Annotated in this window: 55 protein-coding genes and 4 tRNA genes (2 of these 59 cut by a window edge); 25 read left to right on the forward strand and 34 right to left on the reverse strand. The window is 68.3% G+C overall.

The genetic code is table 11. The features are described from left to right. Positions 1-578 carry the 5' portion of a TrmH family RNA methyltransferase gene (locus ACYVF6_RS34585; RefSeq protein ID WP_460527526.1) on the reverse strand. Its footprint begins 298 nt before the window's first position, so 578 of the gene's 876 nt are visible here — the first part of the coding sequence; its start codon is at positions 576-578; the stop codon falls past the left edge of the window. Beyond that, positions 575-1,045 carry a MarR family winged helix-turn-helix transcriptional regulator gene (locus ACYVF6_RS34590; RefSeq protein ID WP_460527529.1) on the reverse strand — a complete coding sequence of 157 codons (471 nt, stop codon included), beginning with the start codon at positions 1,043-1,045 and terminating at the stop codon, positions 575-577. The genes ACYVF6_RS34585 and ACYVF6_RS34590 overlap by 4 nt, the downstream gene beginning before the upstream one ends. Positions 1,046-1,136: 91 nt before the next feature. On the opposite strand from ACYVF6_RS34590, the gene ACYVF6_RS34595 reads away from it, so the two are divergent. From ACYVF6_RS34595 to ACYVF6_RS34605, 3 genes are all read left to right on the forward strand, one after another. After that, on the forward strand, positions 1,137-1,745 hold the full coding sequence (locus ACYVF6_RS34595; protein ID WP_460527531.1) for a class I SAM-dependent methyltransferase: 609 nt from the start codon (positions 1,137-1,139) through the stop codon (positions 1,743-1,745). A gap of 71 nt (positions 1,746-1,816) precedes the next feature. Then, positions 1,817-2,950 carry an LLM class flavin-dependent oxidoreductase gene (locus tag ACYVF6_RS34600; protein ID WP_460527533.1) on the forward strand — a complete coding sequence of 378 codons (1,134 nt, stop codon included), beginning with the start codon at positions 1,817-1,819 and terminating at the stop codon, positions 2,948-2,950. 11 nt (positions 2,951-2,961) lie between these two features. Then, entirely contained in the window at positions 2,962-3,576 is a 615-nt protein-coding gene (locus tag ACYVF6_RS34605; protein ID WP_460527535.1) for an FMN reductase, read from the forward strand. On the opposite strand, the gene ACYVF6_RS34610 is transcribed toward ACYVF6_RS34605, so the two are convergent. Next, positions 3,573-4,100: a hypothetical protein gene (locus ACYVF6_RS34610; RefSeq protein WP_460527537.1), complete on the reverse strand. Its 528-nt coding sequence runs from the start codon at positions 4,098-4,100 to the stop codon at positions 3,573-3,575. The genes ACYVF6_RS34605 and ACYVF6_RS34610 overlap by 4 nt on opposite strands. Positions 4,101-4,208: 108 nt before the next feature. Here ACYVF6_RS34610 and ACYVF6_RS34615 point away from each other — a divergent pair, with 108 nt between their 5' ends. Both ACYVF6_RS34615 and ACYVF6_RS34620 read left to right on the forward strand, forming a co-directional pair. Beyond that, positions 4,209-5,474 (forward strand): MFS transporter, encoded by a 1,266-nt coding sequence (locus tag ACYVF6_RS34615; RefSeq protein WP_460527539.1) that lies wholly within the window; start codon positions 4,209-4,211, stop codon positions 5,472-5,474. 10 nt (positions 5,475-5,484) lie between these two features. Continuing rightward, positions 5,485-7,056 (forward strand): trypsin-like peptidase domain-containing protein, encoded by a 1,572-nt coding sequence (locus ACYVF6_RS34620; RefSeq protein WP_460527541.1) that lies wholly within the window; start codon positions 5,485-5,487, stop codon positions 7,054-7,056. 9 nt (positions 7,057-7,065) lie between these two features. Here the strand turns inward: ACYVF6_RS34620 and ACYVF6_RS34625 are convergent, their stop codons facing one another. Together ACYVF6_RS34625 and acnA are read right to left on the reverse strand one after the other, a co-directional pair. Further along, entirely contained in the window at positions 7,066-7,791 is a 726-nt protein-coding gene (locus ACYVF6_RS34625) for a sulfite exporter TauE/SafE family protein (protein ID WP_460527543.1), read from the reverse strand. Beyond that, positions 7,791-10,535 carry an aconitate hydratase gene (acnA, locus tag ACYVF6_RS34630; RefSeq protein WP_460527545.1) on the reverse strand — a complete coding sequence of 915 codons (2,745 nt, stop codon included), beginning with the start codon at positions 10,533-10,535 and terminating at the stop codon, positions 7,791-7,793. Before acnA ends, ACYVF6_RS34625 begins: the two co-directional genes overlap by 1 nt. A 182-nt stretch (positions 10,536-10,717) precedes the next feature. Here acnA and ACYVF6_RS34635 point away from each other — a divergent pair, with 182 nt between their 5' ends. The 3 genes from ACYVF6_RS34635 to ACYVF6_RS34645 all read left to right on the forward strand — a co-directional run bounded on the left by ACYVF6_RS34635 (position 10,718) and on the right by ACYVF6_RS34645 (position 12,490). Beyond that, positions 10,718-11,476, forward strand: a complete 759-nt coding sequence (locus ACYVF6_RS34635; RefSeq protein WP_460527547.1) for a P-loop nucleotide/nucleoside kinase family protein — start codon at positions 10,718-10,720, stop codon at positions 11,474-11,476. 115 nt (positions 11,477-11,591) lie between these two features. Continuing rightward, positions 11,592-12,098 (forward strand): hypothetical protein, encoded by a 507-nt coding sequence (locus tag ACYVF6_RS34640; protein WP_460527549.1) that lies wholly within the window; start codon positions 11,592-11,594, stop codon positions 12,096-12,098. Further along, positions 12,095-12,490 (forward strand): hypothetical protein, encoded by a 396-nt coding sequence (locus ACYVF6_RS34645; RefSeq protein WP_460527551.1) that lies wholly within the window; start codon positions 12,095-12,097, stop codon positions 12,488-12,490. Before ACYVF6_RS34640 ends, ACYVF6_RS34645 begins: the two co-directional genes overlap by 4 nt. Positions 12,491-12,510: 20 nt before the next feature. Here the strand turns inward: ACYVF6_RS34645 and ACYVF6_RS34650 are convergent, their stop codons facing one another. From ACYVF6_RS34650 to ACYVF6_RS34680, 7 genes are all read right to left on the reverse strand, one after another. After that, positions 12,511-13,194 carry an SDR family oxidoreductase gene (locus ACYVF6_RS34650; protein WP_460527553.1) on the reverse strand — a complete coding sequence of 228 codons (684 nt, stop codon included), beginning with the start codon at positions 13,192-13,194 and terminating at the stop codon, positions 12,511-12,513. Then, a complete protein-coding gene (locus ACYVF6_RS34655; protein ID WP_460527555.1) occupies positions 13,191-15,242 on the reverse strand; it encodes a cytochrome c oxidase assembly protein in 2,052 nt (683 codons plus the stop codon). Before ACYVF6_RS34655 ends, ACYVF6_RS34650 begins: the two co-directional genes overlap by 4 nt. Then, complete coding sequence (locus ACYVF6_RS34660; protein ID WP_460527557.1) at positions 15,232-15,858, reverse strand: copper resistance CopC family protein; 627 nt, start codon at positions 15,856-15,858, stop codon at positions 15,232-15,234. The genes ACYVF6_RS34655 and ACYVF6_RS34660 overlap by 11 nt, the downstream gene beginning before the upstream one ends. Then, entirely contained in the window at positions 15,855-16,625 is a 771-nt protein-coding gene (locus ACYVF6_RS34665) for a YcnI family copper-binding membrane protein (RefSeq protein ID WP_460527559.1), read from the reverse strand. Before ACYVF6_RS34665 ends, ACYVF6_RS34660 begins: the two co-directional genes overlap by 4 nt. Positions 16,626-16,677: 52 nt before the next feature. Further along, on the reverse strand, positions 16,678-17,448 hold the full coding sequence (locus tag ACYVF6_RS34670) for a hypothetical protein (RefSeq protein WP_460527561.1): 771 nt from the start codon (positions 17,446-17,448) through the stop codon (positions 16,678-16,680). A gap of 245 nt (positions 17,449-17,693) precedes the next feature. Then, positions 17,694-18,638: an LLM class F420-dependent oxidoreductase gene (locus ACYVF6_RS34675; RefSeq protein ID WP_460527563.1), complete on the reverse strand. Its 945-nt coding sequence runs from the start codon at positions 18,636-18,638 to the stop codon at positions 17,694-17,696. A gap of 45 nt (positions 18,639-18,683) precedes the next feature. Further along, the gene (locus ACYVF6_RS34680; protein WP_460527564.1) at positions 18,684-20,687 is read right to left on the reverse strand and encodes an APC family permease; all 2,004 of its coding nucleotides are present in this window, start codon (positions 20,685-20,687) and stop codon (positions 18,684-18,686) included. A 173-nt stretch (positions 20,688-20,860) separates the two neighbouring features. On the opposite strand from ACYVF6_RS34680, the gene ACYVF6_RS34685 reads away from it, so the two are divergent. Continuing rightward, positions 20,861-21,523, forward strand: a complete 663-nt coding sequence (locus ACYVF6_RS34685; protein WP_460527566.1) for a potassium channel family protein — start codon at positions 20,861-20,863, stop codon at positions 21,521-21,523. Beyond that, the gene (locus tag ACYVF6_RS34690; protein WP_460527568.1) at positions 21,524-22,210 is read left to right on the forward strand and encodes a potassium channel family protein; all 687 of its coding nucleotides are present in this window, start codon (positions 21,524-21,526) and stop codon (positions 22,208-22,210) included. Between the two features lie 192 nt (positions 22,211-22,402). On the opposite strand, the gene ACYVF6_RS34695 is transcribed toward ACYVF6_RS34690, so the two are convergent. The 4 genes from ACYVF6_RS34695 to pgsA are packed head-to-tail and all read right to left on the reverse strand — an operon-like array spanning position 22,403 to position 25,653. Continuing rightward, entirely contained in the window at positions 22,403-22,933 is a 531-nt protein-coding gene (locus tag ACYVF6_RS34695) for a hypothetical protein (protein WP_460527570.1), read from the reverse strand. After that, entirely contained in the window at positions 22,930-24,054 is a 1,125-nt protein-coding gene (locus ACYVF6_RS34700) for a glycosyltransferase family 4 protein (RefSeq protein WP_460527572.1), read from the reverse strand. Before ACYVF6_RS34700 ends, ACYVF6_RS34695 begins: the two co-directional genes overlap by 4 nt. A 10-nt stretch (positions 24,055-24,064) precedes the next feature. Beyond that, complete coding sequence (locus ACYVF6_RS34705) at positions 24,065-24,946, reverse strand: phosphatidylinositol mannoside acyltransferase (protein WP_460527574.1); 882 nt, start codon at positions 24,944-24,946, stop codon at positions 24,065-24,067. Then, the gene (gene pgsA, locus ACYVF6_RS34710) at positions 24,943-25,653 is read right to left on the reverse strand and encodes a phosphatidylinositol phosphate synthase (protein WP_460527576.1); all 711 of its coding nucleotides are present in this window, start codon (positions 25,651-25,653) and stop codon (positions 24,943-24,945) included. Before pgsA ends, ACYVF6_RS34705 begins: the two co-directional genes overlap by 4 nt. A 197-nt stretch (positions 25,654-25,850) precedes the next feature. Between pgsA and ACYVF6_RS34715 the strand changes: the two genes are divergently transcribed. The 4 genes from ACYVF6_RS34715 (at position 25,851) to ACYVF6_RS34730 (ending at position 30,698) form a co-directional block, all read left to right on the forward strand. Then, on the forward strand, positions 25,851-28,016 hold the full coding sequence (locus tag ACYVF6_RS34715; RefSeq protein ID WP_460527578.1) for an elongation factor G: 2,166 nt from the start codon (positions 25,851-25,853) through the stop codon (positions 28,014-28,016). A 151-nt stretch (positions 28,017-28,167) separates the two neighbouring features. Continuing rightward, on the forward strand, positions 28,168-29,232 hold the full coding sequence (locus tag ACYVF6_RS34720) for a hypothetical protein (RefSeq protein WP_460527580.1): 1,065 nt from the start codon (positions 28,168-28,170) through the stop codon (positions 29,230-29,232). Positions 29,233-29,263: 31 nt separating this feature from the next. Next, a complete protein-coding gene (locus tag ACYVF6_RS34725) occupies positions 29,264-29,686 on the forward strand; it encodes an HIT family protein (protein WP_460527582.1) in 423 nt (140 codons plus the stop codon). Between the two features lie 49 nt (positions 29,687-29,735). Next, entirely contained in the window at positions 29,736-30,698 is a 963-nt protein-coding gene (locus ACYVF6_RS34730) for an acetylxylan esterase family protein (protein WP_460527584.1), read from the forward strand. Here ACYVF6_RS34730 and ACYVF6_RS34735 read toward each other — a convergent pair. The 4 genes from ACYVF6_RS34735 to ACYVF6_RS34750 are packed head-to-tail and all read right to left on the reverse strand — an operon-like array spanning position 30,695 to position 33,553. Beyond that, complete coding sequence (locus ACYVF6_RS34735) at positions 30,695-31,279, reverse strand: winged helix-turn-helix domain-containing protein (RefSeq protein ID WP_460527586.1); 585 nt, start codon at positions 31,277-31,279, stop codon at positions 30,695-30,697. The genes ACYVF6_RS34730 and ACYVF6_RS34735 overlap by 4 nt on opposite strands. Before the next feature lie 27 nt (positions 31,280-31,306). Next, on the reverse strand, positions 31,307-32,116 hold the full coding sequence (locus ACYVF6_RS34740; protein ID WP_460527588.1) for a sugar phosphate isomerase/epimerase family protein: 810 nt from the start codon (positions 32,114-32,116) through the stop codon (positions 31,307-31,309). Next, positions 32,113-32,658, reverse strand: a complete 546-nt coding sequence (locus ACYVF6_RS34745; protein ID WP_460527965.1) for an HIT family protein — start codon at positions 32,656-32,658, stop codon at positions 32,113-32,115. Before ACYVF6_RS34745 ends, ACYVF6_RS34740 begins: the two co-directional genes overlap by 4 nt. Positions 32,659-32,662: 4 nt before the next feature. Beyond that, positions 32,663-33,553 (reverse strand): carbohydrate kinase family protein, encoded by an 891-nt coding sequence (locus tag ACYVF6_RS34750; protein ID WP_460527590.1) that lies wholly within the window; start codon positions 33,551-33,553, stop codon positions 32,663-32,665. 154 nt (positions 33,554-33,707) lie between these two features. Between ACYVF6_RS34750 and ACYVF6_RS34755 the strand changes: the two genes are divergently transcribed. Then, a complete protein-coding gene (locus tag ACYVF6_RS34755; RefSeq protein ID WP_460527592.1) occupies positions 33,708-35,498 on the forward strand; it encodes a hypothetical protein in 1,791 nt (596 codons plus the stop codon). A 30-nt stretch (positions 35,499-35,528) separates the two neighbouring features. Here the strand turns inward: ACYVF6_RS34755 and thrS are convergent, their stop codons facing one another. The 5 genes from thrS to ACYVF6_RS34780 form a co-directional block, all read right to left on the reverse strand. Then, a complete protein-coding gene (thrS, locus tag ACYVF6_RS34760; RefSeq protein WP_460527594.1) occupies positions 35,529-37,499 on the reverse strand; it encodes a threonine--tRNA ligase in 1,971 nt (656 codons plus the stop codon). Positions 37,500-37,564: 65 nt separating this feature from the next. Then, on the reverse strand, positions 37,565-38,803 hold the full coding sequence (locus ACYVF6_RS34765; RefSeq protein WP_460527596.1) for a hypothetical protein: 1,239 nt from the start codon (positions 38,801-38,803) through the stop codon (positions 37,565-37,567). Positions 38,804-38,881: 78 nt separating this feature from the next. Beyond that, positions 38,882-39,370, reverse strand: coding sequence for a nucleotide exchange factor GrpE (locus tag ACYVF6_RS34770; RefSeq protein ID WP_460527598.1), 489 nt, complete (start codon positions 39,368-39,370; stop codon positions 38,882-38,884). A 4-nt stretch (positions 39,371-39,374) separates the two neighbouring features. Then, entirely contained in the window at positions 39,375-40,538 is a 1,164-nt protein-coding gene (locus ACYVF6_RS34775; RefSeq protein ID WP_460527600.1) for a J domain-containing protein, read from the reverse strand. Positions 40,539-40,550: 12 nt separating this feature from the next. Further along, a complete protein-coding gene (locus tag ACYVF6_RS34780) occupies positions 40,551-42,116 on the reverse strand; it encodes an Hsp70 family protein (protein WP_460527602.1) in 1,566 nt (521 codons plus the stop codon). A 160-nt stretch (positions 42,117-42,276) separates the two neighbouring features. Between ACYVF6_RS34780 and ACYVF6_RS34785 the strand changes: the two genes are divergently transcribed. Further along, positions 42,277-43,116, forward strand: a complete 840-nt coding sequence (locus tag ACYVF6_RS34785) for an aminotransferase class IV (RefSeq protein ID WP_460527604.1) — start codon at positions 42,277-42,279, stop codon at positions 43,114-43,116. A 63-nt stretch (positions 43,117-43,179) separates the two neighbouring features. Here the strand turns inward: ACYVF6_RS34785 and ACYVF6_RS34790 are convergent, their stop codons facing one another. Then, positions 43,180-43,614, reverse strand: a complete 435-nt coding sequence (locus ACYVF6_RS34790; RefSeq protein ID WP_460527606.1) for an SsgA family sporulation/cell division regulator — start codon at positions 43,612-43,614, stop codon at positions 43,180-43,182. A gap of 244 nt (positions 43,615-43,858) precedes the next feature. On the opposite strand from ACYVF6_RS34790, the gene ACYVF6_RS34795 reads away from it, so the two are divergent. Together ACYVF6_RS34795 and ACYVF6_RS34800 are read left to right on the forward strand one after the other, a co-directional pair. Further along, positions 43,859-44,317 carry a TIGR02611 family protein gene (locus ACYVF6_RS34795; protein ID WP_460527609.1) on the forward strand — a complete coding sequence of 153 codons (459 nt, stop codon included), beginning with the start codon at positions 43,859-43,861 and terminating at the stop codon, positions 44,315-44,317. A 27-nt stretch (positions 44,318-44,344) separates the two neighbouring features. Beyond that, positions 44,345-44,416: transfer RNA gene (locus ACYVF6_RS34800), tRNA-Val, on the forward strand. A 129-nt stretch (positions 44,417-44,545) separates the two neighbouring features. On the opposite strand, the gene ACYVF6_RS34805 is transcribed toward ACYVF6_RS34800, so the two are convergent. From ACYVF6_RS34805 to ACYVF6_RS34815, 3 genes are read right to left on the reverse strand one after another with little or no spacing between them, the layout of a single operon-like run. After that, positions 44,546-45,391: an alpha/beta fold hydrolase gene (locus tag ACYVF6_RS34805; protein WP_460527611.1), complete on the reverse strand. Its 846-nt coding sequence runs from the start codon at positions 45,389-45,391 to the stop codon at positions 44,546-44,548. 22 nt (positions 45,392-45,413) lie between these two features. Then, complete coding sequence (locus tag ACYVF6_RS34810) at positions 45,414-46,061, reverse strand: NIPSNAP family protein (protein ID WP_460527613.1); 648 nt, start codon at positions 46,059-46,061, stop codon at positions 45,414-45,416. After that, positions 46,062-46,535, reverse strand: a complete 474-nt coding sequence (locus ACYVF6_RS34815) for an Rrf2 family transcriptional regulator (protein ID WP_460527615.1) — start codon at positions 46,533-46,535, stop codon at positions 46,062-46,064. 57 nt (positions 46,536-46,592) lie between these two features. On the opposite strand from ACYVF6_RS34815, the gene ACYVF6_RS34820 reads away from it, so the two are divergent. From ACYVF6_RS34820 to ACYVF6_RS34835, 4 genes are all read left to right on the forward strand, one after another. Continuing rightward, complete coding sequence (locus tag ACYVF6_RS34820; protein ID WP_460527617.1) at positions 46,593-47,714, forward strand: CapA family protein; 1,122 nt, start codon at positions 46,593-46,595, stop codon at positions 47,712-47,714. A 114-nt stretch (positions 47,715-47,828) separates the two neighbouring features. Continuing rightward, positions 47,829-47,901: transfer RNA gene (locus ACYVF6_RS34825), tRNA-Gly, on the forward strand. Between the two features lie 61 nt (positions 47,902-47,962). Further along, positions 47,963-48,033: transfer RNA gene (locus ACYVF6_RS34830), tRNA-Cys, on the forward strand. Positions 48,034-48,051: 18 nt separating this feature from the next. Beyond that, positions 48,052-48,128, forward strand: a tRNA-Val gene (locus ACYVF6_RS34835). A gap of 77 nt (positions 48,129-48,205) precedes the next feature. Here the strand turns inward: ACYVF6_RS34835 and ACYVF6_RS34840 are convergent. From ACYVF6_RS34840 to ACYVF6_RS34855, 4 genes are read right to left on the reverse strand one after another with little or no spacing between them, the layout of a single operon-like run. Further along, positions 48,206-49,420: a site-specific integrase gene (locus tag ACYVF6_RS34840; protein WP_460527619.1), complete on the reverse strand. Its 1,215-nt coding sequence runs from the start codon at positions 49,418-49,420 to the stop codon at positions 48,206-48,208. A 2-nt stretch (positions 49,421-49,422) separates the two neighbouring features. Continuing rightward, entirely contained in the window at positions 49,423-49,638 is a 216-nt protein-coding gene (locus tag ACYVF6_RS34845; protein ID WP_460527621.1) for a helix-turn-helix domain-containing protein, read from the reverse strand. A 42-nt stretch (positions 49,639-49,680) separates the two neighbouring features. Continuing rightward, positions 49,681-51,381, reverse strand: coding sequence for a replication initiator (locus tag ACYVF6_RS34850; protein ID WP_460527967.1), 1,701 nt, complete (start codon positions 51,379-51,381; stop codon positions 49,681-49,683). After that, positions 51,306-51,680 (reverse strand): hypothetical protein, encoded by a 375-nt coding sequence (locus ACYVF6_RS34855; RefSeq protein ID WP_460527623.1) that lies wholly within the window; start codon positions 51,678-51,680, stop codon positions 51,306-51,308. The genes ACYVF6_RS34850 and ACYVF6_RS34855 overlap by 76 nt, the downstream gene beginning before the upstream one ends. A gap of 386 nt (positions 51,681-52,066) precedes the next feature. On the opposite strand from ACYVF6_RS34855, the gene ACYVF6_RS34860 reads away from it, so the two are divergent. Then, positions 52,067-52,828: a GntR family transcriptional regulator gene (locus tag ACYVF6_RS34860; protein ID WP_460527625.1), complete on the forward strand. Its 762-nt coding sequence runs from the start codon at positions 52,067-52,069 to the stop codon at positions 52,826-52,828. Between the two features lie 5 nt (positions 52,829-52,833). Beyond that, a complete protein-coding gene (locus ACYVF6_RS34865; protein ID WP_460527627.1) occupies positions 52,834-53,829 on the forward strand; it encodes a GNAT family N-acetyltransferase in 996 nt (331 codons plus the stop codon). Between the two features lie 11 nt (positions 53,830-53,840). Here the strand turns inward: ACYVF6_RS34865 and ACYVF6_RS34870 are convergent, their stop codons facing one another. After that, entirely contained in the window at positions 53,841-54,806 is a 966-nt protein-coding gene (locus ACYVF6_RS34870) for a hypothetical protein (RefSeq protein WP_460527629.1), read from the reverse strand. A 668-nt stretch (positions 54,807-55,474) separates the two neighbouring features. On the opposite strand from ACYVF6_RS34870, the gene ACYVF6_RS34875 reads away from it, so the two are divergent. Continuing rightward, positions 55,475-55,553, forward strand: the beginning of a protein-coding gene (locus ACYVF6_RS34875) for an NUDIX hydrolase (protein ID WP_460527969.1). It continues 311 nt past the right edge of the window; only the first 79 of its 390 coding nucleotides appear in the window; its start codon is at positions 55,475-55,477; the stop codon falls past the right edge of the window.

Raw genomic sequence — 55,553 nt, forward strand, 5'->3', positions numbered from 1 at the left:
ATCCCAGCCGCCCGGATCTCGGCCAGCCCGTCGTACCAGTTGATCATCCGCGCGTACGGCAGCGTGAACACCGAGCCCATCGAGACCTTGATCGAACGCCGGTAGAGCGGGTCGGCGCAGCGCGGCGCCAGCACTGCCGCGTCCACTCCGAACGCGGCCGCGCTCCGGAAGATCGCGCCGACGTTGGTGTGGTCCACGATGTCCTCGAGCACGACGATGTTCCGCGCGCCGGCGACGACCTCACCCACCGACGGCAGTGGCCGCCTGGCCAGCGACGCCAGCGCACCCCGGTGTACGTGGAACCCCGTCAGCCGCTCGATCTGCGCCGCCGGCAGCACGTAGCACGGCGCCCCCGACTCCGACACGACGTCGGACAGGTCTGCCAGCCAGCGCTCGCTCAGCAGGAACGACCGGACGGTGTGCCCCGCCGCCACCGCGCGCCGGATCACCTTCTCGCCCTCGGCGATGAACAGCCCGTGCTCGGCCTCCAGGCTCTTCCGCAGCTCGACGTCGCGCAGGTCCAGGTAGTCCGACAGCCGCGGGTCGTCGCCGGTGTCGAGATGGACGACGCCCATCACCGGCCTCCGATCCCGAGCCCGAACGCAGCACCGTGCCCGTGCTCGTGGGCCACCCGGATCAGCCCGGACAGCCCAACCCGCAACGCGTCCCGCTCCTTCGGAGACAGCGCGCCCAGGAGGTCCGCGTGCCGCTGGTGCATCGACTCGTGCAGGTGCCGGCCGGCATGTTCGCCGTCCTCCGTCAGGCGGACGCGGTAGAGCCTGCGGTTGTCCGGGTCTCGTTCCCGAACCAGCCAGCCCCTCGCCTCCAGCTGTGCCGCGATCCGGCTGATCCGGCTCTTGTCGACACGCAGCCGCGCCGCGAGGTCCTGCTGTGACAGCTCGCCGGCGGTCAGCAGCTCCATCACGACCGTGCACTCCGACAGCGAGATCGTGATCTGCCCGATCGTCCAGGTGTGCTGCAGCCCGATCATCCGGACCACGTGGTTCAGCAGGCCTTCCAGCCGGCCGTGGTCATCGCCGTTCATAGTTGCGCTTGACAACTGTTGCGCCTATCATCTCTCAACGTAAGGACGGTTGCTACCGTCAACTATTCCACACAGATCCCGGAGTTCGCGCATGCTGCACAACCACAAGCACCAGAGCTCGTTCGAGGACGGCCACAGCTACGACAAGCACGCGGGCGCCCTGTTCGGCAGCCTCTACAAGATGGTGAGCAACGACGTGCTGAAGGCCGAGCCCGCTCACGGAGCGGCGGTGCTCGACGCGGGCTGCGGTCCCGGCCGGATCCTGCGACTGATCGCCGGAAAGCGGACCGACCTCGACCTCCACGGCGTCGACCTGGCCCAGGGCATGATCACCGAGGCCGAGGCGGCCGCCGAGCGCGCCGGCCTCGCCGGCCGGATGAGCTTCACCCGCGCCGACCTGGCCGACCTGCCGTACGCCGACGACTCGTTCGACCTGGTGATCTCCAACGCGAGCATGCACCACTGGGAACGGGTCGAGCCGATCGTGCCCGAACTGGCCCGTGTCCTGCGCCCGGGCGGCGAGATCCGGATCTACGACGTCCGCGGCGTGGATCCCGAGCCATTCCTCACCGCGTCCGCCGAGGCGTTCCCCGGCGCCGAGATCGACCGCACGCTGCTCCGCTTCGGATGGCTGCCGATCCGCCTGATGCAGCTGCTCCGGGTGCGTACGGTGGGCACCGCGGCCGAGGCGGGGCACTGAGGGAATGATTCGGCTCGCAACACCGCTTATAGAGTTGAATCTTCAATCGTTCTCTCGGGAAGCGAGCCCCAATGCAGTTCGGGATCTTCACGGTCGGAGATGTCACGCCCGACCCCACCAACGGCACCGCGCCGTCGGAGTACGAGCGGATCAAGGCGATGGTGGCGCTGGCGCTGAAGGCCGAGGAGATCGGCCTGGACGTCTTTGCGACCGGCGAGCACCACAACCCGCCGTTCGTGCCGTCGTCACCGACGACGATGCTCGGCTACGTCGCGGCGCGCACCGAACGGCTCATCCTGTCGACCGCCACGACGCTGATCACCACGAGCGACCCGGTGAAGATCGCCGAGGACTTCGCGATGCTGCAGCACCTGTCCGACGGACGCGTCGACCTGATGCTCGGGCGCGGCAACACCGGCCCGGTCTATCCGTGGTTCGGCCAGGACATCCGCAACGGCATCCCGCTCGCGATCGAGAACTACGCGCTGCTGCACCAGCTCTGGCGCGAGGACGTCGTGGACTGGAAGGGCCGCTTCCGTACGCCGCTGCAGGGCTTCACCTCCACGCCGCGGCCACTTTCCGGCGTCCCACCGTTCGTCTGGCACGGCTCGATCCGCAGCCCTGAGATCGCCGAGCAGGCCGCCTACTACGGCGACGGCTTCTTCGCCAACCACATCTTCTGGCCGAAGGAGCACTTCCAGCGGCTGATCAGCCTGTACCGGGAGCGGTTCGCGCACTACGGCCACGGCACGCCCGAGCAGGCGATCGTCGGGCTCGGCGGGCAGCTGTTCATGCGGAAGAACTCCCAGGACGCGATCGCCGAGTTCCGGCCGTACTTCGACAACGCTCCGGTCTACGGGCACGGCCCGTCGCTGGAGGACTTCATGGAGCAGACGCCGTTGGCCGTGGGCAGCCCGCAGCAGATCATCGAGAAGACGCTGAAATCACGGGAATACTTCGGCGACTACCAGCGTCAGCTGTTCCTGATGGACCACGCCGGACTGCCGCTGTCGAAGGTGCTGGAGCAGATGGACATCCTCGGCGACGAGGTGCTGCCAGTGCTGCGGGCGGAGTTCGCCAAAGACCGGCCGGCCGACGTGCCGGACGCGCCGACGCACGCCTCGCTGCGGGCGAAGCTCGCGGCCGAGGCGGCCGAGGCGGCTGAGGCGGCTGAGGCAGTCGAGCCGGTCGAGACGGTTAGTTAGGAGCGTTACGAATGCGGCTTGCCGTTGTCTCCGCCGGCCTGAGCCAGCCGTCGTCGACCAGGCTGCTGGCCGATCGGCTGGCCCAGGCCGTCCGGCAGCACGTCGAGGGCGACCTCGAGGTCACGGTGATCGAGCTGCGCGAGCTCGCCGGCGATCTGGCCAACAACCTCGTGACCGGATTCCCCAGCCCTGCCCTGCGAGCCGCGCTCGCGACGGTCGAGTCGGCGGACGGGCTGGTGGCGGTCACACCGATCTTCGCGGCTTCGTACAGCGGGCTGTTCAAGTCGTTCTTCGACGTGTTGGAGGACGGCGTGCTGCGCGGCAAGCCGGTACTGATCGCCGCGACCGGCGGGACGGCACGGCACTCGCTGGCGCTGGAGCACGCCATGCGGCCGCTGTTCTCCTACCTGCGCGCGTTCGTCGTACCGACGGCCGTCTACGCGGCTCCGGAGGACTGGGGCGCCGGCCAGGACGCGACCGGCGACCTCGCCGAACGCATCGCGCGCGGCGCCGGTGAGCTGGCCGAGCTGATGGCCGGCCGCCCGGCAGCCCCCACCCAAGCCGGCGCCGCCGCCGATGAGGTCATTCCGTTCGAGCAGCAGCTGGCTGCGCTCCGGGTGGACTAGATCGGCCTCGAGTCGGTCTCGAAGTGGCAGTCGGCTGAGGATGCGGTGTAGATCCGCCAGCCCTGGTGATACGTGATGCTCGGATTCTTCCACCGCACGGTGCCGGGGCCGGTCTGCTCGACCAGGAAGTAGACCGACGTCACCTCGCCACGTCGCAGGCGGTAGCCCGCGAGCGGCTTCGTCGTCTGCTCGGAGAGGTCGGACTCAGGATCGGGCCAGCGCGTCATCGCCCACTCCAGTCCCGGCCGTTGTGGTCGCACCCGGACCCCGACGAAGCGGCCCGTACCGCTCTCGAGCTTCAGGTCGGCCGACCGAAGCGTGATGGTGTCGCCGACACGCAGGTCTCGGTCGTCGAGCGGCAGCCAGAACGCCACGACTGTGCCGGGCTGAACGGCTCTGAGGCCCGACGTGGCGCCGCAGAGACCGGAGAACGCGCCGGCCCACGGCTGCCAGGTGAGGATCCCGCCGGCGAGCGCGAGGCACACCGCAGCGATGATCAGCGCAGCTCTTGCCTTCAGACTCATGGCACCTCCCCCGTTGTCTGCGGTAAAGGTACGACGAAACCGGACCCGGCGGAACGCGGTCGCCAAACCACATTGCGATCGGCGACGAGCGCGGGTTACGTTGCTTCGATGCCTAACTCGCCCGGGCGCTTCGGCCTGCCCTCCTTGCGCGGGCAGCCGGGCGCCCGCTCGTTCTTCGCGGCGATGGTGGTCGACTCGATCGGCGTCGGGCTCTACATCCCGGTCTCGTTGCTGTACTTCACCAAGATCGCCGGCATTCCGCTCGGCACCGTCGGCTGGTGCCTGTCGGTGGCGGGCCTGCTCACGCTGCCGTTGCCGCTCGTCATCGGGCGGCTCGTCGACCGGTACGGCTCCAAGCTGGTCGTGGTCGTCGGCACCGCGATGCAGGGAGTCGCGTTCGGCGGTTATCTCTTCGTCCGCAGCGCGATCCCGCTGTTCGTCTTCGCGTTGTGCGCGATGATCGGCATGCGGCTGTACTGGTCGTCGGTCTTCACGCTCGTCGCCGATCTCGCGCCGACCGCCGAACGCGACCGGTGGTACGCCCTCGGGTCGGCCTCGCGCAACATCGGACTCGGGTTCGGCAGCCTGGTCGCGGCCGGACTGCTCGCGACCGGCGGGACAGCGGTGTACCAGTTCGTCGTCGGAGCGAACGCCGTGACGTGCCTGACGGCTGCCGCGCTGGTCGCCGTCCGGGTGCCGAACCGCGAGCACCACGAGCAACCCACTACGGCCGAGACGCCTGCCGCACCGGCGGTCTCGCCGCTTCGCGACCTGCCGTTCATGACCTACACCGTGCTCAACACCGTCGCCGCCATCTGTGTCACGATGCTCGGAACCGGCCTGCCGGTGTACGTCGACTCCGGGCTGCACGCGCCCGGCTGGGTCGTCGGCGCGCTGTCCGCCGTCAACATCACGTTGCTCGCAGTGGTTCAGACGGCGGTGATCCATCTCGTCCGCAAGGTCCGCCGCAGCCGGGTGATCGTCATCGCGGCGTTGCTGTGGGCCGCGTGGGGCGGGCTGATGGCGGTGACGTTCGTCCTGCCGTCCGGGTGGGTCGTGATCGCGTTCCTGTTCGTCATCATGCTGGCGTACTGCGGCGCCGAGCTCCTGCACGGACCTACGTCGAGCGCACTCGCCGCCGAAGCCAGCCCGCCGGCCGCCCGCGGCCGGTACCTCTCGGTCTTCCAGCTGTCGTTCGCGATCGCGAACGTGATCGCGCCGGCGTACTTCGCCCAGACCTTCGAGCTCCACCCGACCGCCCCCTGGCTCCTGCTCGGCGTCCTGAGCGCCATCGCGGCGGGCTGCATGCTCTGGGTGGAACGCCGGCTGCCCCGCCGAGCCGTCGTCGCCCCGCAGACCGCCGCGGTTGGGTAGTTTGGCAGGTGTGCCGATCCCGCACGCGGCCATCGTCCGCTTCTCCACGTCCTCGGGCACCACAGTGGGCGTCGGCATGCTGGTCGACACTCGCGAGATCGTCACCTGCGCCCACGTGGTCAACGCCGTCCTGGACCGCGATCCACTGAGTCGCGACGTTCCCGTCGACGCGATCGACGTCAACTTCCCCATGCTCCCTACCGGTCAGGCCACGCGGCGCGCACGGGTGGTCCGGTGGTTCCCGCCGATCGCCGACCATGCCGGCGCCGCGGACCTCGCCGTGCTGGTGGTCGAGAACCAGCTGCCGTACGACACCGAGCCGGCCAGGCTCGCCGCCGGCGTGCCGGCTCCGGGCAGGGTGGTCGACGTGTTCGGCTATCCCGGCGTTCCGCCGCGGCCTGAGGGCGCCTGGGTCGAGGCGACCGTACGCGGCACGGTCGGTGGCGGCCGGCTGCAGCTCGACAGCAGTGCCGGGTCGGCGTTGCAGGTCCAGCCCGGCTACAGCGGCGGCCCGGCCATCGACCGCGAGACCGGCGAGATCGTCGGGCTGCTGGCAATGGCACCCCACCCTCGTTCGGGCGGCCGCGACAGCTACGCCGTTCCGGCCGATCGGATCGGCCTGCTGCGCGGGAAACGTATGCCGGTCAATGCCGAGCGGAACGGCGCCGTCGAGCTGCCTCCGCGTCCGATGACCGGTCACACCGGCGCGGTCAACTCGCTCGCGTTCGATCCGGCCGGCAAGTCTCTCGCCTCCGCCGGTGAGGACGGCATCGTACGGCTGTGGGATGTCGGCAGCGGGGTCAACGTCGACGTCTTCGCCGGCCACTCCGGCGCCGTGCACTCGGTCGCGTTCGTGATCCGGGGTAACGTGCTGATCAGCGGAGGCGCCGACCGTACGGTCCGGATGTGGGATCCGTCCAAGTCCGACAGGTTCGGCACCATCGACCTGAACCCGAACCAGTGGTCGATGCTGTTCTGCCCCAATGACGACGAAGATGCGACCGATTCCATGGGCCCGTTCCCGGACCGGCTGCCATCCGGAGAGAGCCTGACCGACAACCTCTGGTCGGTCGCGTTCAGTCCAAACGCCCGGACGATCGCGTTCAGCCGCCTCGACGGATCGGTACTCGTCGCCGACGCCATCGGCGGCGGCATTTCCACCTTCCCCAGTACGGGGAACGACCTCTGGTCGGTGGCGTTCGGCCCCGACGGGATCACGCTCGCCCGAGCCAGGAGCGACGGCATGCCGTGGGTGCACCGGATCGTTCCCGGCGCCGGCGAGGCGGCCGACCGGGACATCCAGACCTGGGCCGCCGCGCCGTCGACCTCGGGTGGCAGCGTCGGGTTCGCGCCGAGGAGTGTGAACACGGTCGCGTTCACCCCTGACGGCAAGACGCTGGCCACCGGAAACCAGGAGGGCACGATCCTGCTGTGGTCGATGGACACCGGCGAGAACCTCGACCGCTTCCAGGCGCACACCGGAGCCGTGAGCGCGGTCGTGTTCAGCCCGGACGGCAAAACGCTCGCGACGGGCGGCTACGACGGCAGCGTGGGGATCTGGCCGTTCCCCCACACTCGCTGACGCCGGAGCTCACACCAGCAACGCTCGCAGGAGCACGACCACGGCCGAGACCGTGGAGATCGTGAGCACTGCCGTCCGCGTCCAGCCGCCGTCCAGGTAGCGGCGTAACGGGCCGGACACCGCGTAGCCCACGACGAGGAACGGCACCATCGCCACGCCCATCCACACCTGGCGAAGCGTGAGCTGCCCGCCGATCGCCAGCCCGGTGAGCGAGAACACCGTTCCCACACAGAAGAACGCGGCCATCGTGGCGCGCATCGTCGCGCCGGGCAGTTTCTGCATCACCAGACCCACGACCGGCCCGCTGATCGAGGCGGCCGTACCGGTGACGCCGGTCAGCGCGCCGGCGCTGAACAGTGTCGGGCCCTTCATCGGCACCACGACGTCCCAGATCGACAGCGCGACACCCACCAGGATGAACACGCCGAGGGCGATCGTGAGCGCGCGTACCGACAGCACGGTCACCACCCACACTCCCCCGGCGGTGCCGATCAGCCTTCCCAGCATCGCGGTCCGGGCGATCCGCCAGTCGACGTTCTGCCGCTCGCGGGTCAGCGTGAGAGCCGGGAGCAGCGTTCCGACGACCAGCATGGAGCCTGGCATCAACGACGGATCGAGCAGCAGCAGGACGGGTACGGCCACCAGCGAGACGCCGAAGCCGACTGACCCCTGGACCGTCGAGCCCGCCAGGACCGCGAGCCCGACGATCAGGACGACGGAGAGCTCGAGCCCCATCAACCGCGCAGGGAACGCAGTACGTACTGCATGATGCCGCCGTGGCGGAAGTACTCGGCCTCGCCCGGCGTGTCGATCCGAACAACCGCGCGGAACTCCTTGGTGCCCGACTCCGAGGTCGCCCGTACGGTCACCTCGCGCGGCGTGCTGCCGTCGTTGAGCTCAGTGATGCCGGCCACGTCGAAGCTCTCCTCGCCGGTGAGCCCGAGTGTCTCGGCGTCCTCGCCTGCCTTGTACTGCAGGGGAAGCACGCCCATGCCGATCAGGTTGGACCGGTGGATCCGCTCGTACGACTCCGCGATGACGGCCTTGACGCCCAGCAGTGCGGTGCCCTTGGCCGCCCAGTCGCGCGACGAGCCGGAGCCGTACTCCTTGCCCGCGAGGATCAGCAGCGGGACGCCGGACTCCTGGTAGTTCATCGACGCGTCGTAGATCGTCGTGACGTCGCCGCCGGCGGTGCCATTTTCATTTAGTAGGGCGCGGGTGAATCCGCCTTCGGTGCCGGGCGCGAGCTGGTTGCGCAGCCGGATGTTTGCGAACGTACCGCGGATCATCACCTCGTGGTTGCCACGCCGGGAACCGTAGGAGTTGAAGTCGCGCTGCTCGACGCCGTGCTCCTGGAGGTACGCACCCGCGGGCGAGTCCTTCTTGATCGAGCCTGCCGGCGAGATGTGGTCGGTGGTGACCGAGTCGCCGAGCTTGGCCAGCACGCGTGCACCGGTGATGTCGGTGACCGGCGCCGGTTCGGCCGGCATCCCTTCGAAATAAGGCGGCTTTCGGACGTACGTCGAGTCGTCGGCCCACTCGAACGTCGAGCCCTCCGGCGTCGGCAGCTCCTGCCAGCGCTGGTCGCCGGCGAACACGTCGGCGTAGTCGCGGGTGAACATCTCACTCGCGATCGCCTGCTCGACGACCCGCTCGATCTCCTGCGCGCTCGGCCAGATGTCGGCCAGGAAGACCTCCTTGCCGTCGGACCCGGTGCCCAGCGGCTCGTTGTAGAGGTCGAGGTCCATCGTTCCGGCCAGCGCGTACGCGACGACCAGCGGCGGCGACGCGAGGTAGTTCATCTTGACGTCGGGGTTGATCCGGCCCTCGAAGTTGCGGTTGCCGGACAGCACCGAGACGACGGTGAGGTCGTGTTCGTTGACCGCCTTGGAGACCTCGGGGATCAGCGGGCCGGAGTTGCCGATGCAGGTCGTGCAGCCGTAGCCCACCAGGTTGAAGCCGAGCTTCTCGAGGTACGGCGTGAGACCGGCGCGCTCGTAGTAGTCCATGACGACCTTCGAGCCCGGCGCCAGCGTCGTCTTGACCCACGGCTTGCGGTTGAGGCCCTTGTCGACGGCGTTCTTGGCCAGCAGCGCGGCACCGATCATCACCGAGGGGTTGGAGGTGTTGGTGCACGAGGTGATCGCCGCGATCACGACGGCGCCGTGGTCGAGCTTGAACCTTGAGCCGTCGGACAGCGTGACGTTGGTGGAACGGTAGGGGCGGCCGTTGGCGCTGACCGCCGGTGAGTCGGAGGCCGGGAACGACTCGGCCGACGCCTCGTCGACGCCGCTGTCAGTGACGTAGTCGCGGACGGCACGGCGCCACTGCGGCTTGGCCTCGCTCAGCGAAACCCTGTCCTGCGGGCGCTTCGGGCCCGCGATCGACGGGACGACCGTGGCCAGGTCGAGCTCGAGGTGCTCGGAGTACGCCGGCTCGACCTGCGGGTCGTGCCAGAGGCCCTGCTCCTTGGCGTACGCCTCGACCAGCGCCATCTGCTGGTCGGTGCGTCCGGTCATCTTGAGGTAGCGAATCGTCTCGTCGTCGACCGGGAACACCGCGATCGTCGAGCCGTACTCCGGCGACATGTTGCCGATCGTCGCGCGGTTGGCCAGCGGGACCGCGGAGACGCCCGTGCCGTAGAACTCGACGAACTTGCCGACGACGCCGTGCTTGCGCAGCATCTCCGTGATCGTGAGCACGAGGTCGGTGGCGGTCGCGCCCTCGGGCAGCTCGCCGGACAGCTTGAAGCCGACGACGCGCGGGATCAGCATGCTCACGGGCTGGCCGAGCATCGCGGCCTCGGCTTCGATGCCGCCGACGCCCCAGCCGACCACGCCGAGCCCGTTGACCATCGTGGTGTGGGAGTCGGTGCCGACGCAGGTGTCGGGATAGGCCTGGCCGTCGCGCTCGAAGACGACGCGGGCGAGGTGCTCGATGTTGACCTGGTGCACGATGCCGGTGCCCGGCGGCACGACCCGGAAGTCGGCGAACGCGCCCTGGCCCCAGCGCAGGAACTGGTAGCGCTCCCTGTTGCGCTCGTACTCGATCTCGACGTTGCGCTCGAAGGAGTCCGGCGTACCGAACACGTCGGCGATCACGGAGTGGTCGATCACCAGCTCGGCGGGCGACAACGGGTTGATCCGGTTGGGGTCACCGCCGAGCTCGCCCATCGCCTCACGCATCGTGGCGAGGTCGACCACGGCGGGGACGCCGGTGAAGTCCTGCATGATGACGCGGGCGGGAGTGAACTGAATCTCCTTGCTGGGTTCGGCATCCGCGTCCCACTGGGCGAGCGCCCGGATGTCGTCGGCGGTGATGTTGGCGCCGTCTTCGGTGCGCAGCAGGTTTTCCAGCAGGATCTTCAGGCTGTACGGCAGCCGCTCGGCACCCTCGACGGCGGACAGCCGGAAGATCTCGTACGACTGCTCGCCTACGTCGAGCCGTCCCTTGGCTCCAAAGCTGTCCACGCTTGGCATCGCCACTCCTCAATCCATGTCGTTCACGGCTCGCACCGGGCACTTCTCATCCTGCCGAGACTGGATGAGCGCATGAAGGTCAGGCAGCCCTTACCCCGGTGGCTGATCGAAAACTATCTTGACGTCAAGATACACCCTGTCGAGGTGGCAGCCCAGCCGGGTCGGCCGGTATATGTGAGCCAGTGGATGATCTCTCGAACGTTCTGTGGATCGGCGGGCCTGCGGGGGCCGGCAAGACGACCGTGGCGCGGCTGCTGGCCCGGCGGCACGGGCTGCGCTGGTACAACTCGGACGCGCGGACCTGGATCCACCGGGATCGGGCGCTGGCGGCCGGGGTCGCGTTGCCGCCACGTGGGCCGGGGCAGGCCTTCTACGACCGAAGGCCGATGATCCTCTCCGATCTGCGGGAACTGCCGGCAGCGCCGCTCGTCGTGGCCGAGGGCGGCCAGATGACGCCGGCGATGGCGTCGCTCGGCGGATCGGCGATCTGGCTGATGCCGTCGCGCGACGAGCAACGGCGGCGGCTGGCCGCCCGTCACCCTGATGGCGCGCCGGACGCGTACCTGAGGAGCTGGGACGTCGTACGCGAGCAGCTGGACGGGAGCGGCGTGGCCGAACTGCCCGTCGACGGGCTGAGCGTGGACGAGACGCTGGCCGAGCTGGAGGTCTTCTTCGAACCGCGGCTCACCGCAGGCCCGGTGGCGTCGACGCTGGAGGAACGACAGGACCTGGTCCGCTACGCCAACCAGGCGATCATCACGCAGTGCCTGAGTCCGTCGACCAAACCGCTGAACCCACTGCCTCCTGCGCAGATCGTCCGCGACTTCGAGTGCGAGTGCGGCCGGGCCGACTGCCTCGCCCAGGTCACCCTCCGCGCGGTCGACGCCCAAACCCTGGCGGCCGCTCCCCCACCCGCGATCCTCGCACCTGGGCACGGCTGACCGGGCAGGCTGTGTGACAGGTATCCCGGTGGTACAGGACACAGGATGTCCGGACCTTGCGGCAGGGTGGGCCTGGACGTGGTTGTTGCCAGGCGAACCGCCCGAGGAGCCGTTCATGACTCAGCCCAGCTCGCCGAATGTGGAGGTCATCGACCTCGCGCCCGGACTGTGGATCTGGCGGCTCGAGCATCCCAGCTGGAGTGAAGGGCACGACTGGCAGAAGGTGGTGACGAGCGTCTGCGTCGACTCGGGCGACGAGCGGTGGGTGCTCGATCCCCTGCTGCCGCCGGAGGACGCGGGCCAGGTCTGGGATCGGTTCGCCGAGCGCCCGCCCACGGCCGTCGCGGTGTTGATCGGGGATCATATGCGGGAGACCTGGACCGATCGGCGAACGTGGAGCAGCGACGCGCTGGCCGGCCGGTACGGATGCCCTGTCTTCGGCCCGAACGTCTTCGATCCCGAGATGCTCGAGCGATGGGGCGAGCCGGACGCCGAGGTACGAAAGATCACGCCCGGCCAGGAGCTGCCCGGCGGCCTGCTGCCGTTCCGCGACCCTCGCGGCTGGCACGAGACCCCGCTCTACTGCCGCGTCACAAGACGCTGGTGTTCGGCGACTCCATGACCGAACGCGACGGCACGTTGCGGGTGTGGATGTCACCCACGCACGAGGAACGCGCCCTCCCCGACCTGCGCGCCATGCTCGACCTTCCGTTCGAGCGCGTGATCGTCTCGCACGGCGAGCCGGTGCACTCCCGCGAGGCCTTCGAGCACGCGCTGGAGATCCCGCCCTGGCCGGCCTCGTCGCTGCACATCGCCGCCTGGCGAGGCGACCTCGACCAGGTACGGAAGCTGGCCGAGGCGGGCGCCGACCTCACGGCACGATCCGACACGGGCAGCGAGACTCCGCTGGACTGGGCCGTCAACGCGTCCCGCCTGGAGGGGGCCAGGCAGCCCACCCACGACGACGTCATCGCCTACCTCCAAGCAGCGATGGACGCGAAAGGTCCGGTCTAGCGGGTCGTCTGGCCGGCCGGCTACCAGGCCACGGGCCGGCGGTCGCGGAAGAAGCCGCCGGTAGGCCCGTCGTCCGGCAGGGTGGCGGCCCAGACGATGCCGGCCGCGCCCTCCGACACCGGGCGGCCGCCGGAGCCGCCCATGTCGGTGGCGACCCAGCCCGGGCACACGGCGTTCACCAGGATGCGGTCCGGTCGCAGTTCGGAGGCCAGCATGCGGGTCATGGCGTTCAACGCCGTCTTCGACAGGGAGTACGCCGGTGTGCCGCCGCCCATCTCGGCCAGCGAGCCGGCGCCGCTCGACACGTTGACGATCCGGCCATGGCGGCCGGCTCGCAGGGCCGGCAGCAGCGCCTGCGTCAGTTCCCAGGCGCCGAAGAGGTTCGTCTCCAGGGTCGAACGTACGAAGTCCAGGTCGACCGTCGCGGCTCGTTCCCACGTGTCGTAGTTGATCGCGGCGTTGTTGACCAGCACGTCGATCGCGCCCACGCCGGACGCGAACCGCCGGATGCTCGAGCGGTCCGAGACGTCCAGCGCGAACGGCCGGACCTCACCGGTCAGGCCCGGGCCAAGGCCGGCCGCGGCTGTCTCGGCCTTCTCCAGCGACCGCGCGGTGAGCACGACCGTCAGGCCGAGCGCGGCCAGCTGCCGGCAGACCTCCAGCCCGATGCCACGGTTGGCGCCGGTCACCACCGCGACGGTCATGAGCCGCGGCGGTCGTGGGTGGCGAGCCGGGCGAGCATCGCGTTGTACTGCTCGAGATCCGCATCCGCGTGCCGGTCGGCACGGCGCGCCGCGCGTACGTCGGAGCGGTACCACGCGACGAACACCACGACCAGCACCGCCAGCACCGGCAGCTCCGCCGCGCCCCAGGCGATGCCGCCGCCCATGTTCTGATCGGACTGCAGGTCGACCCACGGTTGCCGCAACGTGGTGTACCACGACCCGCCGATCAGCCGGCTGCTCGTCATCACGATCACGCCGAAGAACGCGTGGAACGGCATCGAGGCGAACAGCAGCAGCATCCGCCCGAGCGGCGGCAGCTTCCTCGGCATCGGGTCCAGCGCGATGATCGGCCAGAAGTAGAGCGCGCCCACGCCGATGAAGTGCGCCACCATGAGCAGGTGCGCGACGTGCGAGCGCATCGCCCAGGCGAACACGTCGGAGAAGTAGAAGGCGTACAACGTGCCGATGTACAACACGAGCGCGACCACCGGATGCGTCAGCACCGAGGCGACCCGCGAGTGGAGCACGGCGACGATCCACTCCCGCGCTCCCCTGTCCCCGGTGCCGTCCGAGGCACCGGGCGAGGCCGGCAACGCCCGCAGCGCCAGCGTGATCGGCGCGCCCAGCGCGAGCAGGATCGGCACCAGCATCGAGAGTGTCATGTGCTGCACCATGTGGACGCTGAACAGCGCCGGGGCGTACGTCGCGGTGCCGCTGCTCAGCACGAAGACCGCCACCAGCACGCCCGCGAGCCACGCGATCGTCCGGCCGACCGGCCACGCGATGTCCTGTGCGCGCACCCGGCGGACACCGGCGAGGTAGCCCACCACCGCCAGCAGCGCGACCATCAGCACGATCACGTCCGGACGCCAGAGCGTCAGCAGCCGGTCGAACGTCAACGGGGGTACGTCCCAGCCGATCCGGCCGGCCGCCACCGAGGGCGAGGCCTGGGATGCCTCCGACACCGGCGTGGGTGTGCGCGACAGCGCGACCGCCAGGCCGACCGTTGCCGCCATCACGGCGGCCTCGCCCAGCGCGAACCGCCGGAACGCGCGCGGCTTGCCCGCGTCCAGTGCTGTCAGCGTGCGCTTGCGGTGCCACCAGCCGAACGCGCCCAGCGCGCAGAGGCAGACGATCTTGCCCGCCACCAGCAGGCCGTACCTGCTGGCGAACAGCTGCCCGACCGAACCGAGCCGGATGTATGCGTTGACCAGCCCGGACACGCCTGCCGCCAGGAAGCACCACAACGCGATGCCGCTGTAGCGCGGTGCGGCCTTGCGTAGATCAGGGTTGGACCAGCGGCCGTGGATCACCAGCGCGAACAGCCCGCCGATCCACACCGAAACGGCTACCACGTGCACGATCAGGCTGGACGTGGCCAGGTCGTGGTTGGCCGCGCCGGCCGCGTGCCCGGTGAGCGCGGGCGGGATCGAGGCCGCGACCGCGAGGATCAGCAGCAGGGCGGCGCCGTTGAGCGTCTGGACTCCGCGGGCCGCGGCCGCGACGATCACGGCCAGCACGGCGACGACCGCCAGCGAGCGGCCCTGCACGATCTGGGAGATGAAGCTGGCCAGGGTGTCCTGGTAGTCGATCTGCTGCACGGGTACGCCGAGCAGGTCGGACAGCGTGAAGACCAGCCCGGCCACCGCTGTCAGCACCCAGAGCCACGCGAACACGGCCGACGCGCGTACGGCCCGGACGGCCGCCCGATCGAGGACGCCGCCCTTGGCCGGCGCGAGCACGCCGAACAGCAGCGAGCCGATCGTCGCGGCCGAGGCGAGGTCCATGGCGAGCCGGGTGATCGGCAGCCCCCACCCCGTGAACGGGCCGGGGTCGGGCAGGCCGACCGGCGCCGGCTGCGGGCGTCCACCGCCGACGAAGAGCGCGAGCACCAGCATGCCCAGCGCGCCCGCGCCGATCAGGCCGGCTCGCAGCCAGGTCGGACCGCGCCACGACAGCCGCGCACCGCCACGGTGCCCGGTCGAGGACGCGGCGGCCGATCCCGACGTCACCGGTTCAGCCGGCACGTCCGGTTCCTGCCCCGGCGTTGCGCTGTCGGCCTCTGCGGCCAAGGAGCACACCTCCCACGATGATGACGATCAGGACCAATGCTCCCACCACCCATGGCCAGGCTGATCCGCCACCGCCGGCTTGACTCTGGTCGGATGTACCCGCGGATGTCGAAGCCGGCGTGCTGGGTCCGGCGGAGGGCTCCGTGGTGGGTTCGGTCGTCGACGCCTCGCTCTTGGTGGGCGTCGGCACCACCAGCTTGATCGAGTACGTGAACGTGCCGTCGATCGGGTGCCCGTCGGAGGAGACGACGCGCCAGCTCACGGTGTACGTGCCGTTCGGTGCCTCGGCCTTCACCGGCTGGGTGACCTGGTTGCCGACCACCTGCGGCTTGCCTTGGGCGATGTTCGTACCGCCAGGGCCGGCGACGACCACGTTGGCGAAGTCGGTCTGGACGGGCTCGTTGTAGGTCAGCACGATCTCGCTCGGCGCCGCGTCGAGGGCGACGCCGTCCTTCGGTGAGGTCGAGACCAGCTTGTCGTGTGCGAGGGCCGGCGCCTGCCAGCCCAGGGCCAGGGCCCCGGCGAGCATGGTGCCCGCCAGGATCCTGGTCACTGCCTTGCGCAGTGTCACTTGGTAGCTCCTGTAGATCCGTTGCGTCGTACGGCGAACGCGACGATCAGCAGCACGATCAGGCTCAGCACGCCGACGCCCAGGCCCGCGGCGCCGAGCGTACGCGCCGTGGTGTCGACCGCGGTCGTCTCGGTGCGCTCGCCGGCCGCGGCGGGTGCGGCGGTCTCCTGGTCGGAGGCCTTCTCGGCGGACGTACTGCTGCCGTGATGGTCCTCGCCCTCGCTCTTGACCAGCGTGAGCGTCGGGGCGGGATGCTCGGGCTCTTCCTTGGCGCCCGGCCGCATCGCCTCGTTCCACTTCACGACGGACTTGTCGCTGTAGGTCTGCACGGCCGGGAACGAGATCGACTCCTTCTCCGGCAGCGGGCCGACCGAGACGTCGAACTCCTCGAACTCGCCGGGCTTTACCTCATTGCCCGGCTTGGCCGTCCAGGTGACTGACGTGACGGCCTCGGTGAGGTTGTACTCGCCGACCTGGACGGGCTTGGGCAGCTTGGACTTGCTCGCCTCGACCGTCCAGCCCTGATGCGGCTTCACCCGTGCGGACGGGAACGGGGTGTCGGCCGGGAACTCGACCGTCACCTTGACCGTGCTCGCGGTCTCGGACTCGTTGGGTACGCGGAACGTGAGCTTGGCGTACTCGCCCTGGCTCGCTTCGCGCGGGTTGACGGTGACGTGCGCGAAAGCCGGCAACGCGAGGCCGACGGTGAGCGCGCCCGCGCCGAGCAGGCATGCGAGTACGCGCGACGCCCTGATCCTGGGCAGCATGAGAATGGCCTTTCTCAGTTTCTGGTGTGGTGTGTGCGGGTGGACGTGCTGCTCAAGCGCGCGGGCTTGGCGGTCCACGCCGGGTACGCACCCGGGCCAGTTGCTGCCGTCTCGGCGGCGTGACCAACGCCGCGGCCGCGTGCAGAGCGGGCGCGGCGGTCAAGATGGGAACGGGCTGGAGGATCGGCGCGGAGGCGCGCGCGACCAGCTCGAACAGGCTCCAGAGGAGGTTTTCACAGTACGCGGTCAGCGCCGCGATCCCGACGGCGGCGACCACGTGGCCCGCGACCATCGTGGGGTCGAGGGCGGCCTGGAGCTGGTGAACGAGGTCGGCTGTCGACGTGTGCTGGTTGAGGGCAGCGAGCTGATCGGCGGTCGGGCCGGCACCGTGCGGATCGGCCCCTGTGCCGCGCTGCTCGGCCAGTGAGAACGCGATGTGGAACACCGGCTGGCTGGCCAGCGCGGCGAACAGGATCTGGGTGAAGCCGCGCCGCCGATCAGCCAGCACGACGAACCCGGCACCCACCAGAGCGGCGACGACGAACAACGCTGGAACGGAAGGGGTGTGGCCGCCACCGAGCACGTGCCCGGCCAGCGCGATGGCCGCGGAAGCGGCGGCGAGCACGAGCCCGCGAGTGGCGCGCAGGGCGCCCGTGGCCGGACGTAGGTCGGGCAGGGCGTCGGGTGTCGCAACCGGGGCCTGCCTGGGCTCTGCCTCGTCGGTGTGGAGCTTGGGCTTGGTCCGGCTGCGCCACCGGGCCGGCGCGGGCAGCTCGGGCTGCTGCTTGCGCGCGGCCGATCGCACCACCGCCGGACCTGTCACCCGGCCGAGTTTAGGGGATCGAGCTCGGCTGCCGACAGTTCCCGATCGATGACTTTCCGATGAGGTGATGCTCACAGCCGCGCTGTTTCGGCGACGTTGCGACCGCACCGGCCACGACCAGCCCAGATGGCCGCGCACCACCGCCGCCGACCACCGAGGCCGACCTCCGCCCCGCGCGGGCGGTGGCAGCGGCCCGAACGCGGCCGAGCGGGCGCCGCGTCTGATGAGTTGCCGCGCCGGAACGGTTAGGTGAGCTGTGGGGCCACGTCCGAGGCGAGCAGTTCGAGTTGGTCCAGGTCGTCGAGGTCGAGGAGTTGGAAGTAGATGGTGCCGACGCCGATCTCGGCGTACTGGCCGATCCGGTCGACGATCGCTGCGGGGGTGCCGACGAGGCCGCTTTCCTTCAGTGCCGCGACGTCGAGGCCGAGGCCGGCTGCCCGCCGCCGCGCTTCCAGTTCGTCCTTGCCGCAGCAGACCGTCAGGACGGCCGACAACTCCAGCGTCGAAGGGTCCCGGTCGGCGGCCTCACACGCCGCGCGGACCCGTTCGTACCCGGGTGCGAGCCGCCGGGGTCCGTCGAAGCCGAGGTTGAACTCGGTGGCGTACCGAGCTGCCAGCGAGGGAGTACGCGCACGCCCGCCACCGCCGATGATGATCGGTGGGCGGGGCGTCTGCACCGGCTTCGGCAGCGCCGGCGAGTCCTCCAGCTGATAGTGCTCGCCCTTGAAGGAGTAGCGCTCCCCCACCGGCGTCATCCACAAGCCCGTGATGATCGCGAGCTGCTCCTCCAGCAGCGCGAATCGCTTGGCGGGAAAGGGAATGCCGTACGCGGTGTGCTCCTCGGCGAACCACCCCGTGCCGAGTCCGAGCTCGACCCGGCCGCCTGACATCTGATCGATCTGCGCGATCTGGATCGCCAGGGGCCCCGGCAGCCGGAACGTCGCCGGGCTGATCAGGGTGCCGAGCCGGATCCGCGAGGTCTGCACCGCGAGCCCCGCGATCGTCGTCCACGCGTCGGTCGGGCCGGGGTAGCCCCGTACGTCCGAGCTGTCGGACGCGTCGCCCATCGCGAGGTAGTGGTCGGAACGGAAGAAGCCGTCGAACCCGCAGGTTTCGGCCGTCCGGGCGACCCGCAGCAACGAAGCGTACGAAGCACCCTGCTGCGGCTCGGTGTGAACTCGTAGACGCATGCCTCAAGACTGTAGACGAATCGGCGAAAAACCAGGCAACGCCGGTCAGCGCCGTTCGATCGTGCGCGGCCGCGACCGCTCGCGCGCGGCCCGCTGCGCCGCGATCTTCGACGAGCGCAGCTGGTACGGCACGCTCGTCACCATCACGCCCGGTGTGAACAGCAGCTGCACCTTCAGCCGCAGCGCGCTCTGGTTGTGCAGGATCGTCTCCCACCAGCGGCCGACGACGTACTCCGGGATGTAGACCATCACGATGTCGCGCGGGCTGGTGCGGTGGATGCTCTTGACGTACTCCACGATCGGCCGGGTGATCTCCCGGTACGGCGACGCGAGCACCTTCAGGGGTACGGGAAGGCCACGCTCGTCCCACTCGTCGACGAGCCTCCGGGTGTCCTCGGTGTCGACGTCGACGGTGATGGCTTCCAGCACGTCCGGCTTGGAGACCTTCGCGAACGACAGCGCGCGCAGCGTCGGCTTGTGCAGCTTCGACACCAGGACGACCGAGTGCACCTTCGACGGCAGCGTCAGGTCGGTCTCGTCGTCGGGTGCGATCTCGTCGGCCACCCGGTTGTAGTGCCGCCGGATCCCCTGCATCAGCACGAACAGCGCGAACATCGCCGCGATCGAGATCCACGCGCCCTGCGTGAACTTCGTCAGCAGGACGACGACGAGCACGGTCGCGGTGACGGCGAGCCCGACCGTGTTGATCACCCGGCTGGTCATCATCCCCCGCCGCCTCGCCGGGTCGGTCTCCGTGCGCAGCAGCCGCGTCCAGTGCCGGATCATGCCGGTCTGGCTGGTCGTGAACGAGACGAACACGCCCACGATGTAGAGCTGGATCAGGCTGGTCACCTCGGCGTCGAACGCCACGATCAGCACGATCGCGAAACCGGCCAGGATGATGATGCCGTTGGAGTACGCGAGCCGGTCGCCCCGTGTGTGCAGCTGACGCGGCAGGAAGCCGTCCTTGGCCAAGATCGAGCCGAGCACCGGGAAGCCGTTGAACGCGGTGTTCGCGGCGAGCACCAGGATCAGGCCGGTCACCGTCGCCACCACGTAGATGCCAGGCGTGAAGTGGTCGAAGATGCCGTTGGCGAGCTGGCTGATCACGGGGTTCTGATGATATGACTCGCCGACCGGAGAGCCGTCGGGACGAAGCAGCTCCGTCGCCGGGTCGAGGGCCAGCCGCACGCCCATCAGGTTGCCGAGCACGTTCACCGACAGGCCCATCGTCACCGCGGTCACTCCGAGTGCGAGCAACGTCGTCGCCGCGTTGCGGCCCTTCGGCTTGCGGAACGCGGGTACGCCGTTGCTGATCGCCTCGACACCGGTCAGCGCCGCGCAGCCGGAGGCGAACGCACGCAAGATGAGGAAGCCGGCCGCCATCCCCATGAAGCCGCTCTCGAACTGGGGACTCGGCTTGACGGTCAGGTCCGCGCTCTCGGCCATCGGCAGATCGCCGAAGAAGTAGCGGAGGAAGCCCCACGCGACCATGGCGAGGATCGAGAAGATGAACAGGTACGTGGGGATCGCGAACGCGGTGCCCGACTCGCGCACACCGCGCAGGTTCATCGTCATCAGGAACAGCGTCGCGATCACCGCGACCGTCGTCTGATGGCCACGCAACGGCTCGATCACGGTCGCGGCGTACTGGGCGGCAGAGGAGATCGACACCGCGACGGTCAGCACGTAGTCGACCATCAGCGCACTGGCTACCGTGAGCCCCGCGGTCTGGCCGAGGTTGGTGGTGGCGACCTCGTAGTCACCGCCGCCCGACTGGTAGGCCTGCACGTTCTGCCGGTAGGACGCGACGACGATCAGCATCACGACGCCGACCGCGATGCCGACCTTCCACGAGAACGCGTAGGCCGAGACCCCGGCGAACGCCAGCGTGATGAAGATCTCGTCCGGAGCGTAACCGAGGGATGACAGCGCGTCACTGGCGAAGACGGGGAGCGCGATCCGTTTCGACAGCAGTGTCTCGTGCAGCTGTGTGCTTCTCAGTTTGCGCCCGACCAGCAGGCGTTTGCCGAGATCTCCGATACTCACGCCTGAGCAGCGTAGTGCTAGTCCCTGGTCATCGTTCGCGCTGCCTGGGGCGGTAGCGTTGCCGCTCGGCTTCGGAGCCCGTGAAAGAAGTGAGGGAACCATCGGCTGGCGATGTGTCGTCTGTCAGCACAATGGAAGTACCCTCGTACGCCTTCGTGCAGGAGAGAGAAAGCGTGCACATCGTCATCATGGGCTGCGGCCGGGTCGGTTCGACCCTGGCTCATCAGCTCGAGGACCGCGGCCACAGCGTCGCCGTGGTCGACCAGCAAGCCGAGGCGTTCCGGCGTCTCGGGCCCCACTACAAGGGCTCGACCGTCACCGGCATCGGCTTCGACCGCGACGTTCTGCGCGAGGCGGGCATCGAGCGGGCCGGCGCGTTCGCCGCGGTGTCGAGTGGCGACAACTCCAATGTCCTTTCGGCCCGGATCGCGCGTGAGATCTTCCGGGTCGAGAACGTCGTCGCCCGCATCTACGACCCCGGCCGGGCCGAGGTCTACCAGCGTCTCGGTATACCGACCGTGGCGACCATCCCGTGGTCGGTCGACCAGATCGTCCGCCGGCTGCTGCCGGAAGGATCCGAACCCGAATGGCGCGATCCGACCGGCACCGTACGCGTGGCCGAGATCCACGTCGCGCCGGCGTGGATCGGGCAGCTGGTCACCGACCTGGAGCAGCAGAGCGGCGCACGGGTCGCGTTCCTCACCCGGATGGGCGAGGGCCTGCTTCCCCACCGCGAGACCGTGATCCAGGAAGGCGACCTGGTCCACGTGATCATGCGCGAGGAAACCATCGCCGCCGTCGAGGAAGTCTTCGCGGCCGGACCGGAGGCTGAGTAAATGCGCGTGGTGATCGCCGGTGCCGGCGCCGTCGGACGTTCGATCGCGGCAGAGCTGGTGGAGAACGGGCACGAGGTCCTGCTGATCGACAAGGACGCCAAGGCCGCGGCCAAGGTCGACGCGGTGCCCGCCGCCGAGTGGCTGCTGGCCGACGCCTGCGAGCTCACGACGCTGGAGGAGGCGGAACTGGCCTCCTGCCAGGTCGTGATCGCTGCGACGGGCGACGACAAGGTGAACCTCGTCGTGTCACTGCTGGCCAAGACGGAGTTCGGCGTGCCGCGGGTGGTCGGCCGGGTGAACCACCCGAACAACGAATGGATGTTCAACGAGTCGTGGGGCGTCGACGTCGCGGTCTCGACGCCCCGGATCATGGCGGCCCTCGTCGAGGAAGCCGTCTCGGTCGGCGACCTGGTCCGGCTGTTCACGTTCCGGCAGGGCGAGGCCAACCTGGTCGAGCTCACGCTGCCGGCGGAGAGCCCCTCGGTAGGCGTCCGGGTCGACGACCTCGCCTGGCCGTCCGACACCAACCTCGTCACGATCGTGCGCGAGGGCCGCGTCCTCGTACCGACACCCGACACACCGCTCGAAGCACACGACGAGCTGCTGTTCGTCGCGGTAGCGGAGCGCGAGAAGGACCTACAGGAACTGCTCGCACCCCACGGCAAGTCCCACACGATCGACGACTAGCGGACAGCTCAGCAATACGCCGGAACAGCGACGGCCGTTACATGATGTGGCGGCCGCCAGCGTCGATCAGCGTGCCCTGCACAATCCAAGTCCGCTTTCCGGGGCGACTCGCCGCGAGCAAACCGAACAGCAGACGACCGCCAGCTACACCGTCAACGGATCATTGCGAACGGAAAACCGCCGCCGGCAGACTCACGGCGCCAGACCGGGCGGCGGCGTGTCGTCCAGCTCGATGGTCTGAGGCAGCGGAGCGTGGCCGGCCAGGCGGAACCAGCGCACCAGCTTCTTCGACCGCAGCGCCCGCGTCGTTGCCACCGTGTCGTTGTGGAAGCGCCGCGCGAGCTCGACCCGCCGGCAGGCACCCCACAGCTCCCCCAGCAGCTCCTCCGCCCCCGCCTGCTGCTCCAACTCCACCCGTGTCTCCGAGTCGGAAAACGCCGCCTCCAGCGCCTTCGTGAGATCAGACTCCGCGCTCTCCCGCGCCTCCTCCGGCGCCGACCGGGCTTCCCGCGCCGCCTCGGCCAGCAGCAGCGACGACGCCGGATCGAGCAGGCCGGCCGTCGCCACTTCCAGCGCCTCACCCGAACGCCGGTACAGCTGGGCCTCCAGCGCCGACCGCGCGCCCTCCAGCCGGTGGTGCAGGCGGTCGACGCGGGTCGCGGTCCACGAAAGCAGGAAACCGATCAGTACGATCACGACCAGCGCCGCGAGAAACCAGCTCATCTGTCCTCCGCCACAGCGTCCGCTCCGGCGACCATCTCGTAGACCGAGACGATCTCGTCGGCGACGTTGCTCCAGTCGTACCTCCGGACGCCGTGGCTCGCGGCCTCCCTGAGCCGCTTGCGCCGGTCCGGGTCGTCGAGCAGGGCGAGGGCGCCGGCAGCCAGCGCCGACGAGTCACCGATCGGGAAGAGGTCACCGAGGCGGCCGCCGTCGACCACGCGCTCGAAGGCGTCCAGGTTGCTCGCCAGCACCGGCGCTCCCCCGGCCATCGCCTCCACCAGCACGATGCCGAACGACTCGCCGCCGATGTGGGGCGCGACATACAGGTCGGAGGTGGCGAACATGCGCGCCTTGTCGGTGTCGTCGATCATGCCGAGGAACGTGACCGCGTCGCGGTACTTCGACGGCAACCCCTCGCACGCCTCCTCCACGTCACCGGGCCCCGCCACGAGCAGCCGTACGCCGGGACGGGCGTCCGCGATCGCCGGGAACGCCTCGAGCAGCACAGCCAGGCCCTTGCGTTGCTCGTCGATCCGCCCGAGGAAGCACAATGTGCCGTTCTCACCGCGCCACTCCGGCCTCGGTGCGGCGCCCGCGAACCGGTCGACGAACAGCCCGTTCGGGATCACCACCGGCTCACCGCCGAGGTGCTGCACCAGCGTCGTCCGTGCGGGCTCCGAGACCGCGATCCGCGCGGAGATCTTCTCCAGCGCCGGCCGCAGGATCGCCGAGCCCGCACTCATCATGCGGGACCGCGAGATCGAGGAGTGGAACGTGCCCACGATCGGACCGCGAGCCGCCCACACCGCGAGCAGCGACAGCGACGGCAGTGCCGGCTCATGAATGTGCAGGACGTCGAACTCGCCCTCCCGGATCCACCGCCGCACCCGCGCCGCCGACAGCGGGCCGAACGACAGCCGGGCGATCGAGCCGTTGTACGGGATCGGCACGGTCCGCCCGGCCGGCACGACGTACGGCGGTACGGGCGTGTCGTCGTCGGCCGGCACCAGCACCGACACGGTGTGCTCGAGCCCGATCAGCGCCTCGGCCAGGTCGCGTACGTGGTTCTGCACTCCGCCGGGCGCGTCCAGAGAGTACGGACAGACGATTCCCACTCTCATGGCCGAACTCTCATCGCGGCTCCAGATCGGACAGCCACAGCCGCTGCAGCATGTGCCAGTCGGCCGGGTGCTTGGCGATCCCGGAGGCGAACTCGTCGGCGATCGCCTGGGTCAGCATCCGGATCCGGTCGCGGCCGCCGGCAGCTGGGTCGAGCGGCTCATGGAACTTGACGTGCATCGCCGGACCTTCGTACCACAGCGTGACGGGCATCAGGCACGCTCCGGTCCGCACCGCCAGCGCCGCCGGGCCGGCCGGCATCTTCGCCGGCTCGCCGAAGAACGACACCTCGACGCCGCGCTTGGACAGGTCGCGGTCGGCCACCAGGCAGACCAGCCGTCCGGCACGCAACCGGTCGGCGAGCACCGGCATGGGGTCCGGCCCGCCGGTCAGCGGCACGACCTCGATGCCGATCGCCTCGCGGTAGCCGACGAACCGCTGGAACAGCTTCTCCGGCGTCAACCGCTGCGCGACGGCCGTCACCGGCGCGCCCACGGTCGCCGCCCAGGCGCCTGCCAGGTCCCAGTTGCCCATGTGCGGCAAGGCGGCGACGACGCCGCGGCCGGCTTCGATCGCCTTCCAGAACAGCGGCTCGTCGTGGGTGACGACACCGGCCTTGATCTGCTCGGGCGTCAGGTCCTGCAGGCGGAACGCCTCGCACCAGTACCGGAAGTACGTACGGAGGCCGGCCTGTGCCAGCGCCCGCAGCTCGGCCTGGGAGGCGTCGGGCCGGACCCGCCGGAGGTTGGACTCCAGCCGCCGGACGCCCTTGAGCTGGGCCCGCCACACCAGGTCGGCGCCGGTGCCGAACGCGCCGAGCGCGACCCGTCGGGGCAGCTTGCGGACCACCGACCAGCCTGCGACGTAGCCGCCGTAGACCAGCGCGTCCTTCACGGCTGTTCCGTTTCAGGGGTTTGAGCGGTTTGAGAGGTTTCGGAGGAGGAGGCCTCGGAGTTCTCGGCCGCCTCCGCCTCGAACGCCTGCCGGCGGACGGTGAGCATCCGCTGCACGACGGTGATGGTGCTCGCCACGGCCAGCGCCACCAGCACCAGCTCCAGCACGTACGGCACACCCAGCCCGGACAGCCCGGTCGCGACCAGCACGGACACCAGCCGGTCGGCGCGCTCGGCGATGCCGACGTTCGCGGTCATGCCGAGGCTCTCCGCCCGCGCCTTGGCGTAGGAGGTCATCGAGCCCATCACCAGGTCGTAGAGCGCGAGACAGCCGAGCAGGAGACCGACGGTCTTCGAGGTCAGCCCGGGTGAGTGCGACAGCCCGCCGGTCAGGAACCAGACGGTGAGCCCGCCGAACACGGCGGCGTCGCCCAGCCGGTCGAGCGTCGAGTCGAGGAACGCGCCCCACTTCGACGAGCGCCCGGACATCCGGGCCATCAGCCCGTCGAGCATGTCGGAGAACACGAACGCGGTGACCACGACCGTGCCCCAGAACAGCTGGCCCAAGGGGTAGAGGACGAGCGCGCCGAGGACGACGCCGGCCGTCCCGACGAGCGTGATCGCGTCCGGCCCGATGCCCACCCTCAGGAAGAACCTCGCCGCGGGCGTCAGCAGCCGTAGCCAGAACTGGTGGAAGCGTCTCAGCATCTTTCAGGCATTCCGGTCTGCGAGCTCGACATGAGGACGAAGGACTCGCCGATGTTACTCACTGTTGGGTACTTGTGTTATGGGCGGCCCTGGGTAAAGGGTGGGCAGTAATTAACCCGGGATGAACCGGGAGCGACCTCCGGCCGTCTCGGGCTATGCCGAACGACGCTGCGCAGTAGCCGCTGAGGAGGCGCACCATGGCAGACAAGTCCAACCCTGCTGGAGCCGCGGTCAAGGCACCAACGGCCGACCGTCCCGATGCCATCCGCAACATCGTGGTGGTCGGCCCGTCCGGTTCCGGCAAGACCACGCTCGTCGAAGCCCTGCTCGTCGCGACCGGGACGATTCCTCGTGCCGGCCGGGTCGAGGACGGCGCGACGGTCTGCGACTTCGACGAAGTTGAGCACCGCCAGCAACGTTCCGTCGGTTTGGCGCTCGCGCCCATGGTTCACAACGGCATCAAGCTCAACCTTCTCGACACACCCGGCTACGCGGACTTCGTCGGTGAGCTACGCGCGGGCCTGCGCGCGGCCGACTGCGCCCTGTTCGTCATCGCGGCGAACGAGGGTGTCGACGGTGCCACCAAGGCGTTGTGGCAGGAGTGCGCGACGGTGGGCATGCCCCGGGCCGTCGTCATCAGCAAGCTCGACCACCAGCGGGCCGACTACACCAGCGTGCTGCTGCAGGCGCAGGACGCGTTCGGAGAGAAGGTGCTGCCCGTCTACCTGCCGGTCGACGGCACTGGCGCGGTGACCGGCCTGGTCGGTCTGCTGTCCCAGAAGCTGTTCGACTACTCCTCCGGCACTCGCACGGAGTCCGAGCCCGAAGCCGCCCACACCGCCGAGGCCGAGGAGGCCCGCGGAACGCTGATCGAAGGGATCATCGAGGAGTCCGAGGACGAGAGCCTGATGGACCGCTACATCAGCGGTGAGGAGCTCGACCCGAAGGCGCTCATCGACGACCTGGAGACCGCGGTCGAGCGCGGCACGTTCTTCCCCGTCGTACCCGCCTGCGCCACGACCGGCGTAGGACTCGTCGAGCTGCTCGAACTGATGTCGGGGGCGTTCCCGTCACCGCTGGAGCACCCCTTGCCCGAGGTCTACACCCCGGTCGGCAAGGCCGTCACCGGCATGTCCTGCGACCCGAACGGCCCGCTGCTGGCTGAGGTGGTCAAGACCTTCGCCGACCCGTACGTCGGCCGGATCAGCCTGGTGCGGGTGTTCTCCGGAACCATCCGCCCTGACGCCGTGCTGCACGTCTCCGGTCATTTCTCCTCCTTCTTCGGCGAGGAGCGCGGGCACGAGGACCACGACGAGGACGAGAAGGTCGGCTCGCTGTCGACCCCGCTCGGCAAGGCCCAGCGCACGCTCAACCACGCTGTCGCGGGCGACATCTGCGCGATCGGCAAGCTGACCCAGGCCGAGACGGGCGACACGCTGTCCGGCAAGGACCAGCCGTTGCTGATGCGGCCGTGGTCGATGCCCGAGCCGTTGCTGCCGATCGCGGTCACCGCGCACGCCAAGGCCGACGAGGACAAGCTCTCCCTCGGCCTGTCCCGGCTGGCAGCCGAGGACCCGACGTTGCGGATCGAGCACAACGTCGAGACCCACCAGCTGGTGCTGTGGTGCATGGGCGAGGCGCACGCCGACCTGGTGCTCGACCGGCTCGCCAACCGATACAGCGTGCAGGTCGACCAGATCCCCTTGCGCGTGCCGTTGCGTGAGACGTTCTCCAGCAAGGCCAGCGGCAAGGGCCGGCACGTCAAGCAGAGCGGTGGGCACGGGCAGTTCGGCGTGTGCGACATCCAGGTCGAGCCGCTTCCGGAAGGCAGCGGGTTCGAGTTCGTCGACAAGGTCGTGGGCGGTTCGGTGCCCCGGCAGTTCATCCCGTCGGTCGAGAAGGGCATCCGGGCCCAGATGGAACGCGGTGTGTCTGCCGGCTACCCCGTGGTCGACCTGCGAGTCACGCTCTACGACGGCAAGGCGCACAGTGTCGACTCCTCCGACATGGCGTTCCAGACCGCGGGCTCGTTGGCGCTGCGCGAGGCCGCCAAGGCCACGACGATCAACCTCCTCGAGCCGGTCGACCTGCTGTCCGTCCTGGTCGACGACGAGTTCGTCGGCACGGTGATGGGCGACCTGTCGTCCCGGCGTGGGCGCGTGCTGGGCACCGAACCGGTCGGATCCGACGGCCGTACCCTCGTCAAGGCCGAGGTGCCGCAGGTCGAGATCGTGCGGTACGCCACCGACCTGCGCTCGATGTCGCACGGAACGGGCACGTTCACCCGAACGTTCGTCCGGTACGAGCCGATGCCGAGCAACGTCGCACAGAAGGTTCAGTCCGAGCAGGCCGACGAGCACTAGCCGGGCACCAACGACCGAAGTCGCCTCCTTCCATTCCTCTCCTTGGAAGGGGGCGACTTCTTCGTCGCCACCTACCGCCAGAGCGCCGACCGGCCAGATCCGGCGATATGGTTCGAACTCGTTCGACTCAGACATCCAACGGGGAGCGCACGTGTCGACACCACCTACGCCCGAAGCCGGCCCCGCCTACCCGCCGCCCGGGCCGTACGGCATGCCACCGCCGCCCGCGCGCAACGGCATGCCGAAGTGGGTCATCGCGCTGATCATCGTCGCCGTGCTCGTGTTCGTCGCCGTGCCGGTCGTGGCGCTGGCGCTCGCCGGGCTGGGGCTGTTCCACTTCTTCCGTCCCCCGGCCGCGTCCGACACGCCGCCCGAGCCCGGCTTCCGGGGCTTCGACGTGTGCTCGCTGATCACGCCGAGGGACGCCGAACGCGCCGGCGCCCGCCTGATCAACCTCGGGCCTGAGACGGTGACGGTGGTCGGCCGGGTGGTCGAGACGAACGAGGCGGGCGTGCCGGTCGACACCTGCGAGTACGGCACCGAGCCGAGCAACGCGTCCGACGTGACGGTCTCGGTGACACCCGCCGCCGACCTCGCAGCCAAGGACCTGCTGGAGGTCCGCCGGGTACCGGTGAGCGGCATCGGCGACGAGGCATACCAGGTCTACGGCAAGTACTACGGCTTCAAGCTGATCGCGCGCAAAGGCACCACCCAGCTCACCATCGAGACCAGGAAGCCGTACGACGGGCAGGAGCGGGACGAGGTCAACCAGCAGGTCAGGCTGGTCACCGACCTCGGCCGCAAGGCGATCGCCAAGGTCCCGGCGAAGCTGACACTGCCGGCCGCGGTCGCCAAGGGGCCGTGCGAGTCGGTCGACGCCAAGGCGATCACCGAGGCCCTTGGCGGACCGGTCGCGTACAGCCGGAGCCTCGAGGACGAGAACGCGACAGTGTGCTCCTATGCCGCCGCCAACGGCCACGGCGTGGCGTTCCGGCTCAAGAAGGACGTCGACGACTCCGAACGAGACGTCACCGACGACTTCGGCGACCCGATCACGATCGGTGACCGTGATGCGTACCAACTGCTGGGGACCATCGCGATGCTCGGCACGTCGACGAAGCTCGAGATCGCCTTCGACTACTACTCCGACACCGGCCGGCTGACCAGCGCCGACCGCACACTGGCCGCCGGCGCCGCGGACAAGCTCCTGGACTAGCGAGGCCGCCACCGGCGATACGCTGCCGTTCATGCCAGAAATCAGCAGAGAAAGCAGCTGCGTCTTCTGTGGAATCCTCGCCGGCGACATCCCCGGCACGATCGTGGCCGAGACCGAGCGCGCGGTCGCGTTCATGGACATCAGCCCGGCCACCCGCGGGCACACGCTGGTCGTTCCGCGTGCGCACACCCAGGACCTCACCACGATCCCGGGCGACGATCTCGCCGCTGTCGCGGAGCTCGGGCGGGAGATCGCGATCCGCGCCAAGGAGAGGCTCGGCGCCGACGGGGTGAACCTCATCCAGTCCAACGGGTCCGCGGCCTGGCAGACGGTCTTCCACTTCCACCTGCACGTAGTCCCCCGCTACACCGGCGACCCGCTGGTGCTGCCCTGGCGACCGGAACCGGGCAATCCCGAAGAAATCGCGGAGGCGGCCAAGGTTCTCGGCGGATAGTTGCTTGAGTTTGTCTTTTATGACGTTGTGAGGACCTGGGAGGACAGCTATGCCGTTGGGCTTCGACATGCCGCAGGAGAAGCTTGCGACGTACGAGGGAACCAATCCACGGCCGGTCGACTTCGACGCCTACTGGGACGCCGGGCTGACCGAACTCGACACGCTCGACCCGGCAGTCGAGCTGGTGCCGGCCGCGTTCCAGACGCCGTTCGCGGAGTGTTCGCACCTCTACTTCACCGGCACGCAGGGCGCCCGAGTGCACGCCAAGCTGCTGCGTCCGCGGAACGCGAGCGAGCCGCACCCGGCGGTGCTGAACTTCCACGGCTACTCCGGCCGCTCCCCCGACTGGTCCGACCTGCTCGGCTACGTCGCGCTCGGCTACACCGTCGCCGCGCTCGACTGCCGCGGCCAGGGCGGCCGCTCGGAGGACGTCGGCGGCGTCACCGGCTGGACGTTGCGCGGGCACATCGTGCGCGGCCTCGACAACGACCCGACCAAGCTCTACTACCGTCAGGTCTTCCTTGACACCGCGCTGCTGGCCCGGATCGTCATGGGCATGGACGACGTCGACGCCACGCGCGTCGGCGCCACCGGTGGCAGCCAGGGCGGCGGGCTCACGCTGGCCTGCGTCTCGCTGGAGCCTCGGATCAAGCTGGCCGCGCCGATCTTCCCGTTCCTGTGCGACTACCAGCGCGTCTGGGAGATCGAGCTGGCCAAGCACGCGTACGAAGAGCTCGGCGAGTGGTTCAAGCGCTTCGACCCGATGCACCTGCGGGAGAAGGAAGTCTTCACCCAGCTCGGCTACATCGACGTGCAGCACCTGGCGCCCCGGATCCGGGCCGAGGTGCTGATGGCGGTCGGTTACGCCGACCAGGTGTGCCCGCCGTCGACGCAGTACGCGGCCTACAACAAGATCCGCAGCGCCAAGAACCTGCGCATCTACCCCGACCACGGGCACGAGAACCTGCCCGAGAACGGCGACGCGATCTTCACGTTCCTGTCGCAGCTCTAGGAGTCGGCTTCGGGCAGGAAGAAGCTCAGGATCCGTACCCGCCGGCCGGCGGCCGGAAGGTCTTCCGGTCGCCGGTTGAGGTACGGCACGAGTAGCCGCTCCAGGTCTTCCTGGACCTCCTCCAGCTCGCCTGGAGTCAGAACCACGCCGGCGTTGAAGAGCGAGGCGGCCTGCGCCCACGTCAGATCCAGCGTGGGCTCGGTCGTGGCGAGCCATCGCCCGGGCAGGTCGGCGGCTGCCCGCAGCATCACGATGCCCAGCTCCCGGGCGGCGGCCAGCGCCTCGGTGTCGTCGTCCGCCGGCTGCAGGAGCATCCCTCTGCCGTGCGCCCGCCACTCCTCCGCCTCGGTGGGTTCCACCAGTCCGGCGGCCTGCAGCGTCCGCAACGCGCCCTCGGCCTCGTCCGCGGGCAAGCTCAGCTGTTCGGCGATCCGGGCGGCCGATACCGGTCCGTGGCGCTGGAGCCACTCGAACACCCGCAACCGGTCACTGTCGGCCAGCGCGCGCAGCTGCCGCGCGTCGCGCAGCACGACATCGCCGACCTCGTTCAGCGTCAGGCCGGCCCGGTCGTCGTCGTTCACTGGGTTCCCCTCGTCGGAAGCGCCTGCTCAGGAGGCGCTGGGAAAGATCTCGCCGACGATGGCGTGCTCAGCGTCGAGCCAGCGCCATTCGTCGGTGTCGCTGCCGTCGTAGACCAGCGCCAGCGGGCCGTCGAAGCCGGCCTCGCGCAGGACGGACAGCGTGCGGCGGTAGTCGCCGGCGTCCAGGCCATCGGCAGCCGAGTGATGGGCCTTGGCGTGGCAGGTCTCGGCTCGAGCGGCCACGGCGGCGAGCTCGTCGTACTTCGTCTCGCCCTTCCAGTTGCCGAGGTCGATCAGGAAGCCAACCTCGTCGCCGGTACGTGCGAACAGGTCCTGCGTGCTGGCGGCGTCCGGCAGCAGCTCCAGCCAGTTCTCCGTCACGATCCGCATCGAGCTGTGCCGCCGAGCCAGCCTCAGCAGGCCGGTCGCGGCCGCCTCGAGCGTTTCGGGTGAGGGCGCCGAACGACCGGCGATCACCCGGGCCCGCCGGGCACCGAGGTGCTCGGCGACCGCCACCCAGTCGGAGATCCAGGCCTCCTGACCGGCGGCGTCCGTGGCGTCGGTGAGGTCACCGTCGTCGACGAGCAGGGCGTCCAGCGTCACGTCGGCCGACTTCAGCGCCGACCGCAGCTCGTCGAGGTACGCGGGCTCGCGGCTCGGCAGGTGGAAGTGGACGATCTGCACGGTGTCGAAGCCGTGCCGCGCGAGCTCGGCGGGCAGCTCCAGCAGCGGCAGCCCGTCGCCGGCGCCCTGCGGGATCGACATCCGGACGAGCGAGTCCGGCGCGACGTACGAGCCCAAGGTGCGGTGCAACGACCAGGTGGAGACGGCCTTCATCGGGCCGGCCAGGCTTCGGCGAGCAGCTTGCGAGTGTCAGCCAGGAGTTGCGGCAGCACTTTCGTCCTTCCCACGACGGGCATGAAGTTGGTGTCGCCGCCCCATCGCGGCACGATGTGCTGGTGCAGGTGAGCGGCGATACCGGCACCGGCCACCCCACCCTGGTTCATGCCGATGTTGAAGCCGTGCGGCCCCGACACCTGCCGCAGCGCGGTCATCGCCTGCTGGGTCAGCGCGCCCACCTCGGCGACCTCGGCCTCGGTCAGGTCGGTGTAGTCGGCGACGTGCCGGTACGGGCACACCATCAGATGCCCGGGGTTGTACGGATAGAGGTTGAGCACCGCGAACGACAACTCGCCGCGCGCCACCACCAGGCCGTCCTCGTCGGACCGCTTGGGGATCTCGCAGAACGGACAACCGTCGTCGGCACCCGGCCCGGTCGGCCGGCTCTCACCCTGGATGTAGGCCATCCGGTGGGGCGTCCACAGCCGTTCGAACCCGTCCGGCGCGCCCTGCTCGTCGTCGGTGCTCACCTGGCCGATCCTCTCACGGTACGAGCGTGTCCCAGGCGTCCCGATCCAGGAATCCGGCCGCGCCACCGTTGGCGCCGATCTTCCAGGACGCGAACACCGCTGCCCGCCGTAGTGCCTCCACCGGCGAGTCGCCCCGCATCCAGCCGTCGACGAACGAACTGAACAACGAGTCGCCGGCGCCGACCGTGTTGACGACCGGACGGGTCCGGGCCGCCGGTACGTGCACCGGCTCGGCGCCCGGCAGGCCGAGCAGCGAACCACCGGCACCTATGCCGACCACCACGACCGCCGGCGAGTGCCGCGCGAGGACCTGCCGGACGAACTCCTCCGGGCGGGAGTCCAGCCGTTCGTGCGACGCGAACAACACGGTCGCCGCGGCCATCCAGTCCTGGTTGTACGAATCCGAGAGGCCGGTCACCGCGTGTACGTCGGTCGCGATCGGGATGCCGCGCTGGATCGCCTCGGCCAGCAGCGGACGGCCGTACCCAATGTTGCAGATCACGGCGAGCTCCACGTCGTCCAGCAGCGGTGCGACCAGGTCGGCCGGGTACGCACAGCCCTGCACGTCCTTCAGGTCGACCAGGTTCCGCCGCGACCCGTCACTGTAGAACCGCGACAACGACTGTGCCGTGACCCGAAGCCCCGGCACGACGTACGACGCGTCCAGCCCGGCCCGCACGATCCCCTCGCGGCACGCCGTGCCCAGCACGTCCTGCCCCACGACGGTCGCGAACCGGACGTCGTTGCCGAGCCCGTGCAGCGCGAACGCGACGTTCACGCCAACGCCGGACACCGAGATCGACAGCGCGTTCTCCGCGAACCGGTCGGATACCGACGCGTTCAGCTCCTCGGCGTGGACGGCCGTCTCGAGGTTGGTGTGCCCCACCACAGCGATTCGCGCCATCTGGCCAGGCCACCTCCTCCGTACCGGCACCCGTTTCGGGGCGTGCATCCTAGAGCACCGAGCCTGTGGATTTCCGCACAGCCGGCCCGGCCGGTCTCCGCTACGGTTTCGGCACGCTCACCTGTCACAAGTGAATCCGGGGGTTGGATCGCCCATGCCGTGCAAGCTCGCCCTGCTCCTTGCCTGCCTGCTCCTCTCAGGTCTCTCCGGATGCACTGGCGACGAGTCCGGCGATGGCACCGCGGTCGACCCGTGCGGGCTGTTCACCGCCAAGGAGCTGTCCTCCGTCCTGGCGGCGGGGCGGCCCGGGACGGAGGGGCGACTGGTCGCCACCCGCCGGTACGTCACGCTGGACGGGTCGGTGCCGACCGACGTCTGCGGGTTCGACCAGGTACACAGCTCCGCCGCCGCTGTCGAGCGGGCGCTGGAGATCCGCGTCACCGCGAACCGGCAGGACCTGTCCAGCCTGTCGAACGCCGATCAGAGCCACCCGATCGAAGACCTGGGCGACGAGGCCTACTTCAGCGGGGGCAGCAGCTCCAGCCTCGTCGTCCGCCGCGACGACCTGCTGGTCCTGCTCACCCTCGAGGCGGTCGACGGGCACAGCGTGACCGAGGCACCGGGCCCCCTCGTCAGCGCGTTCCGGCAGGCGCTGGACCGGCTGCCGGACCACGCCACGATCGCCGGGCTGATCGCCCGCGGGCCGTGTGCCCGGGTCGACCGAAGTGCTCTGGCCGCCGCGCTGGGCGGCCGGGTCGGACACAGCCGCAGCCTTTCCAGCGGCGCCGGAGACACCTGCTCGTTCACCGCCGCCAACGACCGGCGCGCCGAGCTCACGCTGGTCGAGCGGCCCGACGGCCGGCAGGCGACGGCCATCCAGCGAGCGGCGCCGAGGCTCGACCTGCCAGGCGTCGACGCGTACTGGCACACCGGTGAGGCCGTGGTCTATGCCAACGGCCGGGCGCTGTCGATCCAGGCGCCGGCGGGCATGCCCGTACCGGAGGCGAGGCTGACGCCTGGGCTCGTCGAGCTGGCCGGCGCGGCGGCCAGGGCCTACGGCCTGCGGGACGCCACGCCGTCGCCGCGACCGGCCGCCGGGAGCACCGACCCCTGCGCCCTGCTCACGCCGGAGGAGGTGGGCCGGCTCGACTTCTCCGTACGCGACGAGCCCGTCCCGCTGAGTGTGGTGACCAGGGCGGTCTGGAGCTACGGCGACAACGTCCCCGTCGACACCTGCGGGTACGAGCGCTTCCGTACGGTGGCGGGCGAACGGCCCGACGTCGAGGTGGCGATCGCCGCCGGCCACTACGACCCGGTGGCCGAGGACGACCGGTTCCCCAAGGAGCCCGAGTCCCTCGACGGACTGGGCGACCGGGCGTACTTCGTCTCCGACAGCGACGAGACCTGGCTCGTGGTCGAGCGCGGTCCGGTGCAGCTGACCTTGCACGGCAGGCTTTCGTACCAGGACGACCGCACCACCGTCCGGACCCGCTACCTGCGCGCGGCCCAGGCAGCCCTCACCCGGTTACCGGAGCAGGCCTCGATCGCGGCGTCGGTCACCGACCCCGCCTGTTCCAAGGCCGGCGCGGCCATCGCCGGCGCGGTGGGCGGCAAGCTGCGCTACACCCGCGGCGTCTCCTCGGGGTTCGCGGCCACGTGCACGTACACGATGGCGTCCGGGTCGGTCGTCCAGGTCGGCGTCGAACGCGACCTCACCGCCGCCGACCTGCGGAAGGAACGCGAACACGCGACGAGGTTCGATGCCCCCGACGTCGACGCCGGCTACTCCGGTCTCTGGTCGTCCCAGGGCGACCTGATCAAGGTGTTCGGCACGGGGGCGATGCTCACGATCAGCGCGCACGACCCCGGCAAGCGCGCGTTCCCCACCGATCTCGGCCCCGGCGACATCGAGCTCGCCAGGGCCGCCGAACCGTTGCTTCACTGAGCCGGAGCCAAGCCTGAGCCGGCCCTGACGTCAGACCTGGGTACGACGTTCGACGACGTCGACGATCTCCTCGATCGCCTGGTCGATCGGCACGCCGTTCTTCTGCTCGCCGCTGCGGTAGCGGAACGACACCGCGCCCGCCTCCATGTCCTGGTCGCCGGCGATCAGCATGTACGGCACCTTCTGCGTCTGCGCCGTGCGGATCTTCTTCTGCATCCGGTCGTCGGAACGGTCGACCTCGATCCGGATGCCGCGCTGCCGGGCCTGCCGCGCGATGTCCTCGAGGTATTCCTCGTGCCGCTCGGCGATCGGGATCGCCACGACCTGCACGGGCGCCAGCCATGGAGGGAATGCACCGGCGTAGTGCTCGAGCAGGATGCCGAAGAAGCGCTCCTCCGAGCCGAACAGCGCCCGGTGGATCATGTACGGCCGCTTGCGTGTGCCGTCGCCGGCCTGGTACTCGATGTCGAATCGCGGCGGCAGCTGCATGTCGACCTGGAGGGTCGACAGCTGCCACTTCCGCCCGATCGCGTCCTTGACGTGGACGTCGATCTTCGGGGCGTAGAACGCGCCCTCGCCCTCGGCGACCTCGTACTTCACGCCGGCCTTCTTCAGCGCCTCCTCCAGCGCCGCCTCCGCGGCGTCCCAGTCGGCCACATCGCCGACGAACTTGTCCGGCCGGGTGGACAGGTCGGCGGTGAACTCGGTCAGGCCGTAGTCGCGCAGCAGGTCGATGACGAACGTCAACAGCGAGGCCAGCTCCGGCTGCAGGTCCTCAGGCGTGCAGAAGATGTGGGCGTCGTCCTGAGTGAAGCCGCGCGCCCGGGTCAGCCCGTGGACGACACCGGACTTCTCGTAGCGGTAGACCGTGCCGAACTCGAACAGCCTCAACGGGAGCTCGCGATAGGACCGGCCGCGCGAGCGGTAGATCATCACGTGCATCGGGCAGTTCATCGGCTTCATGTAGTACCGCTGGCCCTCGTCCAGCTCCATGGGCGGGTACATGCCCTCGGCGTACCACTGCAGGTGCCCGGAGGTCTGGAACAGCCCTTCCTTCGACAGGTGCGGCGTATAGACGAACTCGTAGCCGGCTTCCTCGTGGCGCTTGCGGGAGTACTCCTCCATCACGCGGCGGATCGTGCCGCCCTTGGGGTGCCAGACCGCGAGCCCGGAGCCGATCTCCTCCGGGAACGAGAACAGGTCGAGGTCCACGCCGAGCCGGCGGTGGTCGCGGCGCTCGGCCTCGGCGAGGAAGTCGAGGTGCGCCTTCAGCGCCTCCTTGCTCTCCCAGGCCGTGCCGTAGATCCGCTGCAGCTGCGGGTTCTTCTCGCTGCCGCGCCAGTACGCGGCGGCGACGCGCATCAGCTTGAACGCCGGGATGTGCCGGGTCGTCGGCAGGTGCGGGCCGCGGCAGAGGTCCTTCCACGCGAGCTCTTCGCCGCGCAGGTTGTCGTAGATCGTCAGCTCACCGGCACCGACCTCGACGTTCGCGCCCTCGGCAGCGTCGCCCGCGCCGGAGCCCTTGAGGCCGATCAGCTCCAGCTTGTACGGCTCGCCGGCCAGCTCCGTGCGGGCTTCGTCATCGGTCACGACCCGGCGGCTGAACCGCTGGCGCTCCTTGACGATGTCGCGCATGCGCTTCTCGATCCGCTCCAGGTCCTCCGGAGTGAACGGGCGCTCGACGTCGAAGTCGTAGTAGAAGCCGTTCTCGATCGGCGGGCCGATGCCGAGCTTGGCCTCCGGGAAGATCTCCTGGACGGCCTGCGCCATCACGTGGGCGGTGGAGTGGCGCAGGATCGCGCGGCCGTCCTCGGAGTCGATCGCGACCGGCTCGACCTCGTCGCCCTCCCGCAGCTCGCGCGCGAGGTCGCGCAGCTCACCGTTGATCCGGGCGGCGATCGTCGTTCGATCACCGGCGAACAGCTCGGCGGCCGTCGTGCCCGCGGTCACCGTTTGCTCGGCGCGTTCACCTGAGCTGATGATGACCTTGACCTCGGACACGATGAACTCCTCCTAGCGCGACGTTGTGATGTCGCCGATCGTAGCGACGCCCGCGCTGCCGAGGCTCACCAGACCGAGAGTTCGCGGATGTGGTGCCCGGTGAACGAGCCGTGCACGCAGACGTACCGCGCATTTCGGACGGTCCGCGGGCGGACGTCGATCACGTCGGCGTCCCGGGAGCGTCCGATCGTACGGAAGCTCTCCCCGTCGGCCGAGGTCTCGAGGCGCATGTCGGTGAACCCGAACGGCGTGCGCAACACCACCAGCCGCACCGGGCGAACGTGGCCGAGGTCGACGCACAGGCGCTCGTGCCTGGTCGGCTCGCAGCCCTTGGTGTCGACCGAGCAGTCGCCGGGTGCCAGGACCTCCTGGTGCAGGTCCAGGTCGCCGTCGGTCATCGCGCACGGCGACTTGGCGGGTACGAGCGTGCCGGACCTGCCGTCGACGACGCAGGGCCTCCCGCGAGACGGCGGGGTGTCGCCGGGCGGCAGCTCGTGACCGGCCGTGCGGTAGCCGAACTCGACCTCCTGGCCGCGCACGTTCGCCTTGCTGCTCGCCATCACGACCACCTCGGTCGGCTGGTCCTCATAGACCCGCAGGTCGAGGGCGGCCGACGTGCCCGTGGTCGGGCCGGCCGCCTGTTCGCTTCTGGCGCCGGTGTCCTGAAGCGACCGGACCCAGACGGAGTACGTCACCTCGGGGCCGTGCACCGCGCCAGAGAGGCGGGGCCAGCGCACCACGATCCGGTCGCCTCGCTGCTCCATCCGCAGCGCCGGCTCCCAGATCGCGACGTCCGGTGCCTGCTGCGGGTCACGGGCGTTCGGCAGCGAGAGACTCGTGCTGGCAGGGCTCAGCTCGTCTGCCCGGCTCGGGCGCTTGGCCGACAGCGCCAGGTCCGGCGTCTGCTTCATGACCCGGGCCGGGAAGCTGTAGTAGCCGTACGACGAGAGCTCCGCCTCGACGGGCGAGGCGCACCACCCCGGAATCAGGCAGTAGAAGCCCAGCGAGAACATCGCGAGGCCGGTACGGATCTCCTCGTCCCTGGTGATCTGGAACAGCGACACCTCGGCGTCGGTGATCGCTCGTCCGTTCGTACTGGTCACCTTGCCGTACAGGGCTCCGACAACCGGTGACGGCGGCGGGCCGGACGGCGACGCGGAGACGTTGGGCAGCCGTTCCGCCCCTTCGGTCTGTGCTTGGCCCGGATCCGTCCAGCTGGGCGCCGGAACTCGCTCGCCCGTGCACGCGGCCAGCGCGAGAGTCAGCAGAACCGCGACAATCGTTCCCCGTGTGTACCGAACCATGGCATCTCATCCCCCTCCTGCCGGAATGGAACAGGTGAGGATATAGACGCCCATGCCAGGACATGGGTTCCGCGAGGGTCAGCCCGCCGGATTCGCGGGGAGGTAGCCGACCATGACCTGGGCCGGGCGGACCAGTCGGTCCTCCAGCAGGTAGCCCGGCCGGCGGACCTCGACCACGCGTCCCACCTGGTCCTTGTCGCTCACGGCGACGCGGCCGACGGCCTCGTGCTGGCGGGGGTCGAACTGCGCGCCCCACGCGTCGACCGGGCGCAGGCCGCGGCGGGCCAGGACCTCGAGCAGCTCCTCGCGTACGGAGGTCAGCAGGTGCCTGGACTCCTCCGAGACGTGCTCGGTCGTGCTGTCGAGCCGGTCGACGACCAGCAGCACCTCGCGCGTCATCGGCGCGATGAACTGCTCGACCAGGCCCTTCTGGGCGAACTGGAGCTGCCGGTAGAGCTCGTCGTAGAGCTGCTGCTTGCCCTTGTCCTCGAGCAGTCTGCGCTGGAACAGCTCCCGTAATGACGCGACTTCCTCGGTGAGCTGTGTCAGCTCAGTGGACTCGGACATGCGATCACAGACCCTTCCTGACGATTTTCTGCCCCAGGTCCTTGCGGCGGATCTTCCATGCCGGGATGCGGTGCCGCCAGACGTACCACCCGACGACCATCAGTGCCAGCACGACGCCGACCCCTTGGTACAGGCTGCTTCCCTCCAGGCCGCGGGGCGCCAAAGCCATCAGCAGGATCGCCAGCGCGAGCGGGATGGCGTAGAACTTCTTGTGATAGCAGGGCATCCAGACCGCCTTGCCTGCGTCCTTGGCCAGCGAGCGCAGCTCGTCCGCCAGCGCGCGTACCTTCGGGTCGCTGAGCCGCAACGCTCTTATTTTGCGGGCGTTGCGCCGGACGAGAGCCAGCTGGCGGCGGGACAGCACGACCATCGCGCCGCCGTCGAGCTCGGCGAGGTTGTCGACCGCGCTGTCGCGCAGGGCGTAGGCGTAGGACGTCTTGACGCCGGCGTCGTCCGGGCTCTCCTCGACGGCCTTCTCCAGCAGAACCAAACCCTGCTTGGTGTTTCCGTTGTTGACGTACGCCTCACCGAGTCCGGCTCGCGCGCGCGGGTCGTCCGGTGCCTGCTGCAGCACGCGCTCGAACTCGGTGACCGCCTGCCGCCACTTGCGCTGCCTGAGGTAGGCCTCGCCGAGCCCACGGCGGAAGTCGAGGTTGCCGGGCTCGAGGTCGATCGCCTCGGCGTAGCCCCATTCGGCGTCGGCCGGCCGTTCGTCTTCGGCGCTGGCCTGGGCGTAGAGGTGCCAGGCCTCGGCCAGCCCGGGAGCCAGCGAGGTCGCCTCGCGAGCGGCTCTCGTCGCGGCACCGAGGTTGCCCTGCGCCAGGAACGTACGCGCCCGCTCCAGCCAGTCGTATGCCGTGCGCTGGCCGGAAGGCGGCTGGTTGGTGTCGGTGCCGGTGCCGCCGCGCCGGTCGGCTCGCGGTGGCGGCAGCGGTGACCGCTCCCCCGCCAGGCGCGCGTCGAACGCCGAACGCTCGGCAGCGTTCAGCAGTGTCTTCTCGGCCTGGTCGATCTGGCGTACGCGTTGCTCGGCCTCGGCCCTGCGGTCGGGGTCGGGACTGGACTGCCGCCGCACCCAGATCCTGCGCTGCTTGGTGATCGCCGCGCGGATCTCCTCGGCCGTGGCGGTCCGAGTGATCTCGAGAAGGTCGTAGTAGTTGACGAGCATGGCGCCCCGGCGTCAGCTGATCTCGAGCCGGCGCATCTTGTCGGCCGCCTCAGTGACCTCATTCTCGTCCATGTTGGCGACGTTGTGCACCTCGAACGTGCCGACCTGCTCGCCAGAGGTCTTGTCGACGACTTCGATGAAGACTGTCTGGTCGATGTCGTAGGCGTAGACGATCTCGAACGGCGCGCCCTTGGAGTAGGCCGGGATGTCGAGCGTCTGCTCGCCGACCATCCGCACGTACGCCGGATCTTCGTCGTCGCCCTGGGTCACCTCGACCTTGAGCCGGGTCTGCTGGTCCTGCAGGGTCTCGAAGACCTGGCCGCGCTTGGCCGGGATCTTGGTGTTGGGCGGGATGATGACGACGTTCTCCATGTCGTCGTCGTGGCGTGCGGAGCGCTTCAACGCGATCGCCCCCAGGCCCTGCGACGTCACGTCGCGAATGCGCGGCATCGTGATGCCGGACGCGAGCACGGGCAGGTTGCCGGGCTCGGCGCCGCTCGCCGAAGCCGCACCGGCCACCGCCTCGACCTCGGTGATGTGCGCCTGGAGCGCGGCGCCGAGCGCGACCACCTCGTCGGGGTTGATCGAACGCTCGGGGTCCTTGCCGGCCAGCTCGGTGATCATCGTGCGCACCATCGGCATCCGGGTGGAGCCGCCGGCGAGCAGGATCCGGTCGACCTGTGGCCAGGTGAGCCCGGCGTCCTCGACGACCATCTGCGCGATGTCGCGGGTGCGGCTGAGCAGCGCGGAGCCGACCTCGTCGAACTCCGCCCGCGTGACCGGGATGACCTTCGACACGCCGTCCTTGGCCACCACGACCCGGGTCTGCTCGACCGAGGTCAGGCTGCGCTTGGCGATCTCGGCCTTCTCACGGAGGTCCGCCTCGGCCGTGTCGTCGGCCAGCAGGTCGCTGCCGCCCTGCTCCTGGTAGCGGTCGTTGAGCAGCCGCATCAGCAGGTTGTCGAAGTCGAAGCCGCCGAGGTTGCGGTCGCCGTGTGTGGCCAGCACCTCGAACTCGCCCTGCTCCACCCGCATGACCGTGACGTCGAACGTTCCGCCGCCAAGGTCGTAGACCAGGAACGTGCCCTCGGTCTGGGAGTCGACGCCGTAGGCGAGCGCGGCCGCGGTGGGCTCGTTGAGCACGCGGCGCACGTTGAGGCCGGCGATCCTTCCCGCGTCCATCGTGGCGCGGCGTGGCGCGTCGTCGAAGTAGGCCGGGACGGTGATCACGGCGTCGGTGACCTCGCCGCCGAGCGCGAGCTCGACGTCCTCCTTCAGCCGCTTGATGATGATCGCCGAGATCTCCTCGGGACGGTAGGCCGTGCCGCCGGTGGTCTCGAACCGCCAGGTCGGGTCGCCCATCGCGCGCTTGACGAACTGCACGACGTCGAGCGGCGAGGAAGCGGCCGAACGCTTGGCCATCGTTCCGACGATCGGGATCTCGTCCTGGAACAGCACGACCGACGGCGTGATGTTCTCGCCGTCGCGGTTCAGGATGATCTCGGGCTTGCCGAGCTCGTTGACCTTCGCCGCCGCTGAGAACGTCGTGCCGAGGTCGATCCCGATGGTGTGACCCACTTGTCGTCCGTCCCCTTCGCGCGCCGGTTCGCAGTAGCTGAACGCTAACAGTGCGGGGCGCGGGGCGGGTCCCGGAACACGCCGCCCGGCATATGGTTTGCCCCGTAGACCCCGGCGGGGATCCGGCAGGGAACTCAGCAGAACAGAATCAGGAGTACGGATGGTGTTGAGGCTGTGGCACAACGGCAAGGTGTTGGCGGAAGCGACCGAGCCGGCGATCTCGCCGACCGACCACGGGATCACTGTGGGCGACGGCGTCTTCGAGACCCTGAAGGTGACCGATGGCGTCGCGTTCGCGCTGACCCGGCACCTCGACCGGCTGGCGAGGTCGGCGGCCGGCCTGGGCCTGCCGAAGCCCGACCTCGACTTCGCCCGCCGTGGCGTCGCCGAGGTGCTCTCCGGCTGGGAGCAGCCGGCGGGGCGGCTGCGGATCACCTACACCGGCGGTCCGGCGCCGCTGGGTTCCGAGCGTGGTGACGCCGAGCCGACGCTGCTGGTCGCGGTCACCGACCTGGCCGTACACCAACCGGCGACCGCGGTGACCGTCGTGCCGTGGACGCGTAACGAGAAAGGCGCTCTGACGGGTCTGAAGACCACGTCCTATGCGGAGAACGTCGTGGCGCTGGCGTACGCCCACGAGCGCGGCAGCACCGAGGCGCTGTTCGCCAACACCACGGGCCAGTTGTGCGAGGGCACCGGCTCGAACGTCTTCGTCGTCATCGGCGGGCGGCTGCTCACGCCGCCGCTGAGCTCCGGCTGCCTGGCCGGCGTAACGCGCGCGCTCGTACTCGAGTGGTGTGGAGCCGAAGAGGCCGACCTTCCGCTGTCGGTGCTCGACGAGGCCGACGAGATCTTCCTGACGTCGACGACACGCGACGTCCAGGGCGTGAGCACAGTGCGTAACGGCGACCAAGAGCGCAAGATCGACGCACCTGGACCACGTACGACAGAGGCGATGGAATCCTTCGCCCTCCGCGCCGCGGCCGACCTCGACCCGTGAGAAATACCTGAGCCAGGCGGTCCGGGCACGACCCGGCTGGGAGAAACCGGACCGCCAACCAGCTCAGAACGTGGTCGTGCCAGGCTCGCGCAGCGTCTCGACCAAGTGGTCGAGATCGATGTGCGAGCTTTCCGTGCCCTGCGCGACGATCGCGTAGGTGCTGTTGAGGAACCCCTCGAGCCCACCGGCGGGCGCTTGAAGCACCGCCTCGCCGTCTGGTGAGCGGAGCTCGATTTGGATCACGCCGCGTCCACGATCATCGACGAGCGGTGACACTTGAACGTCACCTTCGCCGCTGCGGCGATAGAGCCCTTCGGCCAAGAGGTCGCGAGCGAAGACCCAGCGTACGCCGCGGGGTTCGCCAGTGTGGAAGACGATGTCGACGGCGTAGGGGTCACGAGCGTCATACCGAAGCTCTGCCGTGAGCTTCAGTGCTGCGCCCGTTCCGTCGATCAGGCGAAGAGGTAACGCCTGCGTCACCGATGCTGGTGCGTCCATCAGGGTCGGGGGCCTTTCCGTGGGTGATGCCGATCCGGCGGTAGGGCCATAGCGCGAGAGTCTGCTCCTTGATCACCGAACTCCCAAACCCGCGAGGGTGGGTGCATCCCAATCTGACCGATTTGTGGCCTACATCGTCTCAGAATTTGGACAGAATGGGGTCTCATTCGTTCCTTCGCGCGACCCGGGTGGTGGCCCAGGATGTGCACAGCGTCGAAGACGTTCCGGCCGGTACGCTGCCGGGGTGGCGGCAGACACTGACCAGACGCGCGGCAAAGCGCGGCCGTTCCGGCGGCTACTTGGCCGGATCCGGAAACGCCTGCGTGCGTTTCGGTCTCGCGTCCGCCGGCACCGTTCACTCGACCTGACCTGGCGCGCAGGCATCTTCGTCCTCGGCACGCTGATCGTGATCGCCGGGCTGATCATGTTCATCACTCCTGGCCCAGGCTGGCTGGCGCTGATCCTCGGCCTCGCGATCCTGGCGACGGAGTTCTCGTGGGCGGAGCGCGCGCTGCACTGGGCGCGGGTCAAGGCGGCGCAGGCGGCCCACAAGGCCCTGGACCCGCGAACCCGCAACCGCAACCTCCTGATCGCGGCCGCTGTGGTCGTGGTGGTGGCGGGCTGCAGCGTGCTCTGGGTGTCGGCGTACGGCTTGCCGGCACCGGTGGCGCGGATGTGGAACTGGATGCGCGGCCTGCCGTGACCGTACGCTAAGGTTTACCTCGCACTCGGGCGATTAGCTCAGCGGGAGAGCACTTCGTTCACACCGAAGGGGCCACAGGTTCGATCCCTGTATCGCCCACCCGACTGTCAGAAGGCCCCTTTTCCGGTAGCGAAAAGGGGCCTTCTGAGCTTCTGTAGAGCATTCGGTGCGAAGACGCTGGCCGACCAGTAATCCAGACGTACAGCGGCGAAATACAGCAACCGCGCGCTAGCTCGCGGCCGTGGCGAGCACGGACATGATCTCCGCGCTGCGGTCGAAGCCGACGTCGTGGCCTGAGGAGTCGCTGACGTGCAGGGTGGCTTGCGGCAGTTCGGCCGCGAGCCTGCGGGCGAAGGCGATCGGTGCGTTGTGATCGAGGGCGCCGTGCCAGAGGTGCACCGGCGTGCGGACCTCGCCGAGTGGGAACGGCCACGGGCGTTTGATCAGGGCGAGCTCCTGCACCGTGGCGCGGGAACCCTGCCGCAGGGCGTCAGCCACGGCGTCGAGCTCGAGGGCCAGCGCGGCGTTCGACGCGGCATCCGGCGCGCTGGCCAGGAGCCGCTTCCGCCTTGCCGGGCTGGCCAATGCCCGGCGCATCGACGCGACGCGGAAGGTGTTGAGGGCGGGGGCGTTCCGGGCGAACCAGTTCATCAGCCGGGCGCTCACGTTCATGCCCACTCGATCGGCGCGGGCCATCGGGCCACCGGCTGCCACCAGGGCCACCACGCTCACCCGATCGGTGAGCTGGTGCGCGGCGGCCAACGTGAACGGAGCGCCGCCGGACTCGCCAGCCAGCGCGAAGCGGTCCAGGCCGAGGTGGCCCGCCAGCGTGGCGAGGTCGGCACCCCAGCCGGCCAGGCTTCGCTTCCGCTGGTAGTCGGACGCGCCGTAGCCCGGCTTGTCCGGCGAGATCCAGCGCAGCCCGGCCGCCCGGGCCGGCTCGTCGTAAGCAGCTCCGCCCAGGCCGGACACCGGCGTGCCTGCCGTGTAGATGACCGGCGCACCGCCCGGGTCTCCGAACTCGTACCAGCCCAGCCGCCTGCCGTCCGCGAGCGCGATCAGGTCGGGAGTCACCCCCACATCCTGGCGCAGAAAGTCAGCGAAACCTGGACCTTGCCGTCGGGGCGAGACGCAGCTGCTCTGACCGTTCCGATGGCTTCACGCGGCTCAGGTGGTCGTCGAGGCCGGACTCGGACTCGAAGCGGGTGAACGAGACGAGCACGTGCTCCCCTTGTCGTACGGGCAGGGCCGGGAAGTTGTTCTCCGCGTACTCCGTCACGAACCACGCCTGCGGCTCCACCTCGGCCGCCATCGGCGCGTCGAAGGGCGCGTCGCCGTAGTGGATCGTCACCAGCAGGCGGGAGGCGGGGAGCTCGGTGGCGCCGGCCGGTGGGCGCTCGGGCAGGACCGGGAAGCCGCGTTGGCTGGGCAGCGGACGGAGCAGTAGTACGTCGTCGCTGTCGAGCATGGTCGCGTTGGCGGCCTTGCCGTGGGTCCTCCAGACCGGGCCTGTGTAGAAGGCGTCGAGTGGTCCGGGACGCGCGGCCATACTGCCGAAGCCGCGCAGCCAGACGAAGCGGTCCGGCCGGTCCAGGTCGCGGAACTGGCCGAGCACCGCCATGCCCAGCTCCTCCTGGCTCTCGACGAACTCGCGGTCGAACAGCTCGATCAGCTCGTCTCGCCGGCCGGGCCGCAGGGTGTACTGCCGCAGCTCGACGACTGGGCAGCCGATGGTGTCGTTCATCTACGCCTTCAGGGTCTGGCGGAGCACGTCCGCGATCGTGGTGTGGCTGAGCTCGGTACGCAGGGTCTGCTCGAGCCCGCCGTAGATCTGGGTCAGCGCGGGCCGGATCCCCTTGCCCACCGGGCATTCGAGGTTGGGCTCGGTGCGGTGGAGGGCGAACAGAGGCTCGTGTTCGACCGCGGCGTAGACGTCCAGCAGCGTGATGTCCTCCGGCTCGCGGGCCAGCCGCCAGCCGGCCCCAGGCCCGTGCCGCACCGACACCAGGCCGGCCTGGCGCAGGTCACCCAGGCTGCGGCGCAGGATCACGGCGTTGGTGTTGACGCTGGCCGCGATCTCGTCGGACGTCAGCTGCCCGCGTCCTCGCTGCCTGGCCAGCGCCATCCAGGCCAGCGCGTGCACGCCGATCGTGAGCCTGCTGTTGGCCGCCATCGAGGTTTCCTCCCCCTGCTTGCTGTAACAGATTCTGTTACACATGGCCGAAGATCGCAACCGTCCCGGCGGCATCGCGGATACGCACCGTACGATTCGGCGATGGCCCGTCGTTTGCTCCTGGCCGCCGTCGCCTGCGCGGCTGTCGCCGGATGCTCGCTGCTACCCGCCTCCGAGGCCGACGATCCGCCGCAGGACCCACCCGCGGCCCGTACGACAGCACCGGCCTCGGAGACCCGGGAGCCGGAGCCGTCCGCCAAGCCGAAGCCCGCGGCCGAGCCCGGCAAGCCGGTCACGCTCGCGTTCGCCGGCGACATCCACTTCTGGGACCAGCTGCGGTCCCGGCTGGACGATCCGGACACCGCGCTCGAGCCGATCGCGCCGGCGCTCACCGACGCGGACCTCACCGTCGTCAACCTCGAGACGGCGATCGCCACCGGCGGCACGCCCGAGGACAAGAACTACACGTTCCGTACTCCACCCTCGGCGCTCGACGCGCTGCAGGCCGCGGGCGTCGACGTCGTGACGATGGCCAACAACCACGGCGTCGACTACGGCAAGGGCGGGCTCGAGGAGACGCTGCGGGCCAAGCACGACGGGCCGATCGACGTGATCGGCGTCGGCGAGGACGACGACGAGGCGTTCGCGCCGGCCATCCACGACATCAGGGGTACGAAGATCGCGGTGATCGCCGCGACGGCGTTCCCGCTCGACCCGACCGTGGAGAACTGGCCCGCCAGACCCGGCGAGGCCGGCATCGCGGTCGCCATCGACCCGACCCGGCTGCTGGAGGAGGTCCGCGAGGTCCGTTCCAAGGTCGACGTGGTGGTGACGTACCTCCACTGGGGCACCGAACGCGAGTCCTGCCCGAACGCCGACCAGCGCGAGCTGGCGGAGAAGCTCGAGGCCGCCGGTGTCGACCTGATCGTCGGCAGCCACGCCCACGTCCTGCAGGGCGCCGGGCGGCTGGGGAACGCGTTCGTGGCGTACGGCTTCGGGAACTTCGTCTGGTACAGCCAGAACACCCCACGCGAGTCGACGACGGGCGTCATGAAGCTCACGCTCGACGGCCGCAAGGTCTCGCGAATGCAGTGGACGCCGGCCTACATCCAGTCCAGCGGCCTGCCCGAACCCGCGACCGGCGACCGGAAACAGCGCATGATCTCCGACTTCGCCGACCTCCGCGACTGCACGGGCCTGGAGGGCGTACCTGGCGTACCCTGAGAGGCGAGGCCGTGGCGACACGCCGGGTTCGTCGTGCCGGGGGGTCGAGTTTGCACTCGGTGCGAGATCGGCTAATGTACTCAACGCGCCGCAGGAAACAGGGCGGCGCGAAATGCGGACGTAGCGCAGCTGGTAGCGCATCACCTTGCCAAGGTGAGGGTCGCGGGTTCGAATCCCGTCGTCCGCTCGGAGCGGGTCTTGGATCCGGGCCCGGGGCACCACCCTGGCGCCACCTCAGGCCTGTTGTTGGTGGAGTGGCCGAGAGGCGAGGCAACGGCCTGCAAAGCCGTGTACACGGGTTCAAATCCCGTCTCCACCTCGGGGTTAACACCTCGTGCGGGCGGCTAGCTCAGTGGGAGAGCACTACCTTGACACGGTAGGGGTCGCTGGTTCGATCCCAGCGTCGCCCACCCAGGTCAGACCGGGGATGGCAAGATCACGAAGCCATCCCCGATGAGACCGGGGTGACAGATTGGGAGACAGCGCCACTCTTAGGCGCTTCCCTGACGCTTGCTTGGCAAGATTCGATCCATCGCCTCAGCGCCTTCGAGCATGACCGGCCTGAGTTCCTTGCGATAGACCTTCGATGTGACGTTGGTACCGGCGTGCCCGACGAGCAGTGAGATTACTTCGAGCTTGAGACCGGCATGGTTGGAAAGCAACGAGACGAAGCTGTGGCGTAGCTCGCGGGGTGTCCACTCCCCTGGTTCGAGTCCTGCTGTCCCGATGATTCTGCGGAACGCTCTGCGGACGTTTCGTGCTTCGAGTCGGGTTCCGTGGCGAGTGGTGAAGACGAGACCGGTGTCTTGCCAGTGGGTACCGTCCTCTGGCGGCGCCTGGCGGTCGAGCGCGGTTTGGTGGTCGCGTTGCCGTTGTTGGCGTACCTGTTGTCTTTGAAGAGCTTCTACGGCTCGTTGGGGTGCGGCCAGGGTGCGGCGTGACTTGACAGTCTTGGTGTCGCCGCCGACGCGGACGGAGCGCCAGACGTCGATGTGCGGCGGAATCGGCGGATCGGCATCCGGCCGGCCTTCGAGGTTGACGAGATCCCAGCCCAGTTCGCGGGCTTCCTCGGTTCGGGCACCAGTGGTGAGAGAGACGACGATGTAGTCGCCGACAGTCGAGTCGTCCGCTTCGGCGGCGTCGAGAACTCGTTCTGCTTGTTCGAGGGTGAGTGACTTGGAAGGTCGGCCGTCCCGGCCTGTCGGCACCTGGCAGAGGGTGACAACGTTGCGTTTCACCTTATCGCGCGCTTGTGCGTGTGCGACCGATCGTTTGAGGACGGAGTAGACCTGTCGAAGCGAGTCCGTGCTGAGGTCTTCGGCCAAGTCATCGAGCCAGGTGTCTACGTCGTCTGCGGTGAGTTCGCGGAGCTTCCGGCGTCCGAGCGCCGGGATCACGTGCACGTTCGCCCAAATGGTGTTCTTCTTGATCGTGCCTTCGGAGCGGCCACGGAGACCAGTTTTCAGCCATGCTTGTACCGCGTCGCCGACGGTGTACTTGTCGGACTCGATCGGAGTCCCGTCGTCCAGGCTGCGGATGAGGTCTTTGAGTGCGTTCTTGGCTGCGGTCTTGTCCTTGCGGCGTCGCTTCTTCACGATACGTTTGCCACGGGCGTCATAGCCTACGGTGACTTCCGCTGTCCAGCGGTTGCGTGCCTTGTCGAAGTAGAGACTTCCCTCACCGGGGTTGCGTCGTTTCTCTGCCATCGTTACACCTCCTTTCCTTCTTGCTCGATGCGGTTCGCGTATGCCTGCAAGGCGTTTCGCGAGAAGAGTCGTCGTCGCCCACGCTTAAACGACTCCAGCCGCTTGGATCGGATCTCTTCATACAGTTCGGTTCTGCCGAGGCTGAGTACTCGCATGGCTTGCTTGACGGTATAGATCAGGCAAGGCTCGCCGTCCTCAGCCGAGAGGACTTCTGTCAATCGGCCCTTACCTCCCTCCTACTCATCGTTGACACCTACGTGTCAAAGGACCACTTCCCCACTTGACACGTAGGTGTCAAGTGCTTCTTTGGCTGCTTGACGTTGTGACCTAGCGAGCGCCGCCGACGTGTTGGCGAGGAGTGCGTCTCCGGTGGTGTGCCAGCCGGTTCCTTGGTATGTGAGTTCGGCGATGTCGATGAGGTCGTGGTTGTCGTCGAGGTGTTCGCGTGCGAGGAAGATGGCGCGCCGGTAGTCAATGCGTGCTTGCCGCAGTTGGCGGAAGGTGGTGGTGTAGCGGCGGGATTTGGTGAAGAAGTGGCCGCCGTAGCCGAGCATGTGTGCCCAGTGGCGGAGTTTGGCGTAGCGGGTTTTGTCCCAGCCTTCTTGGCTGCTGCGGCGTCCGAGTGTCCAGGCGGCTTGGATGACGCGGCCGATGTGGGTGGGTGTGGTGTAGGCGTCGATGGTGTCGGGGGTGATGCGTCGGGAGGTGTAGCCGGTGGTCTCGGTGGCTTTGGTGGCGTACTTGGCCAGGTAGCCCGCGACGGCTTGGCCGGACAGGATGCGTCGGCGGCCACCTGGTCCGAGTTCTTCGGTGACGCGTTCGTCGGTGAGTGGGTCGGTTCCGCGTAGGTTGACCGGGCGGATGTCGGCTTGTTCACCCCACGACATGGACCAGCCGTCGGGCTGGTTGATAGACAGTTCTGGTTTGTCACGCTGGTTGATGAGGAGTTCGGGCGTCTGAAAGTGGGTGCGTTCGGCTGCTTCGCGGAGGATCCAAGTCAGGACGAAGCTGTTCGCCCATGCCGGTGGCGTGACGATGGCGTCTTTGTCATCCACCTCGATGCCGTCGAAGCGGGCAAGGACGTGATAGTGCACCAGTCCGCGTCGCTGAAACTCGGCCACTTTGCCGAAGGAGATCCGTACCGGTTCGGTGTGGCCGTGATCCTTGGCCCAGTGCTCGAGCACCCGGTGAGCACAGATGGTGGTGCGTCGCCACAGTTCGGGGGCGTGAATGTTCCACACGGCGTGGTGGCCGTAGTTGTAGCAGTCGAGGCAGAGAGCGTGCCCTAGTCGGTGGTCGCCGTCTTGGTGGCGTTCGTAGCAGCGAAGGTCGATGCCGTGGGGACAGATATCTGGTCGCCGGCGTGCTCGGCAGGGTGCGGGTTTCCCGGCCGCTGTGGTGCGTTGGGTGTGGACGGGTCCGAAGGATGGGGCTGTGAGGGTCATGAAGACCGCTGGGTGGCCTCCTACGGCCTCCGGGATTCCTTTGCCGCCCCTGAGTCCGGCCAGGACGAGTTGGTAGGCGTCGGCCCGGTAGATCTCGGCGCAGGACGGGCAGACCGAGGTGCGTCGGTTGCCGCAGGCTTTGTAGATGGCGCCGTCTGGCATGTCCGTGGTGGACCGGGTGGTTTCGTTGAGGACCCCACCGCTCGACGTGTCGACTTGGACTCGGCGGATACGGCCGGTCAAGCGGACCGGTTGGGTACAGCCCGCGGCTGGGCGGATGTGGTTTTGCCATCGCCAGTAATCGGCGCGGCTGCTGCGATCGAGAGCTGACGTGACGGTCTCGGAGTCGAGCCGTGAGCCAGGGAGGGTTTCGGCGGAATCTCCCGTACCCCGGGCCAGTCCTTGACCAGTCCGGGGCGCGAGAGTAACCGTCGAAGATGTCACTCGGAGCAGAGTTCTTCGACGCCGTAGATGCAGTAGCCGCAGAGACCAACAATGTCGCGGCCTCCGTTGCACTCCGGGCAGATAGCCCAACGGGAACGGTTGTAGCGGTCAATGCACTCTTCAGACGTGCAGTCGGTTTCGTCGCAGTAGAGGCAGAGGCGGGCGAAGTTGAGTCGGGTGGGCTTGTAGACGTTGGTTCGGTGATCGAGCTCGGTGTGGAGGGTCGCCATGGCGTTGGGAGACTGGGAAGGATCAGTCAGCGGGTTCCGGCTGTCGCCGGATTGCTTGGGGAGCAGGGCGGAGCCGGAAGGCTTCGAGTCCCAGCCATGAGGCGCGACGAACGAGACGTGAGCGGTATCCTGAACAAGCATCGTCTGTGTCCTTTCGTAGACGGTCGATGCCCGACCCCGATGGAGTTGCAGCTCTGTCGGGGTCACTTCTTGTGTGCTGTTGCCAGCGGACCAGAAGGTTTGGTAGCCGGTTCCCGGTCGCGCGCGTCACCCGACTCGAACAAGCAGTCACCTCAACGATGACGATCACCTGATCACGCGCCGTGAAGACCACTGAGTTCATGGAGTCCACTAAGTACATACTCTCAGCCGGACATGCCTCGCGCCATGGGCTGAAAGTAAAGAGAGTGCAAAGAGTATAGACTTAGAGCCCGCGCTACCTTGCGCGCGCAAGGTAAACAGCCATCCTTGACACGTAGGTGTCAAGGCGAGCATCCGAGACAACGACCTAGGAGACATCGACCATCGTGGAACCGGAGGACCGCCGACCACTTGTTGAACGCATTGCCGGACGCATTCGCGAACACATCCGAACGGGCGAGTACGGCGAGCAGCTACCTGCAGAACAGGCCCTGGCGGACGAGTACGACGTAAGCCGAGGGACCATCAGGGAAGCCTTGCGCCTACTCACCGCAGAGGGACTCTTGCTCGCAGGGCGAGGTCAAGGACGCCGTGTCCGGCGGTACAACCCAATCACCTGGGAGCCAGGCACCTTCGAGCACCAGGCGCATCGTCGCGACAAGATCGGCCAAGGGCAGGACGCATGGGCATCCGACGTGACGGCGCAGAATCGCGATCCTCGCCAAGACGTTGAGCTGTCAATCGTTCGACCTCCGGCACTGGTTACCGAACGCTTGGACCTCCCTGAGAGCACGCCCGTAGTGGTACGTCGCCGCGTGCGTTATGTGGACGGCGTTCCCTTCCAGCTCGCAGACTCCTACTATCCGGAAGACATCGCGCGAGATACGCCGATCATGGAGCCAGGAGACGTCTTCATCGAAGGCGGCCTGATGAAAGCTGCCGGTCATACTCAAGTTCGATTCCACGACGAGATCAAGATTCGAATGCCGTCGTACGAGGAATCGACTCGACTGAATCTTCCACCGATGACTCCTGTTGCTGAACACGTCCGAACTGGCTACAACCAGGACGGACGGCCAGTCCGAGTCATCATCAGCATTGTGCCCGGAGATAGGCACATCATCGTCTATGACGTAACGGCGAAGTGAACAACGTGAGATACCTAATCAGACAAGCAACAAATGCGGACCTCGATACCATCCTAGCCATTCGCAAGGAAGCTGCACAATGGCTCAAGGAAACCGGGGTTCGACAGTGGACAGACGACTATTCGGAGTACGCCGAGGGTCTGCTAAAGAACTACGTGAAGCAAGGTAGCGCATGGATCATTGAGGACCAGAACGGGCAACCTGCGGGAACGGTAACGCTCAACGGTCCAGATCGCGACTTCTGGACCTCAGAAGACCGTCCTGACGACGCCCTCTACCTGATCAAAATGGCAGTCCTGCGCGCACACTCCGGCAGGGCACTTGGCGATGCCATCATCAATTGGGCCAGCAGCCGTGCTCGACTGGCTGGCAAGAAATGGCTACGCCTGGACTGTCGTAGGGACAACACCAAACTCCACCATTACTACCTCCTACGCGGTTTCACGCACCTTCGGACAGTCGACAACCCGCCCAGAAGAACTGAGTCCGGTGCGTTATTCCAACGAACTGCTGGCTACTACCATGTACCTCCAGTTACACCCTCACGCGAAAGCACATACCTAGATGAACTACCTCTAGAAGGTGACCGCGTGCCTAACGATGCAACGAAACCTGAACCACAGCCTGTGGTAGCAGCAATCGTTACCAGTAAGCTCGGAGTGCTTATCGGCAAGCGCAACGACAACCGACCACCGTGGACCTTCATCGCAGGCGAAATCGAACCTGGCGAATCCGCTGCCGACGCAGCGGTACGGGAGGTCAAAGAGGAAACGGGACTACTGGTGCGCGCCTCCGAGCGCGAAATCGGACGCCGTATACACCCGAAAACTGGCCGCACAATGATCTACCTTGCCTGTAAGCCGGTCGCGAAGACTGACATTTTCGTGGGAGATGAAGACGAACTAGCCGAAGTTCGTTGGGCCAGCCTCCAGGAGGCCGAGGAACTACTTCCGGGATTGTTCCCGCCAGTGCATGTGCATCTACTCAAGGAACTAGGCTAAGCCATGCGAGCCTATAGATGCACCGGACAAATTGAATAACGCGCCAGTGACTTGTCGGAAAACCACATAGGCAACGGGAGTAGCATCCGGTCAAGTCGGAAAAGTGCTTCCTCCTTAATGCACATACTCCGATCTTGAACATCTTCCACAGGAATGCGGACAATTTCCCGATTATCGTCCAACAAAAACTCGAACTCACTTTCATTCTCGGAAAGGACGTATCCAACACGCGAGAGACGTCCTTTCATCTGCATCTCTTCAACAGGCATCCAAGGATCTGAAGTTACAGTCGCAAGCATCACCGTCCCTCCCATCATTAAAAGGCAGAGTGCCCGGATTTTGCCCAAGTCACTTCGCCTCCCTTTGGGCCTAGATATTGCACCAGGAGAACGGCTATGAGGTCGAGGTGAAGGCTCACCCTTGATTCCCTCTTCAAGTATGACACGCCTAATGAAGAAATTGAAGAACGACGTACCCACACCAAAAACCACTGCCAAGACGGCAAATACAAACAGTACGATAAACGCCAAGGCAAAGAAGCCCAGGGCTGGCACAACGGCCCACGGGCTCAAGAATCCCACAATTGCCATCACAAACAACAAGATATAGACCTCTGCCGCTCTACCTTCTCTTGTCTCTATCAAATACACCAAGCGGTAGCCAGCCAAACTGAATATTCCGATCGGCAAGAAGGTCATGGCCTGAAGTACTGCACTTACAACTACGTTAGCTGGTCCGGCAGCCTGAAGAATTCCAAGGGCCGTTTGCAGATCGTATTCAGATACAGCGTAGATACGCATCGCAATAAAGAACACGGATACTAGGCCAGCCATGGCGCCAGCATGATGCTGCAAATCCCACCAGTCTGACCCAGAACGTCTCAACACGTCGATCCCCATCTTCTCCAGCAGATAAGTGCTCTGTCGTGCGATCCGAGGCAGTGACCCCACATCATTTGGTCGAGTGAGTTGCCACATGGTTACAACGTGCTGGCAACCTTCCCTGCGAGATCCTTACCACTACCCGTGTGAGAACTTTCTTTACGTCTTCAAGGCGGCCCAAACGGGCCGCACGCGCCGGGCTCCACGGCGACCGCTTCGGCCTTACGCCTGAGGGGCGACAGCCGGCGGTCGCGCCACGGCGCGGAACATGAAAACGGGCCGCCAGAAGACGCTCTGACGACCTCACAGGGAGTGTTACGGACGATGGCTAGGGCGGCTGCGAGGCTTTAGCCACCTCGCTTGGTCCGGGTCCCGAAGGACGGGCGCCCACGGCAGGTGGTTGCGGGCAGGCGCCAAGCCGCCTGCCGTGCCGGTCGAGGCTACGGGCGCCCATCCTCCCGGACCAAGCCAGGACACCGGCCAAACCCTCTCCGCCTTGCAGGTCAGCCAGCCGCTGACCAAAGGACAGGCGGGAGACAAGCCGGGTGACGACCGCAGCGAGCGAGGCCGTACGTGTACGGACACACATCACCGTGATCACCAGGCCAAAGACCGCCATCGAGGCACCTCCAATCCACCAAAAGTGTCTTGACACGGTAGGGGTCGCTGGTTCGATCCCAGCGTCGCCCACAGCGCGTTAGTGCTGGTAAGAGGCCTCTTCGGAGGCCTCTTTCGCTTTTCTCACCCTTTCCGGCTCCGCGGGAATCTGCGTCGGCAACGACGGCCGCGATCTCGTACTCATCAGCCCCGACGAGGTGCACTGGGGCTTCCCCGCCGGCCGCC

The sequence above is a fragment of the Flindersiella endophytica genome (assembly GCF_054779015.1).

What these genes read in the sequence shown, in the direction of transcription:
- ACYVF6_RS34750 (WP_460527590.1), bottom strand. Translation starts at nt 33,553, where the DNA reads ATGGCGCGAATCGCTGTGGTGGGGCACACCAACCTCGAGACGGCCGTC.
- ACYVF6_RS34725 (WP_460527582.1), top strand. Translation starts at nt 29,264, where the DNA reads ATGCCAGAAATCAGCAGAGAAAGCAGCTGCGTCTTCTGTGGAATCCTC.
- ACYVF6_RS34790 (WP_460527606.1), bottom strand. Translation starts at nt 43,614, where the DNA reads ATGGACGCACCAGCATCGGTGACGCAGGCGTTACCTCTTCGCCTGATC.
- ACYVF6_RS34595 (WP_460527531.1), top strand. Translation starts at nt 1,137, where the DNA reads ATGCTGCACAACCACAAGCACCAGAGCTCGTTCGAGGACGGCCACAGC.
- ACYVF6_RS34810 (WP_460527613.1), bottom strand. Translation starts at nt 46,061, where the DNA reads ATGAACGACACCATCGGCTGCCCAGTCGTCGAGCTGCGGCAGTACACC.
- ACYVF6_RS34775 (WP_460527600.1), bottom strand. Translation starts at nt 40,538, where the DNA reads ATGCTCGTCAACTACTACGACCTTCTCGAGATCACTCGGACCGCCACG.
- ACYVF6_RS34840 (WP_460527619.1), bottom strand. Translation starts at nt 49,420, where the DNA reads ATGGCAGAGAAACGACGCAACCCCGGTGAGGGAAGTCTCTACTTCGAC.
- acnA (WP_460527545.1), bottom strand. Translation starts at nt 10,535, where the DNA reads ATGCCAAGCGTGGACAGCTTTGGAGCCAAGGGACGGCTCGACGTAGGC.
- ACYVF6_RS34740 (WP_460527588.1), bottom strand. Translation starts at nt 32,116, where the DNA reads ATGAAGGCCGTCTCCACCTGGTCGTTGCACCGCACCTTGGGCTCGTAC.
- ACYVF6_RS34730 (WP_460527584.1), top strand. Translation starts at nt 29,736, where the DNA reads ATGCCGTTGGGCTTCGACATGCCGCAGGAGAAGCTTGCGACGTACGAG.
- ACYVF6_RS34870 (WP_460527629.1), bottom strand. Translation starts at nt 54,806, where the DNA reads ATGTGGCAACTCACTCGACCAAATGATGTGGGGTCACTGCCTCGGATC.
- ACYVF6_RS34815 (WP_460527615.1), bottom strand. Translation starts at nt 46,535, where the DNA reads ATGTGTAACAGAATCTGTTACAGCAAGCAGGGGGAGGAAACCTCGATG.
- pgsA (WP_460527576.1), bottom strand. Translation starts at nt 25,653, where the DNA reads ATGCTGAGACGCTTCCACCAGTTCTGGCTACGGCTGCTGACGCCCGCG.
- ACYVF6_RS34640 (WP_460527549.1), top strand. Translation starts at nt 11,592, where the DNA reads ATGACTCAGCCCAGCTCGCCGAATGTGGAGGTCATCGACCTCGCGCCC.
- ACYVF6_RS34600 (WP_460527533.1), top strand. Translation starts at nt 1,817, where the DNA reads ATGCAGTTCGGGATCTTCACGGTCGGAGATGTCACGCCCGACCCCACC.
- ACYVF6_RS34610 (WP_460527537.1), bottom strand. Translation starts at nt 4,100, where the DNA reads ATGAGTCTGAAGGCAAGAGCTGCGCTGATCATCGCTGCGGTGTGCCTC.
- ACYVF6_RS34615 (WP_460527539.1), top strand. Translation starts at nt 4,209, where the DNA reads ATGCCTAACTCGCCCGGGCGCTTCGGCCTGCCCTCCTTGCGCGGGCAG.
- ACYVF6_RS34625 (WP_460527543.1), bottom strand. Translation starts at nt 7,791, where the DNA reads ATGGGGCTCGAGCTCTCCGTCGTCCTGATCGTCGGGCTCGCGGTCCTG.
- ACYVF6_RS34675 (WP_460527563.1), bottom strand. Translation starts at nt 18,638, where the DNA reads ATGCGTCTACGAGTTCACACCGAGCCGCAGCAGGGTGCTTCGTACGCT.
- ACYVF6_RS34820 (WP_460527617.1), top strand. Translation starts at nt 46,593, where the DNA reads ATGGCCCGTCGTTTGCTCCTGGCCGCCGTCGCCTGCGCGGCTGTCGCC.
- ACYVF6_RS34605 (WP_460527535.1), top strand. Translation starts at nt 2,962, where the DNA reads ATGCGGCTTGCCGTTGTCTCCGCCGGCCTGAGCCAGCCGTCGTCGACC.
- ACYVF6_RS34755 (WP_460527592.1), top strand. Translation starts at nt 33,708, where the DNA reads ATGCCGTGCAAGCTCGCCCTGCTCCTTGCCTGCCTGCTCCTCTCAGGT.
- ACYVF6_RS34665 (WP_460527559.1), bottom strand. Translation starts at nt 16,625, where the DNA reads ATGCTGCCCAGGATCAGGGCGTCGCGCGTACTCGCATGCCTGCTCGGC.
- ACYVF6_RS34695 (WP_460527570.1), bottom strand. Translation starts at nt 22,933, where the DNA reads ATGAGCTGGTTTCTCGCGGCGCTGGTCGTGATCGTACTGATCGGTTTC.
- ACYVF6_RS34765 (WP_460527596.1), bottom strand. Translation starts at nt 38,803, where the DNA reads ATGGTTCGGTACACACGGGGAACGATTGTCGCGGTTCTGCTGACTCTC.
- ACYVF6_RS34700 (WP_460527572.1), bottom strand. Translation starts at nt 24,054, where the DNA reads ATGAGAGTGGGAATCGTCTGTCCGTACTCTCTGGACGCGCCCGGCGGA.
- ACYVF6_RS34590 (WP_460527529.1), bottom strand. Translation starts at nt 1,045, where the DNA reads ATGAACGGCGATGACCACGGCCGGCTGGAAGGCCTGCTGAACCACGTG.
- ACYVF6_RS34645 (WP_460527551.1), top strand. Translation starts at nt 12,095, where the DNA reads ATGACCGAACGCGACGGCACGTTGCGGGTGTGGATGTCACCCACGCAC.
- ACYVF6_RS34690 (WP_460527568.1), top strand. Translation starts at nt 21,524, where the DNA reads ATGCGCGTGGTGATCGCCGGTGCCGGCGCCGTCGGACGTTCGATCGCG.
- ACYVF6_RS34785 (WP_460527604.1), top strand. Translation starts at nt 42,277, where the DNA reads ATGGTGTTGAGGCTGTGGCACAACGGCAAGGTGTTGGCGGAAGCGACC.
- ACYVF6_RS34650 (WP_460527553.1), bottom strand. Translation starts at nt 13,194, where the DNA reads ATGACCGTCGCGGTGGTGACCGGCGCCAACCGTGGCATCGGGCTGGAG.
- ACYVF6_RS34715 (WP_460527578.1), top strand. Translation starts at nt 25,851, where the DNA reads ATGGCAGACAAGTCCAACCCTGCTGGAGCCGCGGTCAAGGCACCAACG.
- ACYVF6_RS34770 (WP_460527598.1), bottom strand. Translation starts at nt 39,370, where the DNA reads ATGTCCGAGTCCACTGAGCTGACACAGCTCACCGAGGAAGTCGCGTCA.
- ACYVF6_RS34855 (WP_460527623.1), bottom strand. Translation starts at nt 51,680, where the DNA reads ATGCTTGTTCAGGATACCGCTCACGTCTCGTTCGTCGCGCCTCATGGC.